This window comes from Pseudomonas mediterranea CFBP 5447, assembly GCF_000774145.1.
GTDB classification, from domain to species: Bacteria; Pseudomonadota; Gammaproteobacteria; order Pseudomonadales; family Pseudomonadaceae; genus Aquipseudomonas; species Aquipseudomonas mediterranea.
On the sequence record NZ_KN322981.1, the window covers coordinates 57,672 to 115,342 of the forward strand.

Consider the following 57,671-nt stretch of genomic DNA (forward strand, 5'->3'; position numbering starts at 1 on the left):
GAGATGCCCTCGGCGCAGTATTGAACCGCGTCCTTGAGGGTACGCAACGAGTGGGCGTTGAGTTCAGGCGTGGTAAAGCCCTTGTCGCCGGCGAAACCGCAGCAGTGGATGCCTTCCGGGATGACGACGTGCTTGCTGCATTTGCGTGCCAGATCGATCAGCGCCTGGCTCTCGCCAAGGTGCTGGGTGCTGCACGTGACATGCACGGCAATCGGTTCCTCCTGGGGGCTGAATTCCAGGCGCTCCATCAGGTGCGTGCGAATGAAGCGCACGGGGTCGTACAGGTCGAGGCGCACTTCGCCGAGGTCCTGCACCAGCCGCAATGTGCAGGGGCTGGTGTCGCAGTAGATGGGATCGAGGCCGCCGCGGCTGGCGTGCAGCAGTGCGCCGATCAGTTCCTGGCGTTTGTGCTCGGCTTGTTCGGCATAACCTTTTGAGGCGAACGGCTGGCCGCAGCAAAGGCTGTCGACGTTGTCGGGAAAGACCACCTGATAACCGGCTTTTTCCAGCAGGTGTCGGGTTTTTTCGTACAGCGAAACCTGCTCTTTATCTCCCGCCGCAGGGCCCATGGCTCGCGACACACAGGCCGCCAGGTACACCACTCTCGGACGTTGGTCCGACACGGCCGGGCTGAAGCGGATGGGGCTTTCCGGTTGTGGCATGGCGGGGGTCCATTGCGGCATCTGGCCTTTCGACAGTCGATTCAACCCGGTTGACCAGCGCGCCAGCCGGGGTGCCCCCAGCAGCATGCGCGCGCCGTTGGCCACGTGCAGGGTAAAGCGCGCTCCTTGCAGGGCCAGGGCGAAGTTGCCCGCAAGCCAGTCGGCGGTTTTCGTACGTGTTGCGGTACGGCCGCGGAGCTTTTTCACCAGGTCGCCGGTATTGATGCCTACCGGGCAGCGTTGGGCGCACAATCCGGTGGCGGCGCAGGTGTCGATGCCTTGATATTGATAGGCCGTTTCCAGTTCGTAAGTGTCGATGCCCGCGCGCTTTTTCGCCTGGATGTCCCGCCAGATCACGATGCGCTGGCGTGGGCTCAGGGTCAGGTCCTTGGATGGGCACACCGGTTCGCAGAAGCCGCATTCGATGCACTTGTCGACGATCTCGTCGGCGGCCGGCAGCGGCTTGAGGTGTTTGAGGTGGATCTGCGGGTCTTCGCTGAGCACCACATCCGGGTTGAGGATGCCGTTGGGATCGAGCAGGCGCTTGAGTTGCCACATCAACTGGTAGGCATCGCTGCCCCATTCCAGTTCGACGAAGGGCGCCATGTTGCGTCCGGTGCCGTGCTCGGCCTTCAGCGAACCGCCGAACTCCACCGCGACCAACTGTGCCACGTCATCCATGAACGCCTGGTAGCGTGCGACTTCTTCAGGGTTGTTGAAGCCTTGGGTGAAGACAAAGTGCAGATTGCCTTCCAGTGCGTGTCCGAAAAGGATCGCTTCGTCGTAGTGATGTTTGTCGAACAGCTCGATCAGGCGGTTCACGCCCGTCGCCAGCTGTTCCACTGGAAAGGTCACGTCTTCGATGATCACCGTGGTCCCGGTTTTGCGCACCGCGCCCACCGCCGGAAAGGTGTCCTTGCGGATGGCCCAGAGGCGGGCGTTTTCCTTCGGGTCTTCGGTAAAGTCGACCTGTTTTTCCACCGGGAAGCTGGCCAGCGAGGTCATGATCCGCGCCAGTTGTTCTTGCAGCAAAGACGAGGATGCGGCGCGGGATTCGATCAGCAGGGCGCAGGCATTCAGTGACAGATGCTGGACGAAATCCGGCATGCCTGGCTTGTCCTGGACGGAGCGCAGGCTGCGACGGTCCAGCAACTCTACGGCCGATACCGGCTGGCTTTTCAGCACGGTGACGGCGTTGCAGCAGGTTTCCACGTCCGGGAACACGATCAGCGCCGAAGCCTTGTTCGGATGGTCGATCACCGTGTTGTAGGTCACTGCGCTGATGAAACCGAGGGTGCCTTCGGACCCCACCAGCAAGTGGCTCAAGATATCCACAGGCTCGTCGAAATCCACCAGGGCGTTGAGTGACAAGCCGGTGGTATTTTTCAGACGGTATTTGTGGCGAATTCGGGCGGCCAATTCGGTGTTGTCGCGGGTCTCGCGTCCGAGAGTCGCCAGGCGCTCCAGCAGCTCGCCGTGACTGGCTCGGAACGCGGCCACGCTGGCATCGTCTTCGGTGTCGAGGTGGGTGCCGTCGGCCAGTACCAGGCGGATGCCGGCCAGGGTGTGATAGGTATTCTGCGCCGTGCCGCAGCACATGCCGCTGGCGTTGTTGGCGACGATGCCGCCGATCTTGCAGGCGTTGATCGACGCGGGATCCGGGCCGATTTTGCGTCCGAACGGTGCCAGCCAGGCATTGGCCTGGGCACCGATCACGCCCGGTTGCAGACGGATTTGCGTACCCTGTTGGCGAATCTCGCGGCCGTTCCAGTTGTCCCCCAGCACAATCAGCACCGAGTCGCTGATGGCCTGCCCCGACAGGCTGGTGCCGGCCGCGCGGAAGGTCACGGGAACGTGGTCGCGCTGGGCCAGTTGCAGCAGGGCGACCACTTCGTCTTCGCTTTCGACCCGTACCACCAGTTTCGGAATCAGCCGGTAGAAACTGGCGTCGGTGCCGAAGGCCAAAGTCGACAGGGGATCGTCGAAACGGCGCTTTTGTGGGATCAGTTGCTGTACGTCATGTAGGAAGGGGGCGGGAAGGCTCATTGGTCCTCCAGAATCAGTACCACCAGGTCCTTGGGACCGTGGGCGCCATAGGCCAGGACTTGTTCAATGTCGGCGGTTTTCGAGGGGCCGGACACCAAGAGGGCGTTGGTGGGCATGCCCTGGGCCCATTCGAATTCCTGCTGCACTTCATAGAAGTTATCGCGGATCTCGCTGGCCTTGAGCAGGGCGAAATGCACCGGCGGTACGAGGCTCATCAGCCGCGGTTCTTCCCGCGTTGGCCACAGGATCAGGCTGCCGGTCGCAGCGATAGCGCCCAGGGTTCCGGTCAGGCTGGCGGGGGTGTCGTTGAACAGCTCGGCTTTCCATTCCTCGACCGGCCTGTTGTAGGCCTTGAGGGCCGGCAGGTCAGGATTATTCGCCCAGAACTGTGTGATTTTTTGCCCATGCGCCGTGGTTGGCGCAATCAGCAGGCTCGGCAACTGCCGGTCGCGCAGCAACTGCGCCAGCAGCGCCGTCCAGCCTTCGCCCGACGTCAGGTGGATTTCGGTGTGCACCGCTTCCATCAGTTTGCGCAACTGCGGGATGCGCTCTTCGGGCGCGTAGCGATAGGTTTGCGTGACCAGATCGACGTCGAAATGGTCGGCAACCGGCGTGGTGCCGGTCAGGCTTTTACGCAGTTTGGCGAGGATATTGTCCCTGGCGCTCATCGGTGGTCTCCCTGGGCTTTCAGGTGTTCGCGGGCCAGGTCGTGCAGCGAGCGGGCGGCGGGTTTGGGGGCGCTGTGGTTCTGGGTCCAGGGGCCGACGTTACTGGGCGTCAGGGCGCGCAGGCGCGTGGCCAGAAAGGCGAACAGCCGATACAGCCGTGGCGAGCTGTTGAGTTGGGCCCAGGCGTTCCAGATGAAACGTTCCTTGGGCGAATATTTGCTGCCCTGGCCGCGCATCACTTGATTCGGGCTGTCCGGCGCCTTGACGTTTTCCTCCCGCAGGCGCCGCAGCAGGGCGGGGATCGGGATCTTCACCGGGCACACTTCACCGCAGGCGCCACACAGTGAAGACGCGCTCGGGTGGTCCGGCACTTTGGCGAGGCCGACCATGTGCGGCGTGATGATTTTTCCGATAGGCCCCGGGTACACCTCGCCGTAGGCATGGCCGCCGATTCGGGTGTAGACCGGGCAATGATTCATGCAGGCGCCGCAGCGGATGCAGTTCAGGGTCTGGCGCAATTCGCTGTCGGCAAACGCCTGGCTGCGACCGTTGTCCAGCAGCACCAGGTGCACTTCCTGGGGGCCGTCCAGTTCGTCGGCCTTGCGCGGGCCGGAGATCATGTTGACGTAGGTGGTGATCGGCTGGCCGAGGGCCGAGCGGGTCAGCAATGAGAGCAGCGGCACCACGTCGCGCAGGTTCTCCACCACTTTTTCGATGCCGGTCACGGCGATGTGCACCGGTGGTACGGTGGTGGACATCCGCCCGTTGCCTTCGTTTTCCACCAGCAGCAGGGTGCCGGTTTCGGCGACGGCGAAATTGACGCCCGACACGCCGATGTCGGCCTCGAAGAATTTCTGCCGCAAGACCTTGCGACCGATCTGAATGAGTTGGTCGACGTCCTTGGTGTACTCCACGCCGAGTTTGTCGTGGAACAAGGACGCGACCTGACCGGCATTCTTGTGGATCGCCGGCATAATGATGTGTGAAGGCTTCTCGTGGTCGAGCTGGACGATGTATTCCCCCATGTCGGATTCGAGACATTCAATGTCCCGAGCCTCGAGGAAATGGTTCATCTCCATCTCTTCGCTGACCATCGATTTGCCCTTGATCACTTGCCGCGCCTCGTGAGCGCGGATGATCGAGAGGACGATGCCGTTGGCTTCGTCCACCGTCTCCGCCCAGTGCACAGTCACACCGTTGCGGGTCAGGTTGCTTTCAAGCCGCTCGAGCAGGTCGGGCAGCTTCGATAACGCACGGGCGCGGACGGCATTGCCGAGCACTCGCAGGTGTTCTCTTTCGTGGGCATCGCTGAAGGACGTTGCCCGCTTGGTCATCAGTGAATCCATCGCAGTGCGAAAGTTGTTTCGCAATTGCGTGTCGCCCAGGGCCTTGTGGGCGCGGGCACGAAAATCTTCCTGCAGTTCAACGGTCGGGATCAGCGTCGGCGTGCTCATGCCACACCTCCGGTACGCTGCCAGAGGAAGCTCGCCAAGTGCTGGCCGCGCAAGGCCTCCTGCTGCTTTTCCAGTGCGCCGTTGATGTTCATCAAGCAACCGCAATCGGCACTGACGACCTTGTGCGCGCCGGACTCCTTCAACGCCCGGGTCTTATCGGCCACCATCGCGCCGGAAATATCCGGCATGCGAACGCTAAATGTCCCACCAAAGCCGCAGCACTCGCTTTCGTGACTGTGTTCGACCCGCTCCACATTGCGTAGCTGCGCCAACAGCGCGCGGCCGTGCAGGTGGGTATTCATTTCACGCCGTGCCGAGCAAGACGTGTGCAACGCAATCTTCACCGGTGCGCCGCTGTCCTGGAGCTGCACCTTGCAGACGAACAACAGGAATTCGGCCAGCTCAAAGGTCCGGGCAGCCAGGGCCTGGATCTGCTTGAGCGTCTCGGGCTCATCCTTGAACAGGTCGGCGTAATGCTCGCGCATCATGCCGGCGCAGGACCCCGAAGGCACCACCACCGGATAATCTTCGGCGAACAACGCCAGTTGTGCCCGCGCCACCGTCCGGGCCTGCTCGGTATAGCCCGAGGTGTACGCCGGTTGCCCGCAACAGGTTTGTCCTTGCGGATACTCCACCCGGATCCCTTCGCGCTGCAAAAGATGGATCGCGTCCATCCCGGCTTCGGGGTAGAACAGGTCCACCACGCAAGTGCCGAACAGGTAGACCTGTTGCGGTTTCTCGCTGGGGTACTGCCGAGGCTCGGGCAATGGCGGGGCGACACGGGTCGCGTTCGGCACGGCGTTGTAAAAAAGCTCGCTCATCAGGCGTGTCTCCGGGTGGTCCCGGTTATCCGTCCGCTGAGGCTGCTGAATATAGCGATCAAATCTTTCAGCAACCTTGCAGACCCGGTTGTCGATAGCGGACGCCGGAAGGGGTTCCGGCGTCGGTTTTTTCCAGGCAGCTTGTAGGACTCAGTGCACCAGCATGCCGGTGAACCAGTAGGCCTGGGCCAACGTGATCAAGCCGACGATCGTTGCAAAGAATAGGCTGTGTTTCAGGGTAAAACGGAACAGGTCCGACTCTTTGCCCACCAGCCCGGTGGCTGCGCAGGCCACGGCGATGGATTGCGGCGAAATCATCTTGCCGGTCACACCGCCGCTGGTATTGGCTGCCACGAGCAGGGTGTCGTTGACGCCGATCTGGTGTGCGGTGGTGGCTTGCAGCGAGCTGAACAGTGCGTTGGACGAAGTATCGGAGCCGGTCAGGAACACCCCCAGCCAACCCAGGAAGGGCGAGAAGAACGGAAACGCCGCGCCCGTGCCGGCCAGCACCAGGGCCATGGTCGACGACATGCCCGAGTAGTTGGTGACGAAGGCGAAGGCCAGCACCATGCCAATCGACAGGATCGGCCAGCGCAGTTCAAAAAAGGTCTCTTTGAAAGTGGTAAGACCAGTCTTGGGGCTGATCTTCAGCACCAGCATCGAGATCAGCGCGGAGAAGAAAATCGCCGTGCCGGTGGCCGAAATCGGATCAAGCTTGAACACGGCCGGAATGGCGGTGGGGTTGACCACGATGGGGGCGACCTTGATCACCATCTGGTCCAGGTGCGGGATGGCGAAGTTGAACACCCAGGCGTACATCGAGCCGCCGGCGGCGAACATCGCCTTGAACGGTTTCAAGGTCCAGATCGTGACCAGTACGGTAAGGATCAGGAACGGCGACCAGGCCTTGATGATTTCCCCCAGGCTGTAGGGCGAAGCCACAGTGCTGCGTGGTTGGCCGAAACCGCCGACACTGGCAGTTACCGTTGCGCCAGCTGTGGCGCCGGCAATCTGAGCACCTGCGCTGCGTTTGGGTTGCCAGACTTTCAGGAACAATGTCAGCGAGATCAAGCTGGCCAGGGCCGAGGTGATGTCCGGTAGCTCTGGACCGATGAAGTTGGAGGTGAAGTACTGGGTGATGGCAAAACTCAGGCCTGCCACCAGCGCCGCCGGCCAGGTTTCGCGCACGCCGCGCAGGCCATCCATCATGAATACCAGCCAGAACGGTACGAACAGCGACAGCAGGGGCAGTTGGCGTCCGGTCATGGCGCCAATTTTGACGGCGTCGATCCCGGTCACCTGGCCGGCCACGATAATCGGAATGCCCAGGGCGCCGAACGCCACGGGCGCGGTGTTGGCGATCAGGCACAGGCCGGCGGCATACAGCGGGTTGAAGCCCAGGCCCACGAGCAGCGCGGCAGTAATCGCCACGGGTGCACCGAAGCCGGCGGCACCTTCCAGAAAGGCGCCGAAGCAGAAACCAATCAACAATACCTGCAGGCGCTGGTCATCGGTAATCGACAGCACCGAGCTGCGAATGACCTCGAACTGGCCGCTCTTGACCGTCAGTTTGTAGAGGAAAACGGCGGCGACGATGATCCAGGCGATGGGCCACAGGCCATAGGCAAAACCGTAGCCGGCAGCGGCGAAGGCCATGTCGGCAGGCATGTTGAACGCAAAGATTGCCACGGCAATCGCCAGGGCCAGGGTGATGCTTCCCGCCACATGCCCCTTGAGGCGAAACACCGCCAGGGCCAGGAAGAAAAATACGATGGGAATGACGGCCGCGAGTGCGGACAAGCCGAGACTGCCGAGCGGGCTGTAAAGCTGTTGCCAGGTTTGCATGGTGGGTGAGCCCCTAATTGTTGTTGGTCAGGCACTGGTCAGCGGTTTTGGTTAATTGGTAAGACCAATTTACAAGCGCTGTCGGCTAGGGTAAAAGCCTTGGCTATCGTGTGTCAATTTGCCGCCCTGAAACTTTCGTCGAATAAGCGGTGCAGATCGCATCTGATCTGTTTGCCTGAATGGCTTCTGGTAGGTGTGGGCAGGGCTCGGATGGGCCAGAATAGAGAGCCCGGCGAGCTGCCGGGATCGTGGAGAGTCGAGTTATGGGGTTTGATCAGATTCGTCAGCGCCGTTTGTCTGACGATATTGTCGAGCGGCTTGAAGGAATGATCCTTGAGGGCACGCTGAAGTCTGGTGAGCGGCTGCCGGCCGAGCGGACCCTGGCCGAACAGTTCGGCGTCTCACGTCCTTCATTGCGCGAGGCGATCCAGAAACTGACGGCCAAAGGCTTGCTGGTCAGCCGGCAGGGCGGTGGCAACTACGTGGTGGAATCGTTGGGCTCGACGTTCAGCGATCCGCTGCTGCAGTTATTGGAAAGCAATCCCGAAGCGCAGCGTGACTTGTTGGAGTTTCGTCATACGCTGGAAGCGTCCTGTGCCTATTACGCGGCGTTGCGGGCCACGGAGGTGGATCGCGAGCGGCTCACGGCGGCGTTCGATGAATTGCAGGATTGTTATGCGCGCCACGATGAAGTGAGTCGGGCGGAAGAAGGCGCGGCGGATGCCAAGTTCCATCTGGCGATTGCCGAGGCCAGTCATAACGCGGTCCTGCTGCATACCATCCGTGGGCTGTTCGACCTGCTCAAGCGCAATGTGGTGACCAACATCGGCGGCATGTACAAGCAGCGCAGCGAAACCCGCGACATGCTGATCAGCCAGCATCGGGAGTTGTACCAGGCGATCATGGACGGTCACGCCGAGCAGGCGCGGGAAGTGTCCAGCCGACATATTCTGTATGTGCAGGAAGTGTTGGAGGAGGTGCGCCAGGAAGTCCAGCGAGTAGCGCGGGCAGAGCGGCGCAAGGGAATATAGATTCGATCCTGTGGGAGCGAGCCTGCTCGCGATGGCGCACTGTCAGTCGATATGGATGTTGACTCTGGGTGGCGATAGCGCTCGTCCGAGCGAGGCACATTGGGTTCCAGGTGGGCTTAATCTTCCTTGCCCTTGTTGCGCACCGCACGTTGCAGTTCGCGACCGGCATCGCGCTCACGCTCGGTATCGCGCTTGTCGTATTCCTTCTTGCCCTTGCCCAGCGCAATTTCGCACTTGATCAGGTGCTTGCTCCAGTACAGCGAGGTGCAGACGCAGGCGTAGCCCTTCTGCTGTACGGAAGCGAAGAGTTTTTCCAGCTCACGCTTGTTGAGCAGCAGCTTGCGCGAGCGCACCGGGTCGGCAATCACGTGGGTGCTGGCGGTGGTCAAGGGCGTGATATGGCTGCCCAGCAGCCAGGCTTCGCCATCCTTGAGCAGCACGTAGCTGTCGACCAGTTGCGCCTTGCCTGCGCGCAGGCTCTTTACTTCCCAGCCGGCCAGGACCATGCCAGCCTCGAAACGCTGTTCGATGAAGTAGTCGTGTCGCGCCTTTTTATTTTGCGCGATGGTCCCTGTGGGGTGTTTCTTCTGTTTAGCCATAGGGGCGGCATTATAGGCAGTTGCGTGCGTGTCGGCTACGGTGAAGCAGCATGCTTGAGCACGTTGAGTGAATCCCGGACAATGCGGCCTCTTTTTTGAACGCTTGGGCGTGATCACGATGTCGACAGACAAGGTTTCTGTCCACGGCAGTTGGGCTAGCCGCTGGGTCTTCATACTCGCGGCGACCGGCTCGGCCGTGGGACTGGGTAGTATATGGAAATTCCCCTACATGGTCGGCGTCTACGGTGGCGGTGCCTTCGTATTGATGTTCCTGGCGTGTATCGCCCTCATCGGCGCGCCGGTGATGCTGGCCGAGACCCTGATCGGTCGCCGCGCCCGACAGAGCCCGGCCAATGCCTTGAAGGTGCTTGCCGTGGAGGCGGGGCACTCGCCCAAATGGTCGTGGGGCGCCTTCGCCGGGATGATCACGGCGCTGTTGATCCTGTCGTTCTACAGCGTGGTCGGTGGTTGGTCGCTGGATTACATCATCGACATGGGGCGCGGCGACTTCCAAGGCGTGGCACCCGATCAGGTGGGCGCCTACTTCGGCGGTGTCATCTCGGACCCCTGGAGATTGACGCTCTGGCACACGGTCTTCATGTTGCTTTCCGCCGTGGTGATCGCCAAGGGTGTGGTCGCAGGGCTTGAGCGCAGCCTGCGGGTCATGATGCCGCTGCTGTTCGTGATGATCCTGGTGCTGCTGGGCTACAGCATGACCACCGGGCATTTCATGGAAGGCCTGCACTTCATGTTCGACTTCAAGCCGGAGAAAGTCCTGGACGGCCTGCTGCCGGCCATGGGGCATGCGTTCTTCTCCCTGAGCGTCGGGGTTGGCTCGATCATGATCTATGGCGCCTACATGCCCAAGAACGCCTCCCTCACCAGGACGGTGGTCGGTGTCGCGCTGCTGGACACCTTCGTGTCGCTGATGGCGGGCGTGGCATTGTTTCCGATTGTGTTCGCAGCCGGTCTGAACCCCAGCGAGGGGCCGGGCCTGATGTTTGTCAGTCTGCCTTTTGCCTTCGGTAGCATGGCATTCGGCCAAGTGATGGGCGTGATATTTTTCGTCCTGGTCGCCATCGCGGCCTGGAGCTCGGCGATTTCCCTGCTGGAGCCCATGGTGGCCTACCTGGTCGAGCGGACCCGGATTAGTCGTGCCTGGGTGACGTTCTGGCTGGCCTTCACCTGCTGGTTTGTGGGGCTGGGGACGGTGTTTTCCTTCAATATATGGAAGCAGGCGAAGTTTTTCGTGAACGAAGACGGCCTGTTCCGCCTCTACCAATGGGGGGCAGCCGGAGGACTGGACTTCTTCGGCGTGATTGATTTCTTTACCTCACGGATCATGCTGCCGTTGGGTGGTTTGTGTTTCGTGGTATTTGCAGGGTGGATCATGGGCCGGGAAGCCGTACGCGATGAATTGTCGCTGCGCAGCCCTGTATTATTCGCCTTGAGCCTGTTCCTGATGCGCTACGTGGCCCCGATCGGCATCCTCGTGGTGTTCGCCGCCCAGCTGTGGAAGTGACGCTTACATGACGACACATATTCAACGCTCGGCCTTGCTGCCTTATCCGGCGCAGGCGCTGTATGACCTGGTCAACGATGTGGCGAGTTATCCGCAGTTCCTGCCCTGGTGCTCGTCTGCCGAGGTGCTCGAGAGCTCCGAGACCCATATGCGTGCCAGCCTCAACGTCGCCAAGGGTGGGCTGAGCCAGCATTTCGTGACGCGCAATACCCTGGTGCCGGGTCAGTCCATCGAAATGAATCTGGAAGAAGGGCCTTTCAACCAGCTTCACGGTATCTGGGTGTTCAAGCCGTTGGGGGAGAAGGCCTGCAAGATCAGCCTGGATCTGTCGTTCGACTACGCAGGGCCACTGGTGCGTGCCACGCTGGGGCCGTTGTTCAATCAGGCGGCCAATACCCTGGTCGACGCGTTCTGCCAGCGCGCCAAGCAAAATGCAGAGCTCAAGCGTTGATCGAGATAGAAGTGGTGTATGCCACTGTCCAGCGTCAGGTCTTGCGGACATTTGCAGTGCCGCAAGGCACGACGGTTCGCGCTGCACTGGCTGCATCGGGCATTGCCGATGAATTCCCCGAGCTCGACCTGGCCACGTGCCCGGTGGGGATTTTCAGCAAGGTAATTGCCGATCCAGAGCGCCAGGCGGTCCAGGCGGGTGATCGACTTGAGATCTACCGGCCGTTGCTGGCGGATCCGAAGGAAATCCGTCGCCTGCGTGCGGCCAAGGCTGCCGAGGCCCGTAAGCAGAATCAATAACCGGACCTGGATTGAAGGCAATAAAAAACCCGGCATGCCGGGTTTTTTCATGTCGCAATTTATTGCGGCGTGGTGTCCAGTGGTTCTGGCGTCGGGACGGGAACCGTCTCGACACTGTCCACATCCTTCTGGATCTGGTCCAGCAACGAACCTGGCTTGACCGGTTTTTCCGGTTTCGCCTTCTCGCCGTTTTCGGCCGGCGTGACTGTCGTGCCACTGTCCTTGCCCATGATGGCCTCGTCGCGACTCACGCCAGGCATGAAATCGCCTGACAGGCTGACGAGTTGATCATTGGCATTGAAGATAACGCTGATGCGTTCCTGCTGGCGTTCACCGCCGCCAGGCTGCAAGCTGTAGAGATAATCCCAGCGATCGGCGTGGAACGTGTCGGTCAGCAGGGGATTTCCCATGATAAACCGTACTTGCCGGCGGGTCATTCCCGGGCGTAACTGGTCTATCATGTCCTGCGTCACGACATTGCCCTGCTGGATGTCGATTTTGTAAACCCCGGGGAATGAACAACCGGCGAGTGCGAGCAGTCCCACGAAGGTGAAACTGGTTAGCAAGAGCTTGGTGTTTTGCATCGGTGGGCGACTTCCACTATCTTGGCTGGGACAACGTAAACGCCGATCATACCCGCATTAAGAGAAGCTGCGAAGCAGCATCGCGAGAAAGCTGACCATGGTTGAAAATAGCGAACTACGCAAAGCCGGCCTCAAGGTGACACTGCCAAGGGTCAAAATTCTGCAAATGCTCGACTCCGCTGAGCAGCGGCACATGAGTGCCGAAGACGTCTACAAGGCCCTCATGGAAGCAGGCGAGGACGTCGGTCTGGCCACGGTTTACCGTGTTCTGACCCAATTCGAGGCTGCCGGCCTCGTGGCTCGCCATAATTTCGATGGCGGTCATGCGGTCTTTGAATTGGCGGACGGGGAGCACCACGACCACATGGTAAATGTGGAAACCCGTGAGGTTATCGAGTTCGTCAGTCCTGAAATCGAAAAACTGCAGAAAGCAATTGCTGAAGAGTATGGCTTCGAGTTGATCGATCACCATCTCGTCTTGCATGTACGCAAGAAAAAGTAAGCGTGGGTAATGAAAGAAGGCGACCTCAGGGTCGCCTTCTTTCATTTGGGGGATTATCCGGGCTTCTTCAGGATTTCGCCGCGACGACCATTTTTTTCGCGTGGGCCAGGGATTCCTTGGTGAGATCGATCCCGCCCAGCATCCTTGCCACTTCCTCAACGCGCTCGCTCTTGCTGAGCTTGGACACCGCGGTACGGGTAGCGTCTTCGCCGCGCACCTTATGGACAAATAGATGTTGATGCCCCTGTGCGGCGACCTGAGGCAGGTGGGTGACCGTCAGCACCTGGCCACGCTCCCCCAGCCTGCGCAGCAACTGGCCGACAATTTCCGCGGTCGGTCCGCCAATCCCCACATCCACTTCGTCGAATACCAGCGTTGGCACGCGTGAGGTTTGCGCGGTGATGACCTGGATAGCCAGGCTGATTCGCGACAGCTCGCCGCCGGAGGCGACTTTTGCCAACGCCTTGAGGGGTTGCCCGGGGTTGGCACTGACCAGCAGTTCCACCTGCTCCAGCCCGTTGGGCTGAAGTTCGTCGCCTGTGTTAGGGCGCAGCTCGATGGTGAAGCGTCCTCCCGGCATGCCCAGGCGCTGGATTTCCTGCTCCACCGCGCTGGCCAGTCCGGTGGCGGCCGTGCGGCGCAGCTCGCTGAGTTCCTTGGCTTTCTCCTGGTAATGACGGGCATAGGAAGCCAGTTCATCCCCCAGGCGCTCGATGGACTCGTCGTTGGCATTCAGGGTTTCCAGCTCTTCCAGCAGGCGCTGCTGCAGTTCGATGACGTCGGTGGGCTGGACGCGGTGTTTGCGGGCCAGGGTATAGATAGTGTCCAGGCGCTCTTCCAGGTATTGCAGGCGCGCCGGGTCGGCATCGAAATGATCGAGGAACCGGTTGAGTTCCCCCACGGCTTCCTCGACCTGGATCTGTGCGCTGGTCAGCAGGTTGGTTGCTTCGCTCAGGGCGCCGACGGAACTGTTCACGCTGGTGAGTCGGTTCAGGCTCGCTGTCAGTGCATTGAGTACGTTACCCGAATCACTTTCGCTGCATTGCTCGACGACTTGCCGGCAGATGCCCAGCAGGGTTTCGGCATTGGTCAGGTTCTTGTGTTCCTGCTCCAGCTCCTCCAGTTCATTTTCGCCCAGGGCCAGGTTCTCCAGCTCTTCGAGCTGGTAGCTCAACAGTTGGTGGCGGGCACGCTGTTCGTCGCCGGAGTTGGAGAGCCGGTCGAGCTCCTGCCGGGTCTGGCGCCAGCGTTGGGCTGCCAGTTGGACCTGGCGGGCCAGGTCGGTGGCGCCGGCATATTCATCGAGCAGGCGACGATGGGTATCGGTCTTGAGCAGCGATTGGTGTTCGTGCTGGCTGTGGATGTCGATCAGCAGTTCCCCGAGGGCCTTGAGGTCACCCAGGGGGCAGGGCGTGCCGTTGATGTAGCCGCGAGAGCGGCCTTCGGCGGTGATGACCCGGCGCAGGATGCACAGGCCATCGGTGTCCAGGTCGCGCTCGGCCAGCCAGGCGCTGGCTTCGGGGATGTCGACCAGGTCGAAGGTGGCCAGGATGTCGGCCTTGTCTGCTCCGGGGCGTACGACGCCGCTGTCGGCGCGATCACCCAGCGTCAGCCCCAGGGCATCGAGCATGATCGACTTGCCGGCACCGGTCTCACCGGTAATCACGCTCATGCCCCGGTCGAGTTCGAGGTCGAGGTGTTCGACGATGGCGTAGTTGTGTACGGACAGGTGCACCAGCATAAAGCCGCTCCCAGGCGTTAGGTCTGGTTATTTATACAGTGTTTTGTTTCGGGCTGACAATGCCCTCGCTTAGCTCGATTTGCTTGATGGAGTGAATTTCTTAGCGCGGTAGGTAATAGGTATGCAATTGCTTTTTGTAAGGTCAATTCGTCGAGCACCCCTTGAAGCTGGAAAACCCGGCCCCATATACGGGGGCAGAAGCGCGAGTCGAGCTCGCGGACGAAGTTGAGAGGAGAAAACTATGGCTGACGAACAGACGCAGGATACGCAAAACCAAGAGGCCAATCAGACCTCCCAGGATTCGGGTGGTGATCTGGCGGCCCGTGTACAAGTGCTCGAAGAGCAACTGGCCGGTGCGCAGGATCAGGCGTTGCGTGTAGCTGCCGACCTGCAGAACGTCCGCCGTCGCGCCGAGCAGGATGTGGAAAAGGCTCATAAATTCGCCCTGGAGCGCTTCGCCGGCGACCTGCTGCCGATTATCGACAGCCTGGAGCGCGGCCTGGAGTTGTCCAACCCGGACGACGAGAACATTCGTCCGATGCGCGAAGGCATCGAGCTGACCCTGAAAATGTTCCAGGACACCCTCAAGCGCTATCAGCTCGAAGCCATCGATCCCCACGGCGAACCCTTCAACGCCGAGCATCACCAGGCCATGGCGATGCAGGAAAGTACCGACGTCGAGCCAAACAGTGTGCTGAAGGTTTTCCAGAAAGGTTACCTGCTCAACGGTCGTCTGCTGCGCCCGGCCATGGTCGTGGTCAGCAAGGCGCCAGCACCGGTTTCACCTTCTATTGATGAGCAGGCTTGAAATCGGGCGCAACGGCCCCATTAAGAAGTCAAGCGTTTAAGTGCTACCGCGGTTAGCCACCACTGCCGCGGCAACAAAATCCAAGTTCCGGGAGAGTTAACATGGGCAAGATTATCGGTATCGACCTGGGGACCACCAACTCGTGCGTCTCCGTGCTGGAAAACGGCAAGGCCAAAGTAATTGAAAACGCCGAAGGCGCGCGCACCACGCCGTCGATCATCGCGTACGCCAACGATGGCGAGATTCTGGTTGGTCAGTCGGCCAAGCGTCAGGCAGTGACCAATCCGCATAACACCCTGTATGCGGTGAAGCGTCTGATCGGTCGTAAGTTCGACGAAGAAGTCGTTCAGAAAGACATCAAGATGGTGCCTTACAAAATCGCCAAGGCTGACAACGGCGATGCCTGGGTTGAAGTGAACGGCCAGAAAATGGCGCCGCCACAGATCTCGGCTGAAATCCTGAAGAAAATGAAGAAAACCGCCGAAGATTATCTCGGCGAAGCGGTGACTGAAGCCGTTATTACCGTTCCTGCCTATTTCAACGATAGCCAGCGCCAGGCGACCAAAGACGCCGGCCGCATCGCGGGCCTGGATGTAAAGCGCATCATCAACGAACCTACCGCGGCTGCCCTGGCCTATGGCATGGACAAGGCCAAGGGCGATCACACCGTGATCGTTTATGACCTGGGTGGCGGTACCTTCGACGTTTCCGTGATCGAAATCGCTGAAGTCGATGGCGAGCACCAGTTTGAAGTATTGGCCACCAACGGTGATACGTTCCTCGGTGGTGAAGACTTCGACATCCGCCTGATCGACTACCTCGTCGACGAGTTCAAGAAAGAAAGCGGCATGAACCTCAAGGGTGACCCGCTGGCCATGCAGCGCCTGAAAGAGGCCGCTGAAAAAGCCAAGATCGAACTGTCCTCGAGCCAGTCGACCGACGTGAACCTGCCATACATCACTGCAGACGCCACCGGTCCTAAGCACCTGAACGTGAAAATCTCCCGCGCCAAGCTCGAAGCGTTGGTGGAAGACCTGGTTCAGCGCACCATCGAACCTTGCCGCATCGCGATGAAAGACGCCGGTATCGACGTTGGCTCGATCAACGACGTGATCCTGGTGGGCGGTCAGACCCGTATGCCGCTGGTGCAGAAGCTGGTGACCGATTTCTTCGGTAAAGAAGCCCGTAAAGACGTGAACCCGGACGAAGCCGTTGCCATGGGTGCAGCCATCCAGGGTGCCGTTCTGGCCGGTGATGTGAAGGACGTTCTGCTGCTCGACGTCAGCCCGTTGACCCTGGGTATCGAAACCATGGGTGGCGTGATGACCGCGCTGATCGAGAAGAACACCACGATTCCTACCAAGAAATCCCAGGTGTTCTCGACGGCCGACGACAACCAGAGCGCCGTGACCATCCACGTCCTGCAAGGCGAGCGCAAGCAGGCTGCCCAGAACAAGTCCCTGGGTAAGTTCGACCTGGCCGAGATTCCGCCAGCGCCACGTGGCGTGCCGCAAATCGAAGTGACCTTCGACATCGACGCCAACGGCATCCTGCACGTCGGCGCGAAAGACAAGGCCACCGGCAAGACCCAGTCGATCGTGATCAAGGCCAACTCCGGCCTGTCCGAGGAAGAAATTCAGCAGATGGTTCGCGATGCTGAAGTCAACGCCGAGGAAGACCGCAAGTTCGAAGAGCTGGCCAGTGCTCGCAACCAGGGTGACGCCTTGGTGCACTCGACTCGCAAGATGATCGCTGATGCCGGCGACAAAGTGACCGCTGAAGAGAAGACTGCCATCGAAGCGGCCGTGGTTGCCCTGGAAGCTGCCGTCAAAGGCGACGACAAGGCTGCCATCGAAGCGAAGATCGAAGAGCTGTCCAAGGTTTCCGCGCCAGTGGCCCAGAAGATGTACGCCGAGCAGGCTCAGCCAGCTGAAGGCGCCGCGCAGCAAGGCGAATCGGCCGAAAAAGCTGACGACGTCGTCGATGCTGAGTTCGAAGAAGTGAAAGACCACAAGTAATCGCTTGTTGGTCGGCCGGTTGACTGCGTTTGTGCGGTGGCTGGTAGGATGTCGCCGCGCGGGAGCTTGCTCCCGCGTTGGCGTGTCTGGAACCCATGAATTTTTACAGCATGCGACAACGTTCGGGTGCTGGTGGCGTGATCGGGAAAGCTCCTGCTTTTCGTTTTGGGCCTGAGACCGGGATCGCTGAATCGACGTGGTTGGGTCCGGGCCTGTAGGGGCTCAACGAGTTGGGCGAGGCTCAGGAGAGCTTTGCCGGACGTCCTAAAAGAGTGCAAAGACTAATGGCAAAGCGTGATTTCTACGAAGTATTGGGTGTCGAGCGGGGGGCCAGCGAGGCGGATCTGAAGAAGGCCTATCGGCGCCTGGCGATGAAGCACCACCCGGACCGTAACCCCGGCGATAAAGCGTCGGAAGAGCTGTTCAAGGAAGCCAACGAGGCTTACGAAGTACTGTCCGATTCCAGCAAGCGCGCGGCCTACGACCAGTACGGGCATGCCGGTGTCGACCCGAGCATGGGTGGCGGCGGTGCCGGTTTTGGCGGCCAGAACTTCTCCGATATCTTTGGCGACGTGTTCAGCGACTTCTTCGGTGGCGGTCGCGGCGGTGCCCGTGGTGGCGCCCAGCGTGGCAGCGACTTGCGCTACACGCTGGAGTTGAACCTGGAAGAGGCGGTGCGTGGCACGACCGTCAATATCCGCGTGCCGACGCTGGTCAATTGCAAGCCGTGTGACGGTTCGGGCGCCAAGAAGGGCTCCTCGCCTGTCACGTGCCCGACCTGCGGCGGTATCGGTCAGGTTCGCATGCAGCAGGGCTTCTTCTCGGTGCAGCAGACCTGCCCGCGTTGCCATGGCCAGGGCAAGATCATTTCCGATCCATGCGATTCCTGCCATGGCGAAGGGCGCGTCGAGGAATACAAGACCCTGTCGGTGAAAGTGCCGGCCGGCGTCGATACCGGTGACCGTATTCGCCTGTCCGGCGAAGGCGAGGCGGGTGCCCAGGGCGGCCCGACCGGCGACCTGTACGTCGTCATCAATGTGCGTGAGCACTCGATCTTCCAGCGCGACGGCAAGCACCTGTTCTGCGAAGTGCCGATCGGTTTCGTCGACGCCGCGTTGGGTGGCGAACTCGAGATTCCAACGCTCGACGGTCGCGTGAAGCTGAAAATCCCCGAGGGCACGCAGACCGGCAAGCAGTTCCGCATCCGTGGCAAGGGCGTTGCGCCTGTGCGCGGTGGCGGTGCGGGCGACCTGATGTGCCGCGTCGCGGTCGAGACGCCGGTCAACCTGAGCCGGCGCCAGCGCGAATTGCTGGAAGAGTTCCGCAGCTCGCTGGCGGACGACAACAGCCACTCGCCGAAAACCACCGGTTGGTTCGAAGGCGTGAAGCGCTTCTTCGGCGATCTGTAAGGAGGTCGCATGCGACGTATAGCTGTGATGGGCGCCGCTGGGCGCATGGGCAAGGCGTTGGTGGAGGCGGTGCAGCAGCGCTCGCCGCTCTCCGGCCTGACGGCTGCCATCGTTCGGCCCGACAGCACGTTGGTTGGTGCCGATGCGGGTGAGCTGGCGTCGCTGGGGCGCATCGGTGTGCCGATGTCCGGTGGCCTGGAAAAAGTACTCGACGAGTTCGATGTGCTGATTGATTTCACCTTGCCGGAAGTGATGCTGAAGAACCTTGCCATCTGCCGCAGGAATGGCAAGGCCATGGTCATCGGTACCACTGGGCTGGACGCTGCCCAGAAGCAGTTGCTGGCCGAGGCAGGCAAGGACATTCCGATCGTGTTCGCGGCGAACTTCAGCGTCGGTGTGAACCTGTCGCTGAAGTTGCTGGACCTGACCGCTCGGGTCCTGGGGGATGACGCCGATATCGAGATCATCGAGGCGCACCACCGGCACAAGATCGATGCGCCTTCGGGAACCGCCCTGCGCATGGGCGAAGTGATTGCCGATGCGCTGGGGCGCGACCTGCAGGCCGTGGCGGTCTATGGGCGCGAAGGGCATACCGGCGCCCGTGAGCGGGAAACCATCGGTTTCGCCACGGTGCGTGGTGGTGACGTGGTGGGGGATCATACGGTGCTGTTCGCCACCGAGGGCGAGCGCCTGGAGATCACCCACAAGGCTTCCAGCCGGATGACCTTCGCCAAGGGCGCTGTCCGGGCTGCGCTGTGGCTGGATGGCCGCGAGCCTGGTTTGTACGATATGCAGGACGTACTCGACCTGCGTTGATGCCAATGAAAGCGGGGTTCAGTGTATACTGCGGCCCCGTTTTACACCGCTTCGCGACGCCCTGTCGCATTCCCCTGCCTTTAAGGCTCATTAGCGGTGGACCAAAAAAGCCTTTTTCTGTAAGCTACAGCTTTAGTGTGTCCACTAAAAGCGCGCAGAATAATTCAGTGAAAAAAGCGGGGTGACGTGTCCATACGTCACTCCGCTTTTTTACAACCTGCGATCGCCCTTTCAGGCTTTATTTACGGGAGGTCTTCTTGACTAAGCCAGCCATACTCGCCCTTGCTGATGGCAGCATTTTTCGCGGCGAAGCCATTGGAGCCGACGGTCAGACCGTTGGTGAGGTGGTGTTTAACACCGCAATGACCGGCTATCAGGAAATTCTTACCGATCCTTCCTACGCCCAGCAAATCGTTACCCTGACTTACCCGCACATCGGCAACACCGGCACCACGCCGGAAGATGCCGAGTCCGATCGCGTCTGGTCTGCCGGCCTGGTCATCCGTGACCTGCCGCTGGTTGCGAGCAACTGGCGTAACACGATGTCCCTGTCCGATTACCTGAAAGCCAACAACGTCGTGGCGATCGCAGGAATCGACACCCGTCGCCTGACCCGTATCCTGCGGGAGAAGGGCGCGCAGAACGGCTGCATCATGGCCGGCGACAATATCTCCGAAGCCGCCGCCATCGCCGCCGCCCAGGGCTTCCCGGGCCTCAAGGGCATGGACCTGGCGAAAGTCGTCAGCACCCAGAAGCAGTACGAGTGGCGTTCCTCGGTCTGGAGCCTGAAGACCGACAGCCACCCGACGATCGAAGCGTCCGAGCTGCCGTACCACGTGGTTGCCTACGACTACGGCGTCAAGGTGAACATCCTGCGCATGCTGGTCGAGCGCGGTTGCCGCGTGACCGTGGTGCCGGCGCAGACCCCGGCGGCTGACGTTCTGGCCCTCAACCCCGATGGCGTGTTCCTGTCCAACGGCCCGGGTGATCCTGAGCCTTGCGACTACGCGATCCAGGCGATCAAGGATGTGCTGGAAACCGAGATCCCGGTGTTCGGTATCTGCCTCGGTCACCAACTGCTGGCCCTCGCATCCGGCGCCAAGACCCTGAAAATGGGTCATGGTCACCACGGTGCCAACCACCCGGTCCAGGACCTGGACACCGGTGTGGTGATGATTACCAGCCAGAACCACGGCTTCGCGGTGGATGAAGCGACTCTGCCGGCCAACGTGCGTGCGATCCACAAGTCGCTGTTCGACGGTACGCTGCAAGGCATCGAGCGCACCGACAAGAGTGCGTTCAGCTTCCAGGGCCACCCTGAAGCGAGCCCGGGCCCGAACGACGTGGCGCCGCTGTTCGATCGCTTCATCAATGAGATGGCCAAGCGACGCTGACCGCGTGAAGCCCGAGGGCGGCCCCGAGTGCGGCGGCCCCCGCGGGCGCTTCAAAGATTGTTCGACGGCCTAGCCGACTGACCTGCGGATTTGAGTGACAAACCCATGCCAAAACGTACAGACATAAAAAGCATCCTGATTCTCGGCGCTGGCCCGATCGTGATCGGCCAGGCCTGCGAATTCGACTACTCCGGCGCCCAGGCTTGCAAAGCCCTGCGCGAAGAGGGTTATCGCGTCATCCTGGTGAACTCCAACCCGGCCACCATCATGACCGACCCGGCCATGGCCGACGCCACCTACATCGAGCCGATCAAGTGGCAGACCGTTGCCAAGATCATCGAGAAAGAACGTCCCGATGCACTGTTGCCGACCATGGGCGGCCAGACGGCGCTGAACTGCGCCCTGGACCTGGAACGCGAAGGCGTCCTGGAAAAATTCGGTGTGGAAATGATCGGCGCCAATGCCGACACCATCGACAAGGCCGAAGATCGTTCGCGCTTTGACAAGGCAATGAAAGCCATCGGCCTGGAATGCCCACGCTCGGGCATCGCCCACAGCATGGAAGAGGCCAACGCGGTCCTCGAGAAGCTCGGCTTCCCGTGCATCATCCGCCCGTCCTTCACCATGGGCGGCACCGGTGGTGGCATCGCTTACAACCGTGAAGAGTTCGAAGAAATCTGCGCCCGTGGCCTGGACTTGTCGCCGACCAAGGAACTGCTGATCGACGAATCCCTGATCGGCTGGAAAGAGTACGAAATGGAGGTTGTCCGCGACAAAAAGGACAACTGCATCATCGTCTGCTCCATCGAAAACTTCGACCCGATGGGTGTACACACCGGCGACTCGATCACCGTCGCACCGGCCCAGACCCTGACCGACAAGGAATACCAGATCCTGCGTAACGCCTCCCTGGCGGTATTGCGTGAGATCGGCGTGGAAACCGGCGGCTCCAACGTCCAGTTCGGCATCTGCCCGAACACCGGGCGCATGGTGGTCATCGAAATGAACCCGCGGGTTTCCCGTTCGTCGGCCCTGGCTTCGAAAGCCACCGGTTTCCCGATTGCCAAGGTCGCCGCCAAGCTGGCCGTGGGTTACACCCTCGACGAGCTGTCGAACGACATCACCGGCGGCAAGACCCCGGCGTCCTTCGAGCCGTCCATCGACTACGTCGTCACCAAGCTGCCACGTTTTGCCTTCGAAAAATTCGCCAAGGCCGACGCTCGCCTGACCACCCAGATGAAGTCGGTCGGTGAAGTCATGGCCATCGGCCGGACCTTCCAGGAGTCCCTGCAGAAAGCCCTTCGCGGCCTGGAAGTGGGTGTCTGCGGCCTCGATCCGAAACTGGACCTGAGCAACCCGGAAAGCATGAGCGAACTCAAGCGCGAGCTGACCGTGCCGGGCGCCGAGCGTATCTGGTACGTGGCCGATGCCTTCCGTGCCGGCATGACCGTGGAACAAATCTTCGACATGAACATGATCGACCCTTGGTTCCTGGTGCAGATCGAAGATCTGATCAAGGAAGAGGAGAAGGTCAAGACCCTGGGCATGTCCAGCATCGACCGCGACATGATGTTCCGCCTCAAGCGCAAGGGCTTCTCGGACCAGCGCCTGGCCAAATTGCTGGGCGTGACCGAGAAGAGCCTGCGCGCTCATCGTCACAAGCTGGAAGTGTTCCCGGTCTACAAGCGCGTCGACACCTGCGCGGCCGAGTTCGCCACCGACACTGCCTACCTGTACTCCACGTACGAAGAAGAGTGCGAAGCCGCGCCATCGACGCGCGACAAGATCATGATCCTGGGTGGCGGTCCCAACCGCATCGGCCAGGGCATCGAATTCGACTACTGCTGCGTACACGCCGCACTGGCCCTGCGCGACGACGGGTACGAGACCATTATGGTCAACTGCAACCCGGAAACCGTGTCCACCGACTACGACACCTCCGACCGTCTGTACTTCGAACCGGTGACCCTGGAAGACGTGCTGGAAATCGTCCGTGTCGAGAAGCCGAAAGGCGTGATCGTCCAGTACGGCGGCCAGACTCCGTTGAAACTGGCCCGCGCCCTGGAAGCTGCTGGTGTGCCGATCATCGGTACCAGCCCGGATGCCATCGACCGTGCCGAAGACCGTGAGCGCTTCCAGCAGATGGTCGAGCGCCTGAACCTGCGTCAACCGCCAAACGCCACTGTGCGCAGCGAAGACGAAGCGATTCGCGCCGCCGCCAAGATCGGCTATCCGCTGGTGGTGCGTCCGTCCTATGTACTGGGCGGCCGTGCGATGGAAATCGTCTACCAGGAAGAAGAACTCAAGCGCTACCTGCGCGAAGCGGTCCAGGTGTCCAATGACAGCCCGGTGCTGCTGGACCACTTCCTCAACTGCGCCATCGAGATGGACGTGGATGCGGTCTGCGACGGCAAGGACGTGGTGATCGGCGCGATCATGCAGCACATCGAGCAGGCCGGTGTTCACTCCGGTGACTCCGCATGCTCGCTGCCGCCTTACTCGCTGCCGGCTCACATCCAGGACGAGATGCGCGAGCAGGTCAAGAAAATGGCCCTGGAACTGGGTGTGGTCGGCCTGATGAACGTGCAACTGGCACTTCAGGGCGAAGACATCTACGTCATCGAAGTGAACCCGCGCGCGTCCCGTACCGTGCCGTTCGTCTCCAAGTGCATCGGTGTTTCCCTGGCGATGATCGCTGCCCGGGTAATGGCCGGCAAGACCCTGGCGGAGCTTGGCTTCACCAAGGAGATCATTCCGAACTTCTACAGCGTGAAAGAAGCGGTGTTCCCGTTCGCCAAGTTCCCTGGCGTCGACCCGATCCTCGGCCCTGAGATGAAGTCCACCGGTGAGGTGATGGGCGTTGGCGATACCTTTGGCGAGGCGTTCGCCAAGGCCCAGATGGGCGCCAGCGAAGTCCTGCCGACAGGCGGCACGGCGTTCATCAGCGTGCGTGATGACGACAAGCCACTGGTTGCAGGCGTGGCCCGTGATCTGATCAACTTGGGCTTCGAAGTGGTTGCCACTGCCGGTACCGCCCGGCTGATCGAGGCCGCAGGCCTGAAAGTGCGCCGCGTGAACAAGGTGACCGAAGGGCGTCCACATGTGGTCGACATGATCAAGAATGACGAAGTCACGCTGATCATCAACACCACTGAAGGCCGTCAGTCGATCGCCGACTCCTACTCCATTCGTCGCAACGCGCTGCAGCACAAGATCTACTGCACCACCACGATTGCTGCGGGCGAAGCGATCTGCGAAGCGCTCAAGTTCGGTCCCGAGAAGACCGTCCGTCGCTTGCAGGATCTACATGCAGGATTGAAGGCATGAGCATAACCAAGTACCCCATGACTGTTCAGGGCGCTCGCGCCCTGGAAGACGAGCTGGCGCACCTGACCAAGGTCGAGCGTCCGCGCTTGAGCCAGGCAATCGGTGAGGCCCGCGAACTGGGCGATCTCAAGGAAAATGCCGAATACCATGCTGCCCGTGAGGAGCAGGGTATGGTCGAGGCGCGGGTACGAGACATCGAAGGTCGCTTGCAGAACGCGGTGATCATCGATGTCACGACGATCCCGCATACCGGCAAGGTCATTTTCGGCACCACTGTGGAGATCGCCAACGTCGAGACCGATGAAAGCGTGACTTACCAGATCGTGGGTGAGGACGAGGCGGACATCAAGCTCGGCAAGATTTCCGTTGGTTCGCCTATCGCTCGCGCCTTGATCGCCAAGGAAGAAGGGGATGTGGTGACGGTGAAGACGCCCGGTGGTGTCATCGAGTATGAGATTGTCGAAGTCCGCCACGTCTGAACGAAGGCGTCCGCTGCGTGCGGGCGCCATGCTCTGGCAGCTTGCCCAGATGCTGTGGGTGGGCGGCCTTTGGCTGCTGCACATCGGTCTGCTGCCGGTGCTGGGACGAATCGGCCTGGCACCGCTGCTGATCGACGAAATTGTCGGCATGCTGACGGCGCTGATGGTGGCGTTTTCGGCGGTCTGTGTGATATTCCAGGCGTTGGTGCTGGTTCAGGCCGAGGGCCGTGCCAGCCTATGGCGCGACATTCGTGGGCAATTGCTGCTCATGTCGTTGTATGCCTGTGGCATGTTTCTGGCGGTGAGTCTCGGCTGGCCGGACGCAAGCCAATGGCGGGTGTTCAGCTACGTAGTGCTGGGGCTCTCCGGATTGGTGCTGGTGTTGCAGCCGGTGCCTGGATGGAGTGGCAGGGTGCGCGAAGCGCACCCTTGACCCTTTGTCGTTACTTGAAGCGGTGAACGTTCGACAGTTGCTTGTTGGCGCTGAAATTCTTGCGGTAAAGCAATGCCATCTTACCGATGACCTGTACCAGGTCTGCCTTGCCGGTCTTGCACAGTTCTGCAATGGCAGCCAGGCGGGCTTCGCGGTCGAGGATGTTGAGCTTGATCTTGATCAGCTCGTGATCGCTCAATGCGCGTTCCAGCTCGGCCAGTACACCTTCAGTCAAGCCGTTGTCCGCCACAATCAGAACCGGTTTCAGGTGGTGGCCAATGGATTTGTATTGTTTCTTCTGCTCTTGAGTGAGCGGCATAATCTGACCCCTGCGTCTGATCTTGTAAAAAAGCGGCGGCCAGTTTACCCGAGCGAGTCCGGGACCGCCCACTTAATCACGACCCGTTTTATGTAGAGGTGGCCTGTGGCCCGTTCCAAGACTAGCCAGAACTGGCTCAAAGAACATTTCAACGATCCATACGTCAAAATGGCGCAGAAGGACGGCTATCGCTCTCGTGCCAGCTATAAATTGCTGGAGATCCAGGAAAAGGATCGCTTGATCCGTCCCGGCATGACCGTGATCGACCTCGGCGCCGCGCCGGGCGGGTGGTCCCAGGTGACCAGTCGTCTGATTGGTGGTCAAGGACGATTGATCGCTTCCGACATCCTGGAAATGGACAGCATCCCCGATGTGACCTTCATCCAGGGCGATTTCACGGAAGACGCCGTCCTGGCAAAAATCCTGGAGGCCGTCGGAAATACGCAGGTTGACCTTGTGATTTCCGATATGGCCCCCAATATGAGTGGATTAGCGGCTGTCGACATGCCTCGTGCAATGTTTCTCAGCGAACTGGCCCTGGATCTTGCTGGGCGGGTTTTGCGTCCGGGCGGTGATTTTCTGATCAAGGTCTTCCAGGGTGAAGGCTTCGACGAATACCACAAGGGCATCCGCAAACTGTTCGACAAGGTGCAGATGCGCAAGCCGTTGTCGTCCCGTGACCGCTCCCGCGAGCAGTATCTGTTGGCGCGCGGCTTTCGCGGAGGGGAAGGTTCGGGCAGTGATGAGCGTCTTTGAAAGACGGTGATAGTTTTTTTTGTTTCGCCTTGCAAACGCCGTGTAACGACAATGACGCGGCCAGGTTTCACAAAGGGTTACAGACGGCGCCTGCCAGAGTCGTAGGTAATGTAGTAAGTTAGGCCGGTGAATATCATGCGAAGCTCGCGCCGATAGCGGGGCCAGCTTCAGAGGGTAGTTAATTGAACGATATGGCAAAGAATCTGATCCTGTGGTTGATCATCGCCGCTGTCCTTGTGACCGTGATGAACAACTTCTCCAGCCCTAACGAGCCGCAGACCCTCAACTATTCCGACTTCATTCAGCAGGTCAAGGATGGCAAGGTCGAGCGCGTTGCCGTCGATGGCTATGTCATCACCGGCAAGCGTACCGATGGCGACAGCTTCAAGACCATTCGTCCGGCCATCCAGGACAATGGCCTGATCGGCGACCTGGTGGACAACCATGTCGTGGTCGAAGGCAAACAGCCTGAGCAACAAAGCATCTGGACCCAGCTCCTCGTGGCCAGCTTCCCGATCCTGGTGATCATCGCGGTGTTCATGTTCTTCATGCGCCAGATGCAGGGCGGTGCCGGTGGCAAGGGCGGGCCGATGAGTTTCGGCAAGAGCAAGGCAAGGCTGCTTTCCGAAGACCAGGTGAAAACCACCCTGGCCGACGTCGCAGGTTGCGACGAAGCCAAGGAAGAAGTGGGCGAACTGGTCGAGTTCCTGCGCGACCCGGGTAAATTCCAGCGCCTGGGCGGTCGTATCCCTCGCGGCGTGCTGATGGTCGGCCCACCAGGTACCGGTAAAACCCTGCTGGCCAAGGCCATCGCCGGCGAAGCCAAGGTGCCGTTCTTCACCATTTCCGGTTCCGACTTCGTTGAAATGTTCGTGGGTGTGGGTGCCAGTCGCGTTCGTGACATGTTCGAACAGGCCAAGAAGCACGCACCCTGCATTATCTTCATCGACGAGATCGACGCCGTCGGTCGCCACCGTGGCGCCGGCATGGGCGGCGGTCACGACGAGCGTGAGCAAACTCTCAACCAGTTGCTGGTGGAGATGGACGGCTTCGAAATGAACGACGGCATCATCGTCATCGCAGCCACCAACCGTCCAGACGTGCTCGACCCTGCGTTGCTGCGTCCGGGCCGCTTCGACCGCCAGGTCGTGGTGGGGCTGCCGGATATTCGTGGTCGTGAGCAGATCCTCAAGGTCCACATGCGTAAAGTGCCGATGGGTGACGATGTCGCTGCGGCGGTTATCGCGCGGGGCACGCCGGGCTTCTCTGGTGCCGACCTGGCCAACCTGGTCAACGAAGCGTCGTTGTTCGCCGCTCGCGCCGGCAAGCGCGTCGTGGAGATGAAAGAGTTCGAACTGGCCAAGGACAAGATCATGATGGGCGCCGAGCGCAAATCCATGGTCATGTCGGAAAAAGAAAAGCAGAACACGGCTTACCACGAGGCGGGTCACGCCATCGTCGGTCGCGTCGTGCCTGAGCATGATCCGGTCTACAAGGTTTCGATCATCCCCCGCGGTCGTGCGCTGGGTGTGACCATGTTCCTGCCGGAGGAAGATCGCTACAGCTTGTCCAAGCGGGCGCTGATCAGCCAGATCTGCTCGCTCTACGGTGGCCGTATTGCCGAAGAGATGACGTTGGGCTTCGACGGTGTAACCACCGGCGCCTCGAACGACATCATGCGTGCCAGCCAGATCGCGCGGAACATGGTGACCAAGTGGGGGCTTTCCGAGAAGCTCGGTCCACTGATGTATGCCGAGGAAGAAGGCGAGGTGTTCCTGGGCCGTGGCGGCAGTGGCCAGCATGCAAGCTTCTCCGGAGAGACGGCCAAGCTGATCGACTCCGAAGTGCGCAGCATCATCGATCAGTGCTACGGCACCGCGAAGCAGATCCTCACGGATAACCGTGACAAGCTCGACGCCATGGCTGATGCCTTGATGAAGTATGAAACCATCGATGCCGAGCAGATCGATGACATCATGGCGGGTCGTCCGCCCCGTGAGCCGCGGGATTGGACCGGTGGTACGGGGACTCCTGGTACGCCTCCGGCGGTACAGGGTGAGCGTCCGGAAACACCGATCGGCGGTCCAGCTGCTGATGTCTAAGGCTTGAAATGACTTCTGTTCAGTCCCCGACCCGGTTGCCTTGTGGCAACCGGGTTCTTGATTTGGCCCATGTGCATGTCATGGGCATCCTCAATGTCACTCCCGATTCCTTTTCCGATGGTGGCCGGTTTGGTCAGCTCGATGCCGCGCTGCGGCATGCCGAGGCCATGGTGGCGGCCGGTGCGACGCTGATCGATGTCGGCGGCGAGTCGACCCGGCCGGGCGCGCGGGCTGTCTCGCCTGTCGAGGAGCTGGAAAGAGTGGCTCCAGTGGTCGAGCGTATACACCGCGAACTGGATGTCATAATCTCGGTCGATACGTCCACGCCGGCGGTCATGCGTGAAACGGCTCGCTTGGGAGCGGGCTTGATCAACGATGTCCGCTCCCTGCAGCGCGATGGAGCCCTGGATGCCGCGGCGGCTACCGGGTTACCGGTGTGTCTGATGCATATGCTCGGCGAGCCGGGGACCATGCAGAACGACCCCCGCTATGACGATGTAACCAGGGAAGTCGGCGAGTTCCTGGCCGAACGCATGAATCAGTGCGCGCTGGCGGGTATTCCTGCCGAGCGGGTGCTGCTGGATCCCGGTTTCGGCTTTGCCAAGACCCTGGATCATAATCTGAGCCTGTTCAAGCATATGGACGCCTTGCATGCCCTGGGTCGACCGCTGTTGGTCGGGGTTTCGCGAAAAAGCATGATAGGCAATGCCTTGGGGCGTCCGGTGGGCGAGCGGTTGTATGGCGGCCTCGCTCTAGCGGCCCTGGCTATTACAAAAGGTGCGCGCATATTACGTGTGCACGATGTGACCGAAACGATGGATGTCGTGCGGATGATCGCAGCGGTAGATTCAGCCGAATAAGAATGACGGAGCACTTATGAGCAAGAAATATTTTGGCACCGACGGCATCCGTGGTCGGGTCGGCGAATACCCTATTACCCCTGATTTCATGCTCAAGCTCGGTTGGGCTGCCGGCATGGCGTTCCGCAAGATGGGCGCCTGCAAGGTGCTGGTCGGCAAGGACACGCGAATTTCCGGCTATATGTTCGAGTCGGCTCTCGAAGCCGGCCTGACCTCGGCGGGCGCCGATGTGATGTTGCTGGGGCCGATGCCGACGCCAGCCATCGCCTACCTGACGCGCACCTTCCATGCGCAGGCGGGTATCGTGATCAGCGCTTCCCATAACCCCCATGATGACAACGGCATCAAGTTTTTCTCCGGCAAGGGCACCAAGTTGCCTGACGAAGTCGAGCTGATGATCGAAGAGCTGCTGGATACGCCGATGACGGTGGTTGAGTCGAGCAAGATCGGCAAGGTATCGCGGATCAACGACGCCTCGGGTCGCTATATCGAATTCTGCAAAGGCAGTGTGCCGACCGGCACCAGCTTCGAGGGGTTGAAAATAGTCGTCGATTGCGCCCACGGTGCAACCTATAAAGTCGCACCGAGTGTATTTCGCGAATTGGGCGCCGAGGTGGTGGTGCTGTCCGCCCAGCCTAACGGGCTGAACATCAACCACAACTGTGGTTCCACCCATACCGATGCGTTGCAGGCGGCGGTCCTGGCCGAACAGGCCGATCTCGGGATCGCCTTCGATGGCGACGGTGACCGGGTCCTGATGGTGGATCACACCGGGACGGTAGTTGATGGCGATGAGCTGCTGTTCATCATCGCCCGGGATCTGCATGAGCGCGGCAAGCTGCAGGGTGGTGTAGTCGGCACGCTGATGAGCAACCTCGGGCTCGAGCTGGCGCTTGCGGACCTGGATATCCCATTCGTGCGGGCCAATGTGGGTGACCGCTATGTCATCTCGGAGCTGCTGGAGCGCAACTGGGTCATCGGGGGCGAGAACTCCGGGCACATCGTGTGCTTCGATCACACCACCACCGGTGATGCGATCATTGCTGCATTGCAGGTACTGATGGCGCTCAAGGCCCGCAACGAGAGCCTCGGGCTGTCACGTCAGGCGTTGCGCAAGTGTCCGCAGGTGCTGATCAATGTGCGTTTCGGCGGCGGGGCGAACCCCATCGAGCACGTCACGGTCCAGCAAGCCAGCGAGCGGGTGACCCAGGCGATGGCGGGGCGTGGACGGGTGTTGCTGCGCAAGTCCGGCACGGAGCCCCTGGTGCGTGTCATGGTCGAAGGCGAGGACGAAGCCCAGGTTCGCGGTTATGCCGAAGAACTGGCGAAGCTTGTTACTGAAGTTTCTGCCTGAATTCGGCTTGCCAGTCATGAAACGGTTGGGTAACATCTGCGCCCACTTTGACCGACGAGGTACAGCATGCGTCGCCCTATGGTAGCTGGTAACTGGAAGATGCACGGTACCCGCGCCAGCGTCGCTGAGCTGATCAATGGCCTTCGTCATCTGGCCTTGCCGAGCGGTGTTGATGTCGCGGTATTCCCGCCTTGCTTGTATATCAATCAAGTGATTGATGGCTTGAAGGGCAAGTCGATTTCGGTCGGCGCGCAGAATTCTGCGGTGGAATCCATGCAAGGTGCGCTGACCGGTGAAATTGCGCCAAGTCAGTTGGTGGATGCAGGGTGTTCCCTGGTTCTTGTCGGGCACTCCGAGCGCCGCATGATCATGGGTGAGCAGGACAAGACCCTGATTCGCAAGTTTGCAGCGGCTCAGGCCTGCGGTCTGGTTCCGGTGTTGTGCGTAGGGGAAACCCTCGAGCAGCGTGAAGCCGGCAAGACCCTTGAGGTTGTCGGGCGTCAGCTGGGCAGCATCATCGAGGACCTGGGTGTCGGTGCTTTTGCAAAGGCAGTCATAGCTTACGAGCCGGTCTGGGCCATTGGTACCGGGCTGACTGCTTCGCCGCAACAAGCGCAGGATGTGCACGCCGCCATCCGCGCCCAGTTGGCGGCAGAGAATTCTGAAGTGGCACGAGGTGTGCGGCTTCTATACGGCGGCAGCGTGAAGGCGGCCAATGCGGTCGAACTGTTCGGCATGCCGGATATCGATGGGGGGCTCATTGGTGGAGCGTCCCTGAATGCAGATGAGTTCGGTGCGATCTGTCGCGCCGCGGGAAACTGAAAAAATGCTGGAAACAGTCGTAGTCGTTTTTCATCTGCTGGGTGCATTGGGCGTAGTGGCTCTGGTATTGCTGCAGCAGGGTAAAGGTGCGGATGCTGGTGCGTCTTTCGGTGCAGGTGCTTCAAATACTGTATTCGGAAGCCAAGGTTCCTCTACCTTTCTTAGTAAGTTTACTGCTATACTTGCCGCCGGTTTCTTCATGACCAGCTTAGGGTTAGGTTACTTTGCTAAAGAGAAAGCTCATGAGCTGACTCAAGTAGGTTTGCCAAGCCCGGCGGTGTTGGAAGCGCCAAAGCAACAACCGGCTTCTGATGATGTCCCGGTGCTTCAAGAGCAAAAGTCGGCCAGCCCGGCGACTGACGTACCTCCAGCTCAAGAGCAGAAGTAAGAAGGTTTCAAACGCTGTATTTGCCGAGGTGGTGGAATTGGTAGACACGCAACCTTGAGGTGGTTGTGCCCATAGGGTGTAGGGGTTCGAGTCCCCTTCTCGGTACCAATTGAATCAGGAGAGCCCGCAATAGCGGGCTTTCTTGTAGGTGGAAGGGTTACATTGACCCTGTAAAGGATCGGTCGTATACTTCCGCCCCAGCTTTGTCGCGGGATGGAGCAGCCTGGTAGCTCGTCGGGCTCATAACCCGAAGGTCGTCGGTTCAAATCCGGCTCCCGCAACCAGTTTTAGGGCCCCTTCCAAGGGGCTTTTTGTTAGCTGGACACTTTATAACGCCGCTGTTCAACGGCGTTTCAGGGATGGGCGATTCGCCCATTTTTTTTTATTTGCACAGCATGCACAAACATGCACGAGGGGGTTCAGGTGTCGAGCAAGCTAGAACAGTTGCAGGCCTTGTTGGCCCCGGTGGTCGTGGCCCTTGGCTATGAATGCTGGGGTATTGAGTTTTCGGCTCAAGGTCGCCACTCACTGTTGCGCGTTTATATCGATAAGGAAGGCGGCGTGTTGGTGGATGATTGCGCCATCGTCAGCCGTCAGATCAGCGGTGTGCTGGATGTTGAAGATCCGATCAGCACCGAATACACCCTTGAGGTTTCCTCGCCCGGCATGGAGCGCCCACTGTTCAACCTTGAACAGTTCGCTTCGTTTGCCGGTGAACAAGTGAAGATCAAGCTGCGCTCGCCCTTCGAGGGTCGACGCAACTTTCAAGGCCTTCTGCGCGGTGTAGAAGAGCAGGATGTCGTGGTGCAGGTAGATGACCATGAGTTCCTGTTGCCGATCGATATGATCGACAAGGCCAACATTATTCCCAGTTTTGACTGATACGTGCCAGATACTGCGGATCCCGCGGATCCAATGGCTTGCGAAAGGCGAGGCGTACGATGAGCAAAGAAGTACTGCTGGTTGTTGAGTCGGTATCCAATGAAAAGGGCGTACCGGCTAACGTTATTTTTGAAGCGCTGGAGCTGGCTCTGGCCACTGCTACCAAGAAGCGGTTTGAAGACGAAGTTGATTTGCGTGTGGAAATCAACCGCCACACTGGTTCCTATGAGACCTTCCGTCGCTGGACGGTAGTAGAGGAAGCCGACCTGGATGATCCGGCTATCGAAACCTGGCCGAGCAAGGTTGCGGAAACGCACCCTGGTGCCAAGGTCGGTGATGTCGTCGAAGAAAAGATCGAGTCCATCGAATTTGGTCGCATCGCTGCACAGACTGCCAAGCAGGTCATCGTGCAGAAGGTCCGCGAAGCCGAGCGCGCGCAAGTGGTTGACGCTTATCGCGAGAAGCTGGGTGAGATCATCTCCGGTACCGTGAAAAAGGTCACCCGCGACAACGTGATCGTCGACCTGGGCAACAACGCCGAGGCGCTGTTGGCTCGTGAAGACATCATTTCTCGCGAAACCTTCCGGGTGGGCGTGCGACTGCGTGCGCTGCTCAAGGAAATCCGCACCGAGAACCGCGGCCCGCAGCTGATCCTGTCGCGTACCGCGCCGGAAATGCTGATCGAGCTGTTCCGCATCGAAGTGCCGGAAATCGCCGAAGGCCTGATCGAAGTCATGGCTGCTTCCCGTGATCCGGGATCGCGTGCCAAGATCGCGGTCCGCTCCAAGGACAAGCGTATCGACCCGCAAGGTGCCTGTATCGGCATGCGCGGTTCGCGTGTCCAGGCCGTATCCGGCGAGCTGGGCGGTGAGCGTGTGGACATCGTTCTCTGGGACGATAACCCGGCTCAGTTCGTGATCAACGCAATGTCGCCAGCAGAAGTGGCGGCCATTATCGTTGACGAAGATGCCCATGCCATGGACATCGCCGTTGGCGCAGACAATCTGGCTCAGGCCATCGGCCGCGGTGGTCAGAACGTGCGTCTGGCCAGCCAGTTGACTGGCTGGACCCTGAACGTGATGACCGAATCGGACATCCAGGCCAAGCAGCAAGCTGAAACCGGTGACATCCTGCGCAACTTTATCGAAGAGCTCGAAGTCGATGAGGAACTGGCGCAGGTACTGGTGGATGAAGGCTTTACCAGCCTGGAAGAGATTGCCTACGTGCCGGTGGAGGAGATGCTCAACATCGACGGCTTTGACGAAGATATCGTCAACGAGCTTCGTGCTCGGGCCAAGGATCGTTTGTTGACCAAAGCCATCGCTACTGAGGAAAAGCTGGCAGACGCCCATCCGGCCGAAGACCTGCTCTCGCTTGAGGGTATGGACAAGGATTTGGCGATGGAACTGGCGGTGCGCGGCGTCATTACCCGCGAAGACCTGGCCGAGCAGTCTATTGACGACCTGCTCGACATCGACGGCATTGACGATGATCGTGCCGGCAAGTTGATCATGGCCGCCCGAGCCCACTGGTTCGAGTAATTAGGCGCGGCCTGAGGAGAGAAGTGCATGACGCAAGTCACGGTGAAACAACTGGCCGATGAGGTCAAAACACCGGTAGAGCGCCTGTTGCAGCAGATGCGTGAGGCAGGTCTGCCGCACACCGCCGCCGAGGAACATGTGACCGACAGTGAGAAGCAGTCCCTGCTGACCCACTTGAAGAGCAGTCACAAGGCGAAAGTGGAAGAACCGCGCAAGATCACTCTGCAGCGTAAAACCACCAGCACCCTGCGTGTTGCCGGTAGCAAAAGCATCAGCGTAGAAGTACGCAAGAAGAAAGTTTTCGTGCAGCGCAGCCCGGAAGAAATCGAAGCCGAGCGCAAGCGCGAACTGGATGAACGTCGCGCAGTAGAAAATGCCGCGCGCCAGAAGGCTGAAGAAGAAGCCAAGCGCCGCGCCGAAGAAGAAGCGCGTCGTCAGTCTGCCGCAGCCGCTGCGCAACCTGCCCCGGTAGAAGCCGTCGCGGCGCCTGCCCCGGTGGTTGAGCCTGTGCGTGAAAGCGCGCCGGTCCTGGAGGCAGTACCTGCTCCTGTGGCTGATCGCAAGCGCGACGAACCGCGTCGTCCGGACAAGCCTCGTGCCGACGAAAACCGTCGTGGCGGTGGCGATGGCGAGCGCAAGAACGCTCCACATCGTGCTTCGGTCAAGGAAAAGGCGCCGGCACCACGCGTCGCTCCACGCACCACCGACGAAGAAAGCGATGGCTTCCGTCGTGGCGGTCGCGGCAAGGCCAAGCTGAAGAAGCGCAACGCCCACGGTTTCCAGAGCCCGACCGGCCCTGTCGTGCGTGAAGTGAAGATCGGCGAGACCATCACTGTGGGCGATCTGGCCCAGCAGATGTCGGTCAAGGCTGCCGAGATCATCAAGTTCATGTTCAAGCTGGGTACCCCGGCCACCATCAACCAGGTACTGGATCAGGAAACTGCCCAACTGGTTGCCGAAGAGCTGGGCCACAAAGTGACCCTGATCAGCGACACCGCCCTGGAAGATTCCCTGGCCGAGTCCCTGAAATTCGAAGGTGAAGCGGTTCCTCGTGCGCCGGTCGTGACCGTCATGGGCCACGTCGACCACGGTAAGACCTCGCTGCTCGACTACATCCGTCGCGCCAAGGTAGCGGCTGGCGAAGCCGGCGGTATCACCCAGCACATCGGTGCGTACCACGTTGAAACCGATCGTGGCATGGTCACCTTCCTCGATACCCCGGGTCACGCCGCGTTTACCGCCATGCGTGCCCGTGGTGCCAAGGCGACCGACATCGTGATCCTGGTGGTTGCGGCCGACGACGGCGTGATGCCACAGACCGTCGAAGCCGTTCAGCATGCCCAGGCAGCTGGCGTGCCGCTGGTGGTGGCGGTGAACAAGATCGACAAGCCGGGCGCCGATCTCGATCGCATCCGCAGCGAGCTGTCGGTTCACGGCGTGACCTCGGAAGATTGGGGTGGCGACACTCCATTCGTACCGGTTTCGGCGAAGATGGGTACCGGCGTCGACGAATTGCTCGAAGCGGTATTGCTGCAGGCCGAAGTGCTCGAACTGACCGCCACCCCATCGGCCCCTGGTCGTGGTGTCGTGGTTGAATCGCGCCTGGACAAGGGCCGCGGTCCGGTGGCCACGGTCCTGGTTCAGGACGGTACGCTGCGTCAGGGCGACATGGTGCTGGTCGGTTCGAACTATGGTCGCGTTCGCGCCATGCTCGACGAGAACGGCAAGCCGATCAAGGAAGCCGGTCCGGCTATCCCGGTCGAGATCCTCGGCCTGGACGGTACGCCGGACGCCGGTGACGAGATGAGCGTTGTGGCTGACGAGAAGAAAGCCCGTGAAGTGGCTCTGTTCCGTCAAGGCAAGTTCCGCGAAGTCAAACTGGCTCGCGCTCATGCCGGCAAGCTGGAAAACATCTTCGAGAACATGGGCCAGGAAGAGAAGAAGACGCTCAACATCGTCCTCAAATCCGACGTCCGTGGTTCGCTGGAAGCCTTGCAGGGCGCTCTGAACGGCCTGGGCAACGACGAAGTGCAAGTGCGTGTGGTCGGCGGTGGCGTCGGTGGTATCACCGAAAGCGACGCCAACCTGGCACTGGCTTCCAATGCGGTACTGTTCGGCTTCAACGTGCGTGCCGATGCCGGTGCGCGCAAGATCGTCGAGCAGGAAGGTCTGGATATGCGTTACTACAACGTGATCTACGACATCATCGAAGACGTCAAGAAGGCCCTGACCGGTATGTTGGGCAGCGACGTGCGGGAGAACATCCTGGGCGTGGCCGAAGTTCGTGACGTGTTCCGCTCGCCGAAGTTCGGTGCGATCGCTGGTTGCATGGTGATCGAAGGTGTCGTTCACCGTAACCGTCCGATCCGTGTACTGCGTGAAGACATCGTGATCTTCGAAGGCGAGCTGGAATCCCTGCGTCGCTTCAAGGATGACGCTTCCGAAGTACGTGCCGGCATGGAATGCGGTATCGGCGTCAAGAGTTACAACGACGTCAAGGTCGGCGACAAGATCGAAGTCTTCGAGAAGGTCCAGGTTGCTCGCAGCCTCTGACTCGCGCACTTCAAGAGCTGCATCGGGTAGCCGCATGAACATGCGCTGCTTCGCTGGCAGACTCTAAACGCAACGCCCGGTCTGGCTTTTGTCAGGCCGGGCGTTTGCCGCTTTCAGACCTCGCGGGTTTCACCGTGGGGCAGTAACAGGTAGCAAGACATGGCAAAAGAATATAGCCGTACCCAACGAATCGGCGATCAGATGCAGCGCGAGCTGGCCCAACTGATCCGTCGCGAAGTCAAGGACCCGCGTGTCGGCCTGGTCACCATTACCGCTGTGGAAGTCAGCCGTGACGTTGGTCATGCAAAGATTTTCATCACCGTGATGGGGCAGGACGGCGCCGACGACGTCGCCCAGAGCATCAAGGTGCTCAATGCGGCCGCCGGTTTCCTGCGCATGCAGTTGGCCAAGGAAATGAAGCTGCGCAGCGTTCCGCAGCTGCATTTCCATTACGACGAAAGCGTTGCCCGGGGCGCGCATCTGTCGGCGTTGATCGAGCGTGCCGTGGCTGAAGACAGTCAGCACGCGGCTGAACCCGAAGACACCAAGGAGTAACCGGTGGCTCAGGTCAAACGTATCCGTCGTAACGTCAGCGGCATCATCCTGCTCGACAAGCCGTTGGGGTTCACCTCCAACGCAGCCTTGCAGAAGGTTCGCTGGCTGCTCAATGCCGAGAAGGCCGGGCATACCGGCAGCCTCGATCCGCTGGCCACCGGTGTGCTGCCGCTGTGTTTCGGCGAGGCGACCAAGTTCTCCCAATACCTGCTCGACTCCGACAAGGGTTATGAAACCCTGGCGCAACTGGGCAAGACCACCACCACGGCGGACGCCGAAGGTGAGGTTCTGCGCGAGCGCCCGGTGACCGTTGGTCAGGCTGATATCGAAGCGGTGCTGCCCGGATTTCGTGGGCAAATCAGTCAGATACCGCCGATGTACTCCGCCCTGAAGCGTGATGGGCAGCCATTGTATAAACTGGCCCGTGCAGGCGAAGTAGTGGAGCGTGAACCGCGTTCTGTTACTATTGCGCGCTTGGAATTGCTGGCCTTCGACGGTAATACTGCACGGCTCGCCGTGGATTGCAGCAAAGGCACTTATATCCGCACCCTGGTGGAGGATATTGGTGAGCAGCTCGGCTGTGGTGCGTACGTGGCAGAATTACGCCGAACCCAGGCCGGCCCTTTCACCCTGGCCCAGACGGTCACGCTGGAAGAGCTCGAAGCGGTACATGCCGAAGGCGGCAACGAAGCGGTCGATCGCTTCCTGATGCCATCGGACAGTGGCCTGCTGGACTGGCCCCTGTTGCAGTTCTCGGAGCACAGTGCATTCTACTGGCTCAATGGCCAGCCGGTGCGCGCACCGGATGCGCCGAAGTTCGGCATGGTCCGGGTACAGGATCACAATGGTCGCTTCATCGGTATCGGTGAAGTGAGCGAAGACGGGCGCATTGCGCCGCGTCGACTGATTCGGTCGGAATGACCGGAACCCGCCTGTGTAACAGCAGGTGGGCGAGTGTGGCTGTCAACAGGCACGGTCACTACTCATTTATAGATACAGGGATCTGTCCCTGGCCTGTTGGTGCGGTTTTCTCGGAAGCCGTACCCTATGAGAGGAAAGCCACATGGCACTCAGCGTTGAAGAAAAAGCTCAGATCGTGACCGACTACCAGCAAGCTGTTGGTGATACTGGTTCGCCAGAAGTGCAAGTTGCACTGCTGACCGCCAACATCAACAAACTGCAAGGTCACTTCAAGGCCAACGGTAAAGATCACCACTCCCGTCGTGGTCTGATCCGCATGGTAAACCAGCGTCGTAAGCTGCTGGACTACCTCAAGGGCAAGGACGTTAATCGTTACAGCACCTTGATCGGTCGCCTGGGTCTGCGTCGCTAATCAGCGATTGCGCTATGAGGTTGGTGGTCTGTCGGTTGCCGACGCTTTGCGTCGGCAACCGGCAGGCTCCCAGCCTCAAGTTTTATCTGGACAGTCGTTGGGCCGATTCCCCGCACTGCCCAAGAATTTCGCAAGAAGACAAGTTCCCCAAGAGCCACAAAGAAGGTAGGACACCGTGAACCCGGTAATCAAAAAATTCCAGTTCGGTCAGTCGACCGTTACCCTCGAGACTGGCCGTATCGCCCGTCAGGCCTCCGGCGCAGTGCTGGTCACCGTTGACGACGACGTCAGCGTATTGGTGACCGTAGTCGGTGCCAAGCAAGCCGATCCAGGCAAGGGCTTCTTCCCTCTGTCTGTTCACTACCAGGAAAAGACTTACGCTGCCGGTAAGATCCCTGGCGGTTTCTTCAAGCGCGAAGGCCGTCCTTCCGAGAAAGAAACCCTGACTTCCCGACTGATCGACCGTCCGATCCGTCCCCTGTTCCCAGAAGGCTTCATGAACGAAGTGCAGGTTGTCTGCACCGTCGTCTCCACCAGCAAGAAGACCGATCCGGACATCGCTGCGATGATCGGTACCTCGGCCGCGCTGGCCATCTCCGGCATTCCTTTCGATGGCCCGATCGGCGCTGCCCGCGTTGCGTTCCATGAAAGCACCGGCTACCTGCTGAACCCGACCTACGAGCAACTGAAGGCTTCGAGCCTGGACATGGTCGTTGCCGGTACTTCCGAAGCCGTGCTGATGGTTGAATCCGAAGCCAAGGAACTGACCGAAGACCAGATGCTGGGCGCCGTACTGTTCGCCCACGACGAGTTCCAGGTGGTGATCAACGCCGTCAAGGAACTGGCCGCCGAAGCCGCCAAGCCAACCTGGACCTGGGCTCCGCAAGCCGAAGCCACCGAGCTGCTGGGTGCGATCCGTGCCGAGTTCGGCGAAGCGATCTCCCAGGCCTACACCATCACCGTCAAGGCCGACCGTTATGCACGCCTGGGCGAGTTGAAGGATCAGGTCGTTGCCAAGCTGTCCGGCGAAGAAGGCCAGCCATCGGCCGCCGACGTGAAGGCTGCTTTCGGTGAAATCGAATACCGCACCGTTCGCGAGAACATCGTCAACGGCAAGCCACGTATCGACGGTCGCGACACCCGCACCGTACGTCCGCTGAACATCGAAGTCGGCGTACTGCCGAAGACCCACGGTTCGGCACTGTTCACCCGTGGCGAAACCCAGGCCCTGGTCGTTGCCACACTGGGCACCGCCCGTGACGCGCAGCTGCTGGACACCCTGGAAGGCGAAAAGAAAGACCCGTTCATGCTGCACTACAACTTCCCTCCGTTCTCGGTGGGCGAGTGTGGTCGCATGGGTGGCGCCGGTCGCCGCGAAATCGGTCACGGCCGTCTGGCCCGTCGTTCCGTCCAGGCCATGCTGCCGGACGCCGATGTGTTCCCGTACACCATCCGCGTGGTATCAGAAATCACCGAGTCCAACGGTTCGAGCTCCATGGCTTCGGTCTGCGGCGCTTCCCTGGCGTTGATGGACGCTGGCGTGCCGATGAAGGCGCCGGTTGCCGGTATCGCCATGGGCCTGGTGAAGGAAGGCGAGAAATTTGCCGTCCTGACCGACATCCTGGGTGACGAAGACCACCTGGGCGATATGGACTTCAAAGTGGCCGGTACCGCCAAGGGCGTGACCGCGCTGCAGATGGACATCAAGATCAAGGGCATCACCGAAGAGATCATGGAAATCGCCCTGGGCCAGGCCCTGGAAGCGCGCCTGAACATCCTCGGCCAGATGAACCAGGTGATCGGTCAGTCCCGTACCGAACTGTCGGAAAACGCTCCGACCATGATCGCGATGAAGATCGACACCGACAAGATCCGTGATGTCATCGGTAAAGGCGGCGCGACCATCCGTGCGATCTGCGAAGAAACCAAGGCTTCGATCGACATCGAAGACGACGGTTCGATCAAGATCTTCGGTGAAACCAAGGAAGCGGCAGAAGCAGCACGCCAGCGCGTCCTGGGCATCACCGCAGAAGCCGAGATCGGCAAGATCTACGTCGGCAAGGTCGAGCGCATCGTCGACTTCGGCGCCTTCGTCAACATCCTGCCGGGCAAGGACGGTCTGGTTCACATCTCCATGCTGAGCGATGCTCGCGTCGAGAAAGTGACCGACATCCTGAAAGAAGGCCAGGAAGTGGAAGTGCTGGTACTGGACGTGGACAACCGCGGCCGTATCAAGCTGTCCATCAAGGACGTCGCAGCAGCCAAGGCATCGGGCGTTTAATCACCCCCGCGGCTGACCGCTGAACAAGCAAACGCCCCGACTGGTTCGGGGCGTTTTGCTGTGTGTGGAAAATCCCTGCGGCACAGGTTGCCTGGTTACGGACTGGATGCTAGGTTAGCTCACCGCCCGTGTAGCTCAGTCGGTAGAGCAGCGCACTCGTAACGCGAAGGTCGCAGGTTCGATTCCTGTCTCGGGCAAGATCTCCTCTCTCCTCATTTCACCTTCCTGCTCAACTCCTCGACGGTACGCTTGAGCTGATCCATCTCGCGATCCTGATCGCTGATCTTCCCCTTCAGCGTCGATATCTCGCTGTTGCTCGAACTCGAGCTGGAACCGCTATTACGCTTGAGCTCTTCCACTTGCTTGCCTAGGTCGTTCAGGTCGCGTTCCTGTTCCTTGATCGTGCGTTTGAGGTCTTCTATTTCCCGACTGCTGGAATTGGCGCTGGAACCGCCGTTGCGTTTGAGCTCTTCGATCTGACGGGCCTGCTCGGCGAGGGTACGCTTCTGGCTTTCAAGTTCAGTGGCGTTGGCCTTGGCGGTTTGCCGCGTGTCCTTCAGGTTATCGATGCTGATGCCGGTTTTGTAGAACACGTCGTTACCGAATGAGCTGCGCAGGGCCGAAATCTCATCGGATGGCTCTGGAAAACTGGACGAGATTTCAACAGCCGCTTGCGCGGCGCTGGCCAATGCCAGGCTGCCGAGTAGCAGGGTCGCGGTAACAAGCCGAATAGACGTTAACCTTGGAAAGCTGCGCATCACAGAATCCTTATGAAGTGCCGATGTGGCACATCGCTATGACTGGGGATTCTGGTATATGTTCCTTGGCCTCCTGCTGACAGGGCACTAGATTTTTGTGGGACAGATGTAAAGAGCCGTGTAAATCATCGACAAAACGTCCTATATTCGTTGCCTGCTTGAGCATTGCCCAGCAGTTTTCAAATGATCCACGAATGGTTCCAAGGACCAGGAAAACCGCGCTGCCAGCGGTTCTGTGTCAGAGAGATCCTTGATGATCCAGTCCCATCTTCCATTCCTCCGATCAGCGAGAACGACATGACGGCTAAAGAACTGACCCAAGAAGCCAGGCACGAAGAAGCGCTGCGCAAATACGCCCTGGACACGCCTCAGTTACTGGAAGAAATCAGCAACCTGAGCGACGACGAACAGAAAGACCAGATCCAGTGGGCCTTCGAAGACGAGGCCGAGGCCCAGGGGCTGCAGCCTTGGGAGCTGACGCTCAAGTACACCAGCACCCCTGAAGAGTTCGAGGCGCAGCGTCTTGCCTTGCACAAGGAGGCTGCCGAGGTGCTGGGTGTGGATTGGGATGAATACTGCGAGATGAATAATCTGGTGGTTTAAACGGCGGCTTCGAGCCTCAAGCTGCAAGCTTCAAGACAAGCTCGAATCGCTTGCAGCTTGCAGCTCTCAAAGACTGAGCCGCATCGACAGATCCACCGCCTTCACATCCTTGGTCATCGCTCCGATCGAGATGTAGTCCACACCGGTCTCGGCAATCGGCCGCAAGGTGTTTTCATTGATCCCGCCGCTGGCCTCCAGCTTCGCCTTGCCGCCGTTCAGGCGCACGGCTTCGCGCATGTCGTCCAGGCTCAGTTCGTCGAGCATGATGATGTCGGCATTGGCCGCCAGGGCTTCTTTCAATTCCGCCAGGCTTTCCACTTCGACTTCCACCGGCTTGCCCGGTGCGATCCTGTGGGCGGCCGCAATCGCCTGGGCGATCCCGCCGCAGGCGGCGATGTGGTTTTCCTTGATCAGGAAGGCATCGTACAAGCCGATGCGGTGGTTATGGCAGCCGCCACAGGTCACGGCGTACTTCTGCGCCAGGCGCAGCCCGGGCAGGGTCTTGCGGGTGTCCAGCAGCTTGACCTGGGTATCGGCGACAAAGTCGGCCAGGTGACGGGCACGGGTGGCGACGCCGGAGAGCATCTGCAGGAAGTTCAGCGCGCTGCGCTCGCCGGTGAGCAAGGAGCGGGCCGGGCCTTCGAGGTGGAACAGCGCCTGGTCGGGGCTCGCCCGGTCGCCGTCGCGCACTTGCCAGTGGACCGCGACACGCGGGTCCAGTTGCCGGAATACGGCATCGACCCAGGCCGTACCACTGATGATCGCGGCTTCGCGGGTAATGATGGTGGCCTTGGCCAGGCGTTCGGCGGGGATCAGCTGCGCGGTAATGTCGCCGCTGCCGATGTCTTCGAGCAATGCGCGGCGCACATTGGCTTCGATTTCGGCGGTCAGGTCGGCGAGACGTAGGTTCGGCATAACGGGCTCCACAGGCAAAGTGGGCCGATTATAGGGCCAGTGTCCTGTGGCACAAACATTGTTCACCAGGACCTGCATTTGGTCGGCTCTTCGCAACGTTTTGCCGATTTCCCGGTCATTTATTGCGATGTATTTCAAGCTGGGTCACAGAGTCCTCTGGTGCGACGGGGTTCTTTTACCCGATAATCCGCCTTTCGATTGACGTCATGGCTTTGACGTTGCCAACCGAAGAATACCGCTTCAGGAGTCCAGGATGCATAACGACGGGAATGTAGTGCCTTTGCGCAAGGGTTCTACCGATCAGGCGAATCGCTCGCCACTCGCCCGTTTGCCTGTGATTCTGCTCCAGGTTCGCGACAAGGCTGCGCAACAGCTGCGCCTGGGTTTGCAGAGGCTGTTCGATAACGCCGACGATACCCTGTTCGAGATGGCCGACCGGGCGCGCAACGATGTCGAACAGAATCTGTTCTTCGAAGCCATGCGCGACCTGCGCCTGAAGCGAAAGAGCATCGAACGCGAATTCATCGAACAGTTCTTCGAGGCGTTCGTCAGCCTCGCCCAGTACGACCTGACTCACGCCTCCTTGAGCACCGCCGTCGCTCCGGGTGCCCCGGGCAAGTCGTCCCATGACGATCTGGAGCGCCATCTGGCAGTGGAGGCCATGGTCACCCGGGTGCTCAGTCGCGATGGGGCCTCCCTCGACCAATTGACGGCCCGGCTCAGCGTACTGCTGGCCCGACCGATGGCGAGCTCCCAGAATCCCCTGAGCCCTGCACTGTTGTGCGAGACCTTTCTGCAGGCCGGGCGCAACCTGGGGGTGGAGATCAAGGTCAAGCTGATCCTGCTCAAGCTGTTCGAGCGGTATGTGCTCAGCGAGTGCGACCAGTTCTATGCCGAAGCAAACCAGTTGCTGGCGGCCACGGGTATCCTGTCGGATCTCAAGATTTCGCCGTCCCGGCGTGCGTCGGATCGTGCCGACGATGCTCCGCGTTCCACGCCGGAGCGTGCGGCCAAGCCCCGGTCCGCCGAGGTCGATGAAAGCGTGCAGGAAGTGTTTGCCGCCTTGCAGAAACTGGTGATGCAGGTGCGTGGCAGCGTGGCGCCGACCCTGGAGCCCAGCGTACCGGCGCAGCCCATCTCGACCCGTGATCTGTTGCGTCTGCTCTCCCATTTGCAGCAATACGTGCCAGCCCCCACGCTCCAGGACGAGTTCGATCTGCGCAGCCAGCTCGAACAACTGCTTACCCGGGTCAGCGTCAAGAGCGGCAAGTCGCGGGTGGTCGAAGGCGCCGATGAGGACGTGATCAACCTGATCGCGATGATGTTCGAGTTCATCCTCGACGACCACAACCTGCCGGACTCCCTCAAGGCGTTGATCGGCCGGCTGCAAATTCCGATGCTCAAGGTCGCGGTGCAGGACAAGAGTTTCTTCAGTCGCGGCAATCATCCCGCTCGCCGGCTGCTCAACGAAATTGCCGCCGCCGCCGTGGGCTGGGGCGATTGCGACGATCATCAGCGCGATAGCCTTTACCAGCGCATCGAACAGGTGGTGCAGCGGCTGTTGAACGACTTCGTCGATGACCCGGCGATTTTCTCCGAAGTGCTGGCCGAGTTCCTCGCCTTCACCAGTGATGAGCGGCGCCGCTGCGAGCTGCTCGAACAGCGGATCCGCGATGCCGAAGAAGGGCGGGCCAAGGCCGAGCTGGCACGCCAGCGGGTCGAGGGCGCGTTGAATCAGGTCTTGCTCGGCAAGGTGCTGCCCCAGGCTGTGGTGGAATTCGTGCAGCAGGCCTGGAGCCAGGTGCTGTTGCTGACCGGCTTCAAGTATGGCGAGCAGTCCGCCGAATGGCAGGCCGACGTCCTGACCCTGGAGCAACTGATCTGGAGTGTCCAGCATCACGATGAGCCGGATGCCGGCCTGCGCTTGCTGGCCATGGTGCCGGAGCTGCTCAAGGCCTTGCGCGAAGGGTTGAGCCGTTCGGCCTTCGACCCGTTCGCCACCAGCGAATTCTTCAGCGAACTGGAAGTCCTGCACGTGCAGGCTTTGCAGCGTATGGGCCAGGCCACGGATCAGGCCCAGTCGGACGATGCTCCGGTGATGATCGAGGTGCGGGAGAAAATAGTCCTGCGCCCCGCCTATAAGACGCCGGCGGATACCGCGACGGTACGCTTGCCGGCCGATGACGTGGGCCTGCTTCAGGTCGACCAGTTGCGCCTGGGCAGTTGGGTCGAGTTCCAGGAGGATGACGATAACAGCCTGCGTTGCAAGCTGGCGGCGATCATCCAGAGCACCGGCAAATATATCTTCGTCAACCGTACCGGCCTCAAGGTACAAGAGCACAGCCGCACCAGCCTGGCCTTGGAGTTTCGTCGGGGAGCGGCGCGCCTGTTGGACGACACCTCGCTGTTCGACCGGGCGCTGGAATCGGTGCTCGGCAATCTGCGTCAACTCAATCGCGGCAAGTGATCGCACAGTCCGGGTCGATCGCGGCATACTGGCGGCATCGCCGTCGTCTTCGAAGGAACCTGTATGCAGCTGGACCCCGCGAGCGGTTGGTGCGATGGCGTGCGTCATTGCCCATCGCCCAATTTCAATGCGCGCCCCGAGGGCGAAATCTCCCTGCTGGTGATCCACAACATCAGCCTGCCGCCTGCCCAGTTCGCCACCGGTAAGGTGCAGGAATTCTTCCAGAATCGCCTGGATGTCACGGAACATCCCTATTTTGCCGGTATCGCCGACCTGCGTGTCTCTGCGCATTTTCTGATCGAGCGTGACGGCGCCGTCACCCAGTTTGTCTCTTGTCTGGAGCGTGCGTGGCATGCGGGCGTTTCGTGTTTCGAGGGGCGGGAAACCTGCAATGATTTTTCCATTGGCATCGAGCTCGAAGGGACCGATGACCTGCCGTTCACCGACGCGCAGTATGTCGCCCTGGTGGAACTGACGCGGCAGTTGCAGGCGGCTTTCAAGGCGATCACCGTGCAGCGCATCTGCGGGCACAGCGACATCGCGCCGGGGCGCAAGACCGATCCGGGACCGGCATTTGACTGGGGTCGCTATCGAGCGGCTCTGACTGAAGGGGAAGGACAATGAGTTTTCTGGTGTTGCTGCTGGCGGTCTGGATCGAGAAGTTCTCGGCCCTGCGTCAGCGAGTCCAGCGTGACGGCGCTTGGCTGGGCGAGCTGAACCGGATCGAGGCGAGCCCTCGTTGGGTCAATCGGCCCTGGCTGGTGCTGCTGGCCATGGTCCTGTTGCCGGTGGCGCTGCTGGCGCTGTTGCTGTGGGTGCTTGAGCCGCTGGCCTATGGATTGCTGGTGCTGCCGGTGCACTTGCTGGTGGTGATCTACAGCCTGGGGCGTGGGGATCTGTTGGCCGAGCTGGGGCCTTTTCGCGATGCGTGGCGTCGTGAAGACCTGCAAGCGGCTACCCATGTGGCCAAGCGGGACCTGGGTGTCGAAGCCGACAATGGCGAGCAATTGCTGGAACGGGTCCAGGGCCATCTGTTGTGGCAGGCTTACCAGAGCTTTTTCGCGGTGATTTTCTGGTACTTCCTGCTGGGCCCGGTGGCGGCGCTGAGTTATCGCCTGCTGGCGCTGGCCGCCGAGCATAGTCGCAACCCTGGCGTGGCCGAACGGGCCACACAGCTGCGCCATGCCTTCGACTGGGTGCCGGTGCGGCTGCTGGCGGCGAGTTTCGCCCTGGTGGGTAACTTCGTGGCGGTCAGCCGGGTGATGCTGCATGAACTGCTGAACTGGAACATCAGCGCCGCTCAATTGGTCGACAAGGTCGGCCTGGTGGCCGGCGAAATTCCTGAGCCCGTGGCCGGGCCGGACGGCATCAACAGCCTCGATCGGCTGTGGGAATTGCTGCTGCGTGCGGCGGTGCTCTGGTATGCCGGGTTTGCGTTGTGGACGGTGTTGGCCTGACCCACTCGATTCCCTTTTTGTAATGCAATTTGTTGTGGCGAGGGAGCTTGCTCCCGCTGAGGTGCGTAGCGCCTCCCAAAGACACCGGCCGCTTCGCGCCCGAGCGGGAGCAAGCTCCCTCGCCACAGCGCTCGCCGTTCAACATTTGTCGTTAACCTTAAGTTACAAATCTCCCCTCCGATTTAGGCTATACAGGGACAGCGCCCAATAGTGGCTTTCTGCTGTCTCTGTGCGCATGCCCCATAACAATAAAAACACTACCGGGAGACTTCCTTGTGAAGAGTTTGCTCTGGCCCGCCGTCGCCCTGATGAACCGCCTGAGTTTCGGCATGAAGTTCAGCCTGATCAGCGTGTTGTTCCTGCTGCCGATGCTGGTGACCAACTTCTTTCTGGTGCGCGATTCCTACCGTGAGTTCCAGGGAACGCAAGTGGAGCTGCAAAGCCTCGACCTGCTGGGCAGCAGCCTGGCCCTGCGTCGCGACCTGGAAACCCTGAACAACCTGGTGCAGATCAACGCCAGCCTGGGCCAGTCCGGCAAGGCCGGCGATGTGGATGCGAAAATAGCCACCCTCGAGCAACAGATCCTTGCGCGTCTGCAGGGCATGACCGCCATGGCCGTGGAGCCTGAACAGGCGAGTCTCTTCGAGGCCAAGCGCGACGAAATAATCGCCGGGTTCAAGGCCCAGCAGGCGGAAAACTCCTTGCAGAGCAAAAGTGCGCTGATCGGCAAGCTGCTCAACAGTTCGCAGATATTCAGCCAGATCATCGCCAGCCAGGCAGGACTGAGTCGTGACAACCAGAGCGATATCCGTCAGCTCGGCGAACTGATTACCGGCGTGACCCCCGATGTCACCCAGATCCTGGGTGAGGGGCGTGCGCTGGGCGCTTCGGCCTTGGGCCTGGGGTTTCTCAATTCCGCATCCAGCACCCGGTTCGATGAGCTGTTGGTGCAGATCGAAAAAGTCCAGGGTGAATATGGCTTGAAGCTGCAAGATACGTTGACCTCCAGCCCAGCGGCGGGACAAGCCCTTGCCGGCCCGGCTGACGCTAGCAAGGCCACCTTGAAGAAGGCCGCTGAACTGATCGAAGAACAGGTGGTAATGGCCGACGCCCTCGACGCGCCCTGGCCGGCATTTTTCGCTCAGGTCAGCAGCCTGATGGAGCAGACCTACCGGTTGAACGATGCAGCGCTGGGTTTCCTCGGCGTCCAGTTGCAGCAGCGCCTGGAGCAGAACCGCAGCCACATGGTGCTGCAAGCCGTGGCGTTGGTGGCGGTGTTCCTGCTGATTTTCTATCTGTATGCCGGCTTCTATGCTTCGACCCGCGCCACCCTCCACTACCTGGGTCGGATGATGGACAAAGTGGCGGCAGGGGACATGACGGTCAATTTCGTGGCCCGGAGCCAGGACGAACTGGGCGAGTTGGGTGAGGTGTTCAATGGCACGGTGGCGAAGATCCACGATCTGATCGAACGGGTAGGGCAGACCGTCGTGGAAGTGGAGCGTCAGGCCGGGCAAGTGGAATCGGTATCGGCTCAAAGCAATCAGGCGGTGGCGGGGCAGCGTAGCCAGATCGAACTGGTTGCCACGGCGATGAACCAGATGTCAGCCACGGCCCAGGAGGTGGCCCGCAGTGCCGCTGCGGCGGTCAGCAGCGCACACAGTGTGAACGATGAAACACTCAGTGGGCGCGGATTGGTGGAGTCCCAGCAGGGCAGCATCGCCCGCCTGGCCAGCGAGATCGATCAATCGGTGCAGGTGATCAATCAACTGGCGACCGACAGCCAGGCCATCAGCCGGGTGCTGGATGTGATCAAGAGCATCGCCGAGCAGACCAACCTATTGGCCCTCAACGCCGCGATCGAGGCGGCTCGGGCCGGTGAGCAGGGACGTGGCTTCGCGGTGGTGGCCGATGAAGTGCGGACCCTGGCCAAGCGGACCCAGCAGTCGACTGAGGAAATTGAAGCGATGATCAGCCGTCTGCACGGCGGTGTGGGGGCGGCGGTCAAGGCCATGGGTACCAGTCACGAGATGGCCAATGGTACGGTCGGTCAATCGGAGAAGGTCCAGCAGGCTTTGGAGAACATCCTCGGTGCGGTTGGCATGATTGTCGACCAGAACCAGCAGATCGCGGCCGCTGTCGAGCAGCAGACGGCGGTGGCCCATGATATCGATCAGAACATTGTCGAGATCAATCGTGCGGGTGAGCGCACGGCCGAGGGGGCGCACCAGACTGAGGATGCCAGCCGTGAGTTGTCTGCGCAGGTGGGGCAGCTCAAGTTGTTGATCAATGCGTTTCGGGTGTGATGATTGCTGCGGAACCCTGAGGGAGCGAGCCTGCTCGCGATGGCGGCCTTGCGTCGAGTACATATCCGTTGCTGCGGTAACGGCGGCTTAGGGTTCCGCCCTTACGGCGGGTTACTTTTGGCAAACGCCCCAAAAGTAACCAAAAAGGCTTGGCCCCACCACTCGGCACCTCGCCTGGGCGAGGTGTGCCCTCACTCCGGCATTGCTCCGTGGGCCGCCGCGAAGGGCCATCCATGGCCCAGCGCGGCTAACCCGGCATCCATGCCGGGTTGCCCACTGCGCAATGCCTGCGTTCGGCCGTCGTGGTTAATGGGGCCTGAAGATCAAAAGCAAAAAGCAAAAAGCAAAAAGCAAAAGCAAGAAAGCGAGGCGGTCTTACAGCCGACCTGTCTCTCCGGCCGTACATGGATCAAATTGTGGGAGCGAGCCTGCTCGCGATGACGTCGGTACATCCAACCTCTCTCGCCCAGGCTGATCGCTTTCGCGAGCAAGTCCACGCACCAGAGCGTGCGGTCACCAGTTGAACAATTGCCGGGCGTTCGCTGTGCTGGCTTCGGCCAGTTGCTCCGGGGTGATTGCCATGATCTCGGCCAGGGCCTCGCAAATCGCCGGCAGGTGTGCCGGGCTGTTGCGTTGGCCGGGGAACATCGCTGGGGCCATGTCCGGGGAGTCGGTTTCCAGTACAACCGCATCCAGTGGCAGTTTCGCCAGGACCCGGTGCATGCGCAGGGCCTGGGGCCAGGTGGCGGCGCCGCCGAGGCCGAGTTTGTAGCCGAGTTTGATGTACTCGCGGGCTTCTTCGAAACTGCCGGCGAAGGCGTGGATGATCCCCGCGCGTTGCAGGGGAAGGCGCTTGAGGGTGGCGATCACCGCTGCGTGGCTGCGGCGTACGTGGATGAGCGCCGGCAGTTCGAACTCCGCCGCCAGTTGCAGTTGCGCTTCGAACAGCGTCTGCTGGCGCTCTCGGTCCAGGTTCTCGATGTAGTAATCCAGGCCGATTTCCCCCACCGCGCACAACTGCCGATGCCCGGCCAGGCGGGCCAGCCAGTCGCGCAGGTGCGTCATGTCGTCGGGGCGATGCTGGTCGAGGTACACAGGGTGCAGGCCCAGCGCGGCGTGCAGGTCCGGGTCGCTTTGTACCAGGTCCCAGACCCGCTGCCAGTTGTCGCGATCCACCCCCAGCACCACCATCTGCCGGACACCCAGGGCGCGGCTTGCGGCCAGCAGCGCCGGGCGATCCGCGTCGAAATCGGGAAAGTCCAGGTGGGTGTGGGTGTCGATCAGCTCCACGATTCAGTCCCGGTGGATACGCTGCTTGAAGGTCCGCGCAATGGCCTGCACGCCAGGCTGGTAGTGGTCGTTTTCGATGGCGGCCAAAGCCAGTTCCAACGCCTTGTCAGCGATCAGCTGATGTTGCTGGGACATGGCATTGACCGGCAATGGCAGGAAATCCAGCAATTGTGTGTCACCGAAGGTGCCCAGGCGCAACGGGCGCGATTTGAGCGGGAAGTCATGCAAGGCGTCGAACACCCCTTGCAGCAGCACGTAGGAGGTGGTGATCAGCGCATCGGGCAAATGCCCCAGGCGCATCAGCAAGTCGTCCATCAACTGCCGGCCGCATTCACGGCTGAACGATTCGCCGTGCTCGACCAGTACCTGGCCTTCGAATCCGCTCAGTGCTTCGCGAAAGCCCGCGGCCCGCTCCTGGCTGATACTCAGCTCGGGGCGCGCGCCGACCAGCACGATCTGTCGGGGTTGCGTCTCCAGCAGGCTGCGGGTCAGTTGCAGACTGGCCTGGCGGTCGTCGCTGATCACCGAGCAGAAGTGCTCAGGCTCCATCACCCGGTCGATGGCGATGATCGGAATGCCCTTGGCCTGCAGTTGGCGGTAGCTGTCATCCCCGGCCGGCAGGCAGCTGGCGACGATCAGCGCGTCGCAGCGCCGGGCGCGGAATAGCTGCAACAACTGCCGCTCACTTTCTGGCGCATCATCGGAACTGGCAATCAGCAACTGATAGCCCTGCGCCCGAGCGCCCTGTTCCAACAGCTTGGCGATACGGGCGTAACTGGGGTTTTCCAGGTCCGGCAGGATGAAGCCCAGGGTGCGGGTATGCCGACTGCGCAATCCCGCGGCCTGGGGGTTAGGCGTGAAGCCATGCTCTTCGACCACCGCACGCACCCGTTCGACGGTCGCATTGCTGATGCGTTGCTGTTCGGCCTTGCCGTTGATGACATAGCTGGCGGTGGTGACGGACACACCGGCCAGTTGGGCGATATCACTGAGTTTCAACCCGTTTTTCCTTGTTTTTTCGAGTTTGCCCGACACTGAGCGTCCATCCTAACCGATTCGGCGCGACGGTCGTGGTCCATACACTGGCGACAAGTTGCACTTCAAGGATGAGAGATTATCGAGTAACGTGCCAATCTTTCTAGATTAAACGTTTCAGCAAGCGTATTTTCAAGGTTAGCAGGATTTTCTGGCCGCGCTGCCGCGATACCGCCAAAAGCCGTCCTGTAACGCTAAGCTCATTCAAAACAATACCTGGCGCCAACCCGACGCCAAAAAGGAGAAAGCATGCTCGAACTCAATCCAGAGCAGATATCCATGGCCCAGACCGCCGTGGATAAAGCCGCCGCGCTGCAATTGCTCGCTGACAAACTGGTGGCCGATGGCTTGGTGGCCGAAGGTTATCTCGCCGGCTTGCAGGCCCGCGAAGCCCAGGGTTCGACCTTTCTTGGCCAAGGTATCGCCATCCCCCACGGTACGCCGCAAACCCGCGACTTGGTGCATTCCACCGGCGTGCGCTTGCTGCAGTTCCCCGAAGGCGTGGATTGGGGCGACGGCCAGATCGTCTACCTGGCGATCGGGATCGCGGCCAAGTCCGACGAACACTTGCGCTTGCTGCAACTGCTGACCCGCGCCCTCGGCGAGACCGACCTGGGGCAGGCGCTGCGGCGTGCCGGCTCCGCCGAAGCCCTGCTGAAGTTGTTGCAAGGTGCGCCGCAGGAGCTGGCCCTGGATGCGCAAATGATCGGGCTCGGCGTGTCGGCCGATGATTTCGAAGAGCTGGTGTGGCGTGGCGCCCGTTTGCTGCGCCAGGCCGATTGCGTGAGTAACGGCTTTGCCGGGGTGTTGCAGCAGGTCGATGCGCTGCCCCTGGGCGATGGCCTGTGGTGGTTGCACAGCGAGCAGACCGTCAAGCGCCCGGGCCTGGCTTTCGTCACACCGGACAAACCCATCCGTTATCTGGGACAGCCCTTGAGTGGCCTGTTCTGCCTCGCCAGTCTCGGCGAAGCTCACCAGGCGTTGCTCGAACGACTCTGCGCCTTGCTGATCGAAGGTCGCGGCCACGAGCTGGGCCGTGCCACCAGCAGCCGCAAGGTGCTGGAAGTGCTCGGTGGTGAACTGCCCGCCGACTGGCCCAGCGCTCGAATCGGGCTGGCCAACGCCCATGGCTTGCATGCGCGTCCGGCGAAGATTCTTGCGCAACTGGCGAAAAGCTTCGAAGGCGAGATCCGCGTGCGCATCGTCGACGGCCAGGACAGCGCCGTGTCGGCCAAGAGCCTGAGCAAGCTGCTGAGCCTCGGCGCCCGTCGTGGCCAGGTCCTGGAATTCATCGCTGAACCGAGCATCGCCGCCGATGCGTTGCCGGCACTGCTGGCGGCCATCGAAGAAGGTTTGGGTGAGGAAGTCGAACCGCTGCCGCCACCGAGCGCCCCGCAGGAAAGCCCGATGGCCGAAGTCGCCACCGTGGTGCTGGCCCCCGAATCCGGCAGTCTGATCCAGGCGGTGCCTGCCGCGCCGGGGATCGCCATTGGCCCGGCTCATATCCAGGTCCTGCAAGCCATCGATTATCCGCTGCGCGGCGAGTCGGCCGCCATCGAGCGCGAGCGCTTGCAAAACGCCTTGAATCAGGTGCGCCGCGACATCGAAGGCCTGATCGAGCGCGCCAAGGCCAAGGCCATCCGCGAAATCTTCGTGACCCACCAGGAAATGCTCGACGACCCGGAACTGACCGACGAAGTCGACACCCGCCTGAAGCTTGGTGAAAGTGCGCAAGCGGCGTGGATGGGCGTGATTGAAGCCGCTGCAAAAGAACAGGAAGCTTTGCAAGATGCACTGCTCGCCGAGCGTGCCGCGGACCTGCGAGACGTCGGCCGGCGTGTGCTGGCGCAGCTATGCGGCGTCGAAACCCCGAACGAACCCGAGCAACCGTACATTCTGGTGATGGACGAGGTCGGTCCATCCGACGTGGCACGCCTGGACCCGAGCCGGGTGGCGGGGATTCTCACCGCACGCGGTGGCGCCACCGCCCACAGCGCGATTGTCGCCCGGGCCCTGGGCATCCCGGCGCTGGTGGGGGCCGGGGCCTCGGTGTTGCTGTTGGCGCCGGGCTCCTCATTGTTGCTGGACGGCCAGCGCGGCCGGCTGCATGTGGAGCCTGATGCCGCTACCTTGCAACGCGCCGTCGAGGAGCGTGACACCCGTGAGCAGCGCCTCAAGGCTGCTGCCGAACAGCGTCACCAACCCGCGTTGACCCGCGACGGCCATCCGGTGGAAGTGTTCGCCAACATCGGCGAAAGCGCCGGTGTCGCCGGCGCGGTGGAGCAGGGGGCCGAAGGCATCGGCCTGTTGCGCACCGAATTGATTTTCATGGCCCACACCCAGGCACCGGACGAAGCGACCCAGGAAACCGAATACCGCAAGGTGCTCGACGGCCTGGCCGGCCGGCCGCTGGTGGTGCGCACGCTGGATGTCGGCGGCGACAAGCCGCTGCCGTACTGGCCGATCGCGAAGGAAGAAAACCCGTTCCTCGGCGTGCGTGGCATCCGCCTGACCTTGCAGCGTCCACAGATCATGGAGGCGCAACTGCGGGCGTTGTTGCGTTCGGCGGACAACCGTCCGTTGCGGATCATGTTCCCGATGGTGGGCAGCGTCGAAGAGTGGCGCCACGCCCGGGACATGACCGAGCGCCTGCGTCGGGAAATCCCGGTGGCGGACCTGCAACTGGGGATCATGATCGAAGTGCCGTCCGCCGCGTTGCTGGCGCCGGTGCTCGCCAAGGAGGTCGACTTCTTCAGCGTGGGCACCAACGACCTGACCCAGTACACCCTGGCCATCGACCGCGGCCATCCAAGTCTTTCGGCCCAGGCCGACGGCTTGCACCCGGCGGTGCTGCAACTGATCGACATCACCGTGCGCGCAGCCCATGCCCATGGCAAATGGGTCGGCGTGTGCGGCGAGCTGGCGGCCGACCCGCTGGCGGTGCCGGTGCTGGTGGGCCTGGGGGTGGATGAACTAAGTGTGTCGGCCCGCAGCATTGCCGAGGTCAAGGCGCGAGTACGCGAACTGAGCCTCGAACAGGCACAGACCCTGGCTCGCGAAGCATTGGCCGTGGGCAGCGCCAATGACGTGCGCGCATTAGTGGAGGCGCTGTAAATGGCGAAGATTCTTACCCTGACCCTCAACCCGGCGCTCGACCTCACGGTGGAACTGGCGCGCCTGGAACCGGGCCAGGTCAACCGCAGCGATGCCATGCACAGCCACGCCGCCGGCAAAGGCGTGAACGTGGCCCAGGTGCTGGCCGACCTGGGGCATACGCTGACCGTCAGTGGCTTTCTGGGTGAAGACAACGCCCAGGCGTTCGAGACGTTGTTCGCGCAACGTGGTTTTATCGACGCCTTTATCCGCGTGCCAGGGGAAACCCGCAGCAACATCAAGCTGGCCGAGCAGGATGGCCGCATCACCGACCTCAACGGCCCCGGCCCGAGGGTCGATGACGCGGCGCAGCAAGCGTTGCTGGCGCGTCTGGAGCAGATCGCTCCCGGGCACGATGCCGTGGTGGTGGCGGGCAGTTTGCCCCGGGGTGTCAGCCCGCAGTGGTTGCAGGCATTGATCACGCGCCTGAAAACCCTCGGCTTGAAAGTGGCCCTCGACACCAGCGGCGAAGCCTTGCGCGTCGCGCTGGCGGCCGGGCCATGGCTGATCAAACCGAACACCGAAGAGCTGGCCGATGTATTGGGTTGCGACGTGGTGACCGAACAGGCCCAGGCCCAAGCGGCGCAACGTCTGCACGCTCAGGGTGTCGAGCATGTGGTGATATCCCACGGCGCCGACGGAGTGAATTGGTTCAGTGTCGGTTCGGCGCTGCACGCTTCGCCCCCCAAGGTCACTGTCGCCAGCACCGTGGGCGCCGGGGATTCGCTGCTGGCGGGCATGCTGCATGGCCTGCTCGGTGCGCACGCCCCGGAACAGACCCTGCGCGCCGCCACGGCCGTCGCCGCGATGGCGGTCACCCAGATCGGCTTCGGCATTCATGACACCGCGCTGCTGGCGTCGCTTGAACAGGGCGTGCGCGTGCGCCCCCTGACAGAACAATAAGAGGGTTCGCGAGAATGAAATTAGCCATTGTGACGGCCTGCCCGAACGGCATGGTCACCAGTGTGTTGTGCGCCCGCCTGCTGGACGCGGCGGCCCAGCGCCAGGGATGGAGCACCAGCGTCGAAGTGCATGACGCGGCCCATCCGGAGCGCCAGTTGTCGGCGGCGACCCTTGAAGCCGCCGAGTGGGTGTTGCTGGTCGCCAGCGGCCCGGTGGACCTGTCGCGGTTCGTCGGCAAACGGGTATTCCGCAGCACACCGGCCCTGGCCCTGCAGGATGTCGACTCGGTGCTGCGCCGTGGCGCCGAAGAGGCGACGGTGCTGCTCGAATCGGATGTTCAACAGGAAGCGGCCGTTGCTGTGCAATCGCCCGCGGCGGCGAGTGAACGTGCGCCGCGCCTGGTTGCCATCACCGCGTGTCCGACGGGCGTGGCCCATACCTTCATGGCCGCCGAGGCATTGCAACAAGCCGCGGCGCGATTGGGCTACGACCTGCAGATCGAAACCCAGGGCTCGGTGGGCGCGCGCAATCCGTTGAGTCCCCAGGCCATCGCCGATGCGGACGTGGTGCTGCTGGCGACCGACATCGAAGTCGCCACCGAGCGTTTTGCCGGCAAGAAGATCTACCGCTGCGGTACAGGCATCGCCTTGAAGCAAGCGGAGGCCACGCTGAAAAAAGCCTTGGCCGAGGGACAACAGGAAACGGCGTCCAGCAGCAGTTCGGGGCCGGCCAAGGCGGAGAAGACCGGCGTCTATAAACATCTGCTGACCGGTGTGTCGTTCATGCTGCCGATGGTGGTGGCCGGCGGTTTGCTGATCGCGTTGTCGTTCGTGTTCGGCATCACCGCATTCAAGGAGCCCGGCACTTTGGCCGCTGCGCTGATGCAGATCGGCGGCGACAGCGCGTTCAAATTGATGGTGCCGTTGCTGGCCGGTTACATCGCCTATTCCATCGCCGACCGTCCGGGTCTCGCGCCGGGGATGATCGGCGGGATGCTGGCGAGCACCCTGGGCGCGGGGTTCATCGGCGGGATCATTGCCGGTTTCCTGGCCGGTTATGCGGCCAAGGCGATCAACCGCTACGCACGCCTGCCCCAGAGCCTGGAAGCGCTCAAGCCGATCCTGATCATCCCGTTGCTGGCGAGCCTGTTTACCGGGCTGGTGATGATCTACGTGGTGGGCAAGCCGGTGGCGGGCATGCTCGAAGGCCTGACCCATTTCCTCGACAGCATGGGCACCACCAATGCGATTCTGTTGGGCGTGCTGCTGGGAGCGATGATGTGTGTCGACCTCGGTGGCCCGATCAACAAGGCCGCCTACGCGTTTTCGGTGGGGCTGCTGGCGTCGCAGAGTTATGCACCAATGGCCGCGACCATGGCCGCCGGCATGGTGCCGCCAATCGGCCTGGGTATCGCCACCTTCATCGCCCGGCGCAAGTTTGCCCAGACCGAGCGCGAGGCCGGTAAGGCGGCGTTGGTGCTGGGACTGTGCTTCATTTCCGAAGGCGCGATTCCGTTCGCGGCGAAGGATCCGTTGCGGGTGATCCCGGCCAGCATCGCAGGGGGGGCGCTGACCGGTGCGCTGTCGATGTACTTTGGCTGCAAGCTCATGGCGCCCCATGGTGGGCTGTTCGTGATGCTGATCCCCAACGCCATCAACCATGCGTTGCTGTATTTGCTGGCGATTGTGGCGGGCAGTCTGCTGACGGCGGTGGCGTATGCGCTGCTCAAGCGGCCGGAGCAAGTCGAGATGGCGCTGGAGCCTGCCAAGGCCTGAGCCATTCTTGAGACAATGAAGTCCCCCTGTGGGAGCGAGCCTGCTCGCGATAGTGCGGTATCAGCCAACAACTTTGTTATCTGACACTCCGCAATCGCGAGCAGGCTCGCTCCCACAATGTTTTTTGCAACGTTCACAAACGATTAACACGAGCGTGCTCTAGTTTCCCCATTTGGGAGGAACACCATGAGCGAGTTCGACCTGGGCCGGCGCCGTGTGATGCAGGCTGTAGGGGCGGGGTTGTTGTTGCCGGGGTTGGCGCCGGCGGTGATTGCTTCGGTCAAGGATCGGCCGGTACTGACCGATGGCGTGCAGTCCGGTGACTTGCAGGGTGACCGGGTGATGATCTGGAGT

At 61.0% G+C, this 57,671-nt stretch carries 47 protein-coding genes, 3 tRNA genes and 1 pseudogene (2 of these 51 cut by a window edge); 38 read left to right on the top strand and 13 right to left on the bottom strand.

Annotation, left to right across the window (positions count from 1 at the left end):
- The 5 genes from N005_RS03240 to N005_RS03260 all read right to left on the bottom strand — a co-directional run.
- Window positions 1-2,708, bottom strand: partial view of an FAD-binding and (Fe-S)-binding domain-containing protein gene (locus N005_RS03240; protein ID WP_047699378.1) — the 5' portion only. 160 nt of this gene lie to the left of the window's left edge; only the first 2,708 of its 2,868 coding nucleotides appear in the window; its start codon is at window positions 2,706-2,708; its stop codon lies beyond the left edge, outside the window.
- On the bottom strand, window positions 2,705-3,376 hold the full coding sequence (locus N005_RS03245) for a LutC/YkgG family protein (protein ID WP_047699380.1): 672 nt from the start codon (window positions 3,374-3,376) through the stop codon (window positions 2,705-2,707). Before N005_RS03245 ends, N005_RS03240 begins: the two co-directional genes overlap by 4 nt.
- Window positions 3,373-4,830, bottom strand: coding sequence for a LutB/LldF family L-lactate oxidation iron-sulfur protein (locus N005_RS03250; protein WP_047699381.1), 1,458 nt, complete (start codon window positions 4,828-4,830; stop codon window positions 3,373-3,375). The genes N005_RS03245 and N005_RS03250 overlap by 4 nt, the downstream gene beginning before the upstream one ends.
- Window positions 4,827-5,651, bottom strand: a complete 825-nt coding sequence (locus N005_RS03255; protein ID WP_047699382.1) for a (Fe-S)-binding protein — start codon at window positions 5,649-5,651, stop codon at window positions 4,827-4,829. Before N005_RS03255 ends, N005_RS03250 begins: the two co-directional genes overlap by 4 nt.
- Before the next feature lie 150 nt (window positions 5,652-5,801).
- On the bottom strand, window positions 5,802-7,496 hold the full coding sequence (locus N005_RS03260) for a lactate permease LctP family transporter (RefSeq protein WP_047699383.1): 1,695 nt from the start codon (window positions 7,494-7,496) through the stop codon (window positions 5,802-5,804).
- A 263-nt stretch (window positions 7,497-7,759) separates the two neighbouring features.
- Here N005_RS03260 and N005_RS03265 point away from each other — a divergent pair, with 263 nt between their 5' ends.
- A complete protein-coding gene (locus N005_RS03265) occupies window positions 7,760-8,527 on the top strand; it encodes an FCD domain-containing protein (RefSeq protein ID WP_047699384.1) in 768 nt (255 codons plus the stop codon).
- Between the two features lie 116 nt (window positions 8,528-8,643).
- On the opposite strand, the gene smpB is transcribed toward N005_RS03265, so the two are convergent.
- The gene (smpB, locus tag N005_RS03270) at window positions 8,644-9,126 is read right to left on the bottom strand and encodes an SsrA-binding protein SmpB (protein ID WP_030139770.1); all 483 of its coding nucleotides are present in this window, start codon (window positions 9,124-9,126) and stop codon (window positions 8,644-8,646) included.
- Window positions 9,127-9,244: 118 nt separating this feature from the next.
- Here smpB and N005_RS03275 point away from each other — a divergent pair, with 118 nt between their 5' ends.
- Genes N005_RS03275 through N005_RS03285 form a run of 3 tightly spaced genes read left to right on the top strand, consistent with a single transcriptional unit; the run spans window position 9,245 to window position 11,398 of the window.
- Window positions 9,245-10,648 (top strand): sodium-dependent transporter, encoded by a 1,404-nt coding sequence (locus N005_RS03275; RefSeq protein ID WP_047699693.1) that lies wholly within the window; start codon window positions 9,245-9,247, stop codon window positions 10,646-10,648.
- A gap of 7 nt (window positions 10,649-10,655) precedes the next feature.
- On the top strand, window positions 10,656-11,099 hold the full coding sequence (locus N005_RS03280) for a type II toxin-antitoxin system RatA family toxin (protein WP_041025009.1): 444 nt from the start codon (window positions 10,656-10,658) through the stop codon (window positions 11,097-11,099).
- The gene (locus tag N005_RS03285) at window positions 11,096-11,398 is read left to right on the top strand and encodes an RnfH family protein (RefSeq protein ID WP_047699385.1); all 303 of its coding nucleotides are present in this window, start codon (window positions 11,096-11,098) and stop codon (window positions 11,396-11,398) included. Before N005_RS03280 ends, N005_RS03285 begins: the two co-directional genes overlap by 4 nt.
- A 59-nt stretch (window positions 11,399-11,457) precedes the next feature.
- Here N005_RS03285 and N005_RS03290 read toward each other — a convergent pair whose 3' ends face one another.
- On the bottom strand, window positions 11,458-11,982 hold the full coding sequence (locus tag N005_RS03290; RefSeq protein WP_041025007.1) for an outer membrane protein assembly factor BamE: 525 nt from the start codon (window positions 11,980-11,982) through the stop codon (window positions 11,458-11,460).
- Window positions 11,983-12,079: 97 nt separating this feature from the next.
- Between N005_RS03290 and fur the strand changes: the two genes are divergently transcribed.
- Window positions 12,080-12,484, top strand: a complete 405-nt coding sequence (fur, locus tag N005_RS27980; RefSeq protein WP_042730876.1) for a ferric iron uptake transcriptional regulator — start codon at window positions 12,080-12,082, stop codon at window positions 12,482-12,484.
- Window positions 12,485-12,551: 67 nt separating this feature from the next.
- On the opposite strand, the gene recN is transcribed toward fur, so the two are convergent.
- Window positions 12,552-14,225 (bottom strand): DNA repair protein RecN, encoded by a 1,674-nt coding sequence (gene recN / locus N005_RS03300; protein ID WP_047699387.1) that lies wholly within the window; start codon window positions 14,223-14,225, stop codon window positions 12,552-12,554.
- A gap of 241 nt (window positions 14,226-14,466) precedes the next feature.
- Here recN and grpE point away from each other — a divergent pair, with 241 nt between their 5' ends.
- The 8 genes from grpE to N005_RS03340 all read left to right on the top strand — a co-directional run bounded on the left by grpE (window position 14,467) and on the right by N005_RS03340 (window position 24,909).
- Entirely contained in the window at window positions 14,467-15,033 is a 567-nt protein-coding gene (gene grpE, locus N005_RS03305; protein WP_047699389.1) for a nucleotide exchange factor GrpE, read from the top strand.
- 101 nt (window positions 15,034-15,134) lie between these two features.
- On the top strand, window positions 15,135-17,051 hold the full coding sequence (gene dnaK / locus N005_RS03310; RefSeq protein WP_047699391.1) for a molecular chaperone DnaK: 1,917 nt from the start codon (window positions 15,135-15,137) through the stop codon (window positions 17,049-17,051).
- A 284-nt stretch (window positions 17,052-17,335) separates the two neighbouring features.
- Window positions 17,336-18,460 carry a molecular chaperone DnaJ gene (gene dnaJ / locus N005_RS03315; protein WP_047699393.1) on the top strand — a complete coding sequence of 375 codons (1,125 nt, stop codon included), beginning with the start codon at window positions 17,336-17,338 and terminating at the stop codon, window positions 18,458-18,460.
- 9 nt (window positions 18,461-18,469) lie between these two features.
- Window positions 18,470-19,276 (top strand): 4-hydroxy-tetrahydrodipicolinate reductase, encoded by an 807-nt coding sequence (gene dapB, locus N005_RS03320; protein WP_047699394.1) that lies wholly within the window; start codon window positions 18,470-18,472, stop codon window positions 19,274-19,276.
- Between the two features lie 257 nt (window positions 19,277-19,533).
- Entirely contained in the window at window positions 19,534-20,670 is a 1,137-nt protein-coding gene (gene carA, locus N005_RS03325; protein ID WP_047699397.1) for a glutamine-hydrolyzing carbamoyl-phosphate synthase small subunit, read from the top strand.
- 105 nt (window positions 20,671-20,775) lie between these two features.
- Entirely contained in the window at window positions 20,776-23,997 is a 3,222-nt protein-coding gene (gene carB, locus N005_RS03330; protein WP_047699400.1) for a carbamoyl-phosphate synthase large subunit, read from the top strand.
- Window positions 23,998-23,999: 2 nt separating this feature from the next.
- Complete coding sequence (gene greA / locus N005_RS03335) at window positions 24,000-24,476, top strand: transcription elongation factor GreA (protein WP_047699695.1); 477 nt, start codon at window positions 24,000-24,002, stop codon at window positions 24,474-24,476.
- Window positions 24,477-24,504: 28 nt separating this feature from the next.
- Window positions 24,505-24,909: a hypothetical protein gene (locus N005_RS03340; RefSeq protein ID WP_047699402.1), complete on the top strand. Its 405-nt coding sequence runs from the start codon at window positions 24,505-24,507 to the stop codon at window positions 24,907-24,909.
- 10 nt (window positions 24,910-24,919) lie between these two features.
- Here the strand turns inward: N005_RS03340 and N005_RS03345 are convergent, their stop codons facing one another.
- Window positions 24,920-25,228: a YhbY family RNA-binding protein gene (locus N005_RS03345; RefSeq protein WP_047699404.1), complete on the bottom strand. Its 309-nt coding sequence runs from the start codon at window positions 25,226-25,228 to the stop codon at window positions 24,920-24,922.
- Window positions 25,229-25,333: 105 nt separating this feature from the next.
- Between N005_RS03345 and rlmE the strand changes: the two genes are divergently transcribed.
- The 16 genes from rlmE to N005_RS03425 all read left to right on the top strand — a co-directional run bounded on the left by rlmE (window position 25,334) and on the right by N005_RS03425 (window position 40,852).
- The gene (rlmE, locus tag N005_RS03350; protein WP_047699406.1) at window positions 25,334-25,984 is read left to right on the top strand and encodes a 23S rRNA (uridine(2552)-2'-O)-methyltransferase RlmE; all 651 of its coding nucleotides are present in this window, start codon (window positions 25,334-25,336) and stop codon (window positions 25,982-25,984) included.
- A 191-nt stretch (window positions 25,985-26,175) separates the two neighbouring features.
- Complete coding sequence (gene ftsH / locus N005_RS03355) at window positions 26,176-28,086, top strand: ATP-dependent zinc metalloprotease FtsH (RefSeq protein WP_047699408.1); 1,911 nt, start codon at window positions 26,176-26,178, stop codon at window positions 28,084-28,086.
- An 8-nt stretch (window positions 28,087-28,094) separates the two neighbouring features.
- Window positions 28,095-28,946: a dihydropteroate synthase gene (folP, locus tag N005_RS03360; RefSeq protein WP_047699409.1), complete on the top strand. Its 852-nt coding sequence runs from the start codon at window positions 28,095-28,097 to the stop codon at window positions 28,944-28,946.
- 16 nt (window positions 28,947-28,962) lie between these two features.
- Entirely contained in the window at window positions 28,963-30,300 is a 1,338-nt protein-coding gene (glmM, locus tag N005_RS03365) for a phosphoglucosamine mutase (RefSeq protein ID WP_047699411.1), read from the top strand.
- Window positions 30,301-30,366: 66 nt separating this feature from the next.
- Window positions 30,367-31,122: a triose-phosphate isomerase gene (gene tpiA, locus N005_RS03370; protein ID WP_047699413.1), complete on the top strand. Its 756-nt coding sequence runs from the start codon at window positions 30,367-30,369 to the stop codon at window positions 31,120-31,122.
- A 4-nt stretch (window positions 31,123-31,126) separates the two neighbouring features.
- A complete protein-coding gene (secG, locus tag N005_RS27750) occupies window positions 31,127-31,510 on the top strand; it encodes a preprotein translocase subunit SecG (RefSeq protein WP_052126353.1) in 384 nt (127 codons plus the stop codon).
- Window positions 31,511-31,532: 22 nt separating this feature from the next.
- Window positions 31,533-31,618, top strand: a tRNA-Leu gene (locus tag N005_RS03380).
- Between the two features lie 99 nt (window positions 31,619-31,717).
- A tRNA-Met gene (locus tag N005_RS03385) sits at window positions 31,718-31,794 on the top strand.
- Window positions 31,795-31,933: 139 nt separating this feature from the next.
- Window positions 31,934-32,392, top strand: a complete 459-nt coding sequence (gene rimP / locus N005_RS03390; protein WP_047699697.1) for a ribosome maturation factor RimP — start codon at window positions 31,934-31,936, stop codon at window positions 32,390-32,392.
- A gap of 59 nt (window positions 32,393-32,451) precedes the next feature.
- Window positions 32,452-33,933, top strand: coding sequence for a transcription termination factor NusA (gene nusA, locus N005_RS03395; protein ID WP_024779944.1), 1,482 nt, complete (start codon window positions 32,452-32,454; stop codon window positions 33,931-33,933).
- 27 nt (window positions 33,934-33,960) lie between these two features.
- On the top strand, window positions 33,961-36,486 hold the full coding sequence (infB, locus tag N005_RS03400; protein WP_047699417.1) for a translation initiation factor IF-2: 2,526 nt from the start codon (window positions 33,961-33,963) through the stop codon (window positions 36,484-36,486).
- A gap of 159 nt (window positions 36,487-36,645) precedes the next feature.
- Window positions 36,646-37,041 (top strand): 30S ribosome-binding factor RbfA, encoded by a 396-nt coding sequence (gene rbfA, locus N005_RS03405; RefSeq protein WP_047699418.1) that lies wholly within the window; start codon window positions 36,646-36,648, stop codon window positions 37,039-37,041.
- 3 nt (window positions 37,042-37,044) lie between these two features.
- Entirely contained in the window at window positions 37,045-37,962 is a 918-nt protein-coding gene (gene truB / locus N005_RS03410; protein ID WP_024779941.1) for a tRNA pseudouridine(55) synthase TruB, read from the top strand.
- Between the two features lie 142 nt (window positions 37,963-38,104).
- Window positions 38,105-38,374: a 30S ribosomal protein S15 gene (rpsO, locus tag N005_RS03415; RefSeq protein ID WP_039592311.1), complete on the top strand. Its 270-nt coding sequence runs from the start codon at window positions 38,105-38,107 to the stop codon at window positions 38,372-38,374.
- Window positions 38,375-38,549: 175 nt separating this feature from the next.
- Entirely contained in the window at window positions 38,550-40,655 is a 2,106-nt protein-coding gene (pnp, locus tag N005_RS03420) for a polyribonucleotide nucleotidyltransferase (RefSeq protein WP_024779940.1), read from the top strand.
- Between the two features lie 124 nt (window positions 40,656-40,779).
- Window positions 40,780-40,852: transfer RNA gene (locus tag N005_RS03425), tRNA-Thr, on the top strand.
- Window positions 40,853-40,867: 15 nt separating this feature from the next.
- Here N005_RS03425 and N005_RS03430 read toward each other — a convergent pair.
- Complete coding sequence (locus tag N005_RS03430; protein ID WP_047699421.1) at window positions 40,868-41,413, bottom strand: hypothetical protein; 546 nt, start codon at window positions 41,411-41,413, stop codon at window positions 40,868-40,870.
- 297 nt (window positions 41,414-41,710) lie between these two features.
- On the opposite strand from N005_RS03430, the gene N005_RS03435 reads away from it, so the two are divergent.
- On the top strand, window positions 41,711-42,016 hold the full coding sequence (locus N005_RS03435; RefSeq protein WP_047699423.1) for a DUF6388 family protein: 306 nt from the start codon (window positions 41,711-41,713) through the stop codon (window positions 42,014-42,016).
- A gap of 66 nt (window positions 42,017-42,082) precedes the next feature.
- Here N005_RS03435 and nadC read toward each other — a convergent pair whose 3' ends face one another.
- Entirely contained in the window at window positions 42,083-42,931 is an 849-nt protein-coding gene (nadC, locus tag N005_RS03440) for a carboxylating nicotinate-nucleotide diphosphorylase (RefSeq protein ID WP_047699425.1), read from the bottom strand.
- Between the two features lie 253 nt (window positions 42,932-43,184).
- On the opposite strand from nadC, the gene N005_RS03445 reads away from it, so the two are divergent.
- From N005_RS03445 to N005_RS29910, 4 genes and pseudogenes are all read left to right on the top strand, one after another.
- Window positions 43,185-45,398: a DUF1631 domain-containing protein gene (locus N005_RS03445; RefSeq protein ID WP_047699427.1), complete on the top strand. Its 2,214-nt coding sequence runs from the start codon at window positions 43,185-43,187 to the stop codon at window positions 45,396-45,398.
- A gap of 63 nt (window positions 45,399-45,461) precedes the next feature.
- Entirely contained in the window at window positions 45,462-46,022 is a 561-nt protein-coding gene (gene ampD, locus N005_RS03450) for a 1,6-anhydro-N-acetylmuramyl-L-alanine amidase AmpD (RefSeq protein WP_047699429.1), read from the top strand.
- The gene (gene ampE, locus N005_RS03455; protein ID WP_047699431.1) at window positions 46,019-46,855 is read left to right on the top strand and encodes a regulatory signaling modulator protein AmpE; all 837 of its coding nucleotides are present in this window, start codon (window positions 46,019-46,021) and stop codon (window positions 46,853-46,855) included. Before ampD ends, ampE begins: the two co-directional genes overlap by 4 nt.
- A gap of 1,733 nt (window positions 46,856-48,588) precedes the next feature.
- A pseudogene (locus N005_RS29910) lies at window positions 48,589-49,161 on the top strand (methyl-accepting chemotaxis protein); the annotation flags it as partial.
- A gap of 513 nt (window positions 49,162-49,674) precedes the next feature.
- On the opposite strand, the gene N005_RS03465 reads toward N005_RS29910, so the two are convergent.
- Window positions 49,675-50,451, bottom strand: a complete 777-nt coding sequence (locus N005_RS03465; protein WP_047699435.1) for a TatD family hydrolase — start codon at window positions 50,449-50,451, stop codon at window positions 49,675-49,677.
- Window positions 50,452-50,454: 3 nt separating this feature from the next.
- A complete protein-coding gene (gene cra / locus N005_RS03470; RefSeq protein WP_047699437.1) occupies window positions 50,455-51,450 on the bottom strand; it encodes a catabolite repressor/activator in 996 nt (331 codons plus the stop codon).
- A 285-nt stretch (window positions 51,451-51,735) separates the two neighbouring features.
- Here cra and ptsP point away from each other — a divergent pair, with 285 nt between their 5' ends.
- The 4 genes from ptsP to N005_RS03490 form a co-directional block, all read left to right on the top strand.
- Window positions 51,736-54,600 carry a phosphoenolpyruvate--protein phosphotransferase gene (gene ptsP, locus N005_RS03475; protein WP_047699439.1) on the top strand — a complete coding sequence of 955 codons (2,865 nt, stop codon included), beginning with the start codon at window positions 51,736-51,738 and terminating at the stop codon, window positions 54,598-54,600.
- Window positions 54,601-55,542 (top strand): 1-phosphofructokinase, encoded by a 942-nt coding sequence (gene pfkB / locus N005_RS03480; RefSeq protein WP_047699441.1) that lies wholly within the window; start codon window positions 54,601-54,603, stop codon window positions 55,540-55,542.
- Window positions 55,543-55,556: 14 nt separating this feature from the next.
- Window positions 55,557-57,317 (top strand): PTS fructose-like transporter subunit IIB, encoded by a 1,761-nt coding sequence (locus N005_RS03485; protein ID WP_047699443.1) that lies wholly within the window; start codon window positions 55,557-55,559, stop codon window positions 57,315-57,317.
- A gap of 186 nt (window positions 57,318-57,503) precedes the next feature.
- Window positions 57,504-57,671: the 5' end (the start) of an alkaline phosphatase D family protein gene (locus N005_RS03490; protein WP_047699444.1), read on the top strand. 1,374 nt of this gene lie beyond the right edge of the window; only the first 168 of its 1,542 coding nucleotides appear in the window; it begins with the start codon at window positions 57,504-57,506; its stop codon lies beyond the right edge, outside the window.

Bases quoted from the DNA above. Each gene is read 5' to 3' on its own strand.
- N005_RS03245 (WP_047699380.1), bottom strand. From the start codon at position 3,376: ATGAGCGCCAGGGACAATATCCTCGCCAAACTGCGTAAAAGCCTGACC.
- N005_RS03250 (WP_047699381.1), bottom strand. From the start codon at position 4,830: ATGAGCACGCCGACGCTGATCCCGACCGTTGAACTGCAGGAAGATTTT.
- N005_RS03255 (WP_047699382.1), bottom strand. From the start codon at position 5,651: ATGAGCGAGCTTTTTTACAACGCCGTGCCGAACGCGACCCGTGTCGCC.
- N005_RS03260 (WP_047699383.1), bottom strand. From the start codon at position 7,496: ATGCAAACCTGGCAACAGCTTTACAGCCCGCTCGGCAGTCTCGGCTTG.
- N005_RS03265 (WP_047699384.1), top strand. From the start codon at position 7,760: ATGGGGTTTGATCAGATTCGTCAGCGCCGTTTGTCTGACGATATTGTC.
- smpB (WP_030139770.1), bottom strand. From the start codon at position 9,126: ATGGCTAAACAGAAGAAACACCCCACAGGGACCATCGCGCAAAATAAA.
- N005_RS03275 (WP_047699693.1), top strand. From the start codon at position 9,245: ATGTCGACAGACAAGGTTTCTGTCCACGGCAGTTGGGCTAGCCGCTGG.
- N005_RS03280 (WP_041025009.1), top strand. From the start codon at position 10,656: ATGACGACACATATTCAACGCTCGGCCTTGCTGCCTTATCCGGCGCAG.
- N005_RS03290 (WP_041025007.1), bottom strand. From the start codon at position 11,982: ATGCAAAACACCAAGCTCTTGCTAACCAGTTTCACCTTCGTGGGACTG.
- fur (WP_042730876.1), top strand. From the start codon at position 12,080: ATGGTTGAAAATAGCGAACTACGCAAAGCCGGCCTCAAGGTGACACTG.
- recN (WP_047699387.1), bottom strand. From the start codon at position 14,225: ATGCTGGTGCACCTGTCCGTACACAACTACGCCATCGTCGAACACCTC.
- grpE (WP_047699389.1), top strand. From the start codon at position 14,467: ATGGCTGACGAACAGACGCAGGATACGCAAAACCAAGAGGCCAATCAG.
- dnaK (WP_047699391.1), top strand. From the start codon at position 15,135: ATGGGCAAGATTATCGGTATCGACCTGGGGACCACCAACTCGTGCGTC.
- dnaJ (WP_047699393.1), top strand. From the start codon at position 17,336: ATGGCAAAGCGTGATTTCTACGAAGTATTGGGTGTCGAGCGGGGGGCC.
- dapB (WP_047699394.1), top strand. From the start codon at position 18,470: ATGCGACGTATAGCTGTGATGGGCGCCGCTGGGCGCATGGGCAAGGCG.
- carB (WP_047699400.1), top strand. From the start codon at position 20,776: ATGCCAAAACGTACAGACATAAAAAGCATCCTGATTCTCGGCGCTGGC.
- N005_RS03340 (WP_047699402.1), top strand. From the start codon at position 24,505: ATGCTCTGGCAGCTTGCCCAGATGCTGTGGGTGGGCGGCCTTTGGCTG.
- N005_RS03345 (WP_047699404.1), bottom strand. From the start codon at position 25,228: ATGCCGCTCACTCAAGAGCAGAAGAAACAATACAAATCCATTGGCCAC.
- ftsH (WP_047699408.1), top strand. From the start codon at position 26,176: ATGGCAAAGAATCTGATCCTGTGGTTGATCATCGCCGCTGTCCTTGTG.
- folP (WP_047699409.1), top strand. From the start codon at position 28,095: ATGACTTCTGTTCAGTCCCCGACCCGGTTGCCTTGTGGCAACCGGGTT.
- glmM (WP_047699411.1), top strand. From the start codon at position 28,963: ATGAGCAAGAAATATTTTGGCACCGACGGCATCCGTGGTCGGGTCGGC.
- tpiA (WP_047699413.1), top strand. From the start codon at position 30,367: ATGCGTCGCCCTATGGTAGCTGGTAACTGGAAGATGCACGGTACCCGC.
- secG (WP_052126353.1), top strand. From the start codon at position 31,127: ATGCTGGAAACAGTCGTAGTCGTTTTTCATCTGCTGGGTGCATTGGGC.
- nusA (WP_024779944.1), top strand. From the start codon at position 32,452: ATGAGCAAAGAAGTACTGCTGGTTGTTGAGTCGGTATCCAATGAAAAG.
- infB (WP_047699417.1), top strand. From the start codon at position 33,961: ATGACGCAAGTCACGGTGAAACAACTGGCCGATGAGGTCAAAACACCG.
- rbfA (WP_047699418.1), top strand. From the start codon at position 36,646: ATGGCAAAAGAATATAGCCGTACCCAACGAATCGGCGATCAGATGCAG.
- rpsO (WP_039592311.1), top strand. From the start codon at position 38,105: ATGGCACTCAGCGTTGAAGAAAAAGCTCAGATCGTGACCGACTACCAG.
- N005_RS03430 (WP_047699421.1), bottom strand. From the start codon at position 41,413: ATGCGCAGCTTTCCAAGGTTAACGTCTATTCGGCTTGTTACCGCGACC.
- N005_RS03435 (WP_047699423.1), top strand. From the start codon at position 41,711: ATGACGGCTAAAGAACTGACCCAAGAAGCCAGGCACGAAGAAGCGCTG.
- nadC (WP_047699425.1), bottom strand. From the start codon at position 42,931: ATGCCGAACCTACGTCTCGCCGACCTGACCGCCGAAATCGAAGCCAAT.
- N005_RS03445 (WP_047699427.1), top strand. From the start codon at position 43,185: ATGCATAACGACGGGAATGTAGTGCCTTTGCGCAAGGGTTCTACCGAT.
- ampD (WP_047699429.1), top strand. From the start codon at position 45,462: ATGCAGCTGGACCCCGCGAGCGGTTGGTGCGATGGCGTGCGTCATTGC.
- ampE (WP_047699431.1), top strand. From the start codon at position 46,019: ATGAGTTTTCTGGTGTTGCTGCTGGCGGTCTGGATCGAGAAGTTCTCG.
- ptsP (WP_047699439.1), top strand. From the start codon at position 51,736: ATGCTCGAACTCAATCCAGAGCAGATATCCATGGCCCAGACCGCCGTG.
- pfkB (WP_047699441.1), top strand. From the start codon at position 54,601: ATGGCGAAGATTCTTACCCTGACCCTCAACCCGGCGCTCGACCTCACG.
- N005_RS03485 (WP_047699443.1), top strand. From the start codon at position 55,557: ATGAAATTAGCCATTGTGACGGCCTGCCCGAACGGCATGGTCACCAGT.